Source organism: Halomonas sp., from assembly GCF_029263665.1.
In the GTDB taxonomy this organism is placed as follows: domain Bacteria; phylum Pseudomonadota; class Gammaproteobacteria; order Pseudomonadales; family Halomonadaceae; genus Halomonas.
The window spans coordinates 56564-113442 of the sequence record NZ_JAJUFQ010000008.1; the positions used below are offsets into that span (position 1 = coordinate 56564).

Consider the following 56879-nt stretch of genomic DNA (forward strand, 5'->3'; position numbering starts at 1 on the left):
TGGCCGCAGGCGCTCGAGGTTGTCCTGGAAATAATCGATGCTGTCAGCAAGAGCTTCCAGCAGGCTGTCCATCGCCACTTGGCGATTGTCGAGAAACATGCGCGTCACCTCCTCCGGTGACGCCGATTGTGGGGTGCTAATGAAATATTTGCCACCCCCAAAGTGACAAATATTTATGATTTCTGGTATCGACCATGCGACAGGGAAAGAAGGGAGGGTGCTACCAGGCGTGATAATGACCTGTCTTGCTCATCCCTGTCGCAGTAGATATCAACCCTTGGGCTTGCTCGGGGGGCGGGAAGGGCGGCTGGCGGCGGCCTTTTCCAGGTCTTCGATGATCATGCCGGCAATATCCTTTCCGGTAGCCGTCTCGATACCATGCAGTCCCGGCGAGGAGTTGACCTCCATCACCACTGGGCCATGATTCGAGCGTAGCAGGTCTACGCCAGCGACACGCAAGCCCATGGCCTTGGCAGCACGAATGGCGGTCGAGCGTTCTTCGGGAGTGATACGAATGACGCTGGCACTACCGCCGCGATGCAGATTGGAGCGGAACTCTCCTTCGGCAGCCTGACGCTTCATTGATGCGACGACTTTGTCACCAATGACAAGACAGCGGATGTCGGCGCCCTTGGCTTCCTTGATGAATTCCTGAACCATGATGTTGGCTTTCATTCCCATGAAAGCCTGGATCACGGATTCGGCTGCCTGGTTGGTTTCCGCCAGTACCACGCCTATGCCCTGAGTGCCTTCCAGCAGCTTGATCACTAGTGGCGCGCCTCGCACCATGGTGATCAGGTCGGGAATATCGTCCGGAGAGTGTGCGAAACCAGTGACAGGTAGGCCGATACCCTTGCGTGACAACAGCTGTAACGAGCGTAGCTTGTCTCGGGAGCGAGTGATGCCAACGCTGTCGTTGAGCACCGGAATGTTCATCATCTCGAACTGGCGCAGAACTGCGCAGCCATAGAAGGTGATCGAAGCCCCGATACGGGGAATCACGGCATCAAAAGGCTCCAGCTCCTGCCCCTTGTAGTGAATCGAAGGGCTGTGTGAAGTGATGCTCATGTAGCAGCGCAGGGTGTCCACCACCCGAGCTGTATGTCCCCGTTGCTCTGCTGCTTCCAACAGGCGGCGGGTCGAGTACAGATTTCGATTACGTGACAACAATGCAATATGCATAGGCCTGTCTCCAGAGTAGCGGTGGAGGAATGCGTTAGGGTTCGCCGTGCAGGAAAGTCTCACCGGGAGCAACCAGCAGATGGCGCAGGGCTCTACGCCCAAGCAGCAAGGGGTGTCGCATGTTGCTGCGGTTAGTCAAGGACAGCTCGATAGGGTAGACAAGTTCGCCCAGCTGCATGCGGGTGCGAATGATATAGCGCCATTCTGACTGACCGTTGGAACTGGTCACTCGACGGCGATCATGCACATGCATGCGGAAGCTGTGAGCAGGGGTATGATTTCCACCGGTGCGCGTGACAAAGCTCACCCACAGAATTTCGTCTTCCTCAAAGGCTTCGATATCTTCCGCATGCATGGCAGATGTACGTGCACCAGTGTCAATCTTGGCGCACAGGTGCAGGTGCATGTCCGGCAATACGATCATCTCACGGCGGCCCACGATAGCCTTGGCTCTGTGAGGTAAACCCTGAATGGTTTTCTCTCGAGTCACAGATGTACCTCTCATCACTGTTGTCAAAGCCATTGACCAAAGGATCAAATGTTATTGTGGACTAGGTCGCTGCGGGTCAGATAGCTGTCAACCACATAGTTGCAAACCAAACCACATAGCTGCGGACTAGTGGCGTCACTGTTGGTTTCTGACCTGTCGCAGCCGCTGGCCGATGATCGAATCCTGGTCGGCCTGTCGTAATGTCATCAGCACGGGAAGGCGCAGACGAGGAATCATCGCCAGGTCCCGGGCCACTGCGAGAAAGTCCGCCTGCTCACATTGAGCGACCCGTTCCAGATAGAGGGGCAGGCGCTTTCCATCTTCAAGGTGCTCCCAGCCTCGAGCTGCCATGGCGACCAAGGCATCGGGGCCACAGGCATTTGAGTCGCCCAGCAGGGCATCAAACCAGTTGCAGGCTGCTGCGCCTGCATTGCCGATGGCGCGAATGCAAGCACAGAAGCCTTCGATGTCTCCTTGCCTGGCCTGTTGTTCGCCACGTTGACGAATGGCTTCAGCAAGCTCGTTATCGATATGTGCATGCTCTAAACAGTAACACAGGGATACTAGGGCATTGTTGTGTAGTTTCGGTAGTCGAGCGATCAGGGCGTCGCGCGTCTCGGCCTCCAGGCGGGCAACATAATCTGCCAGTCCCTGGAGTCCCAGCGCGCGCCAGTCCTGGCTACCCTGGCCAGTGAAAAAGGCTTCTACCGGCTCCAGGTGCTCGCTGGCTGGCAGGCCTAGATCATGGCTTGCGTGAGCGTGGAGCATTGCCTGAAATGTCAGTGAGGGGGGGAAGGCCAGGGGGTTGTCCTTCATCAGATTATCCACATCGCTGGCATTTCCGGCCGCTACGGCTTCTGCATTGCGGCCAAGGATGTCCAGCAGACGCTCGAGAAAAGCATCGCGCAGCGCCGGTTCCAGATGGCCTTGCTCGTCCAGAGGAAAGGCCAGAAACCAGATGAGTGGATCCTCCATGTCACCAAGCCGGAAGAGCATGGCCAGGCGTGCCTGTCCTTGCCATGGGACAGGCCAAGCGATTTCGCCTTTCTCGAAGTCAGATAACGTATCGAGTGTGCAAGGAGAGATGCGCCGCCCCATGTGATACAGGCGTACATCGGCTCCGCTTAGAGCGAAGAAGTCGTAAAGGCTGTGAATCTGTTGCATGGCCCCTCCCATCAGGAAGCGTGCACTCTACCTTGCCAAACGGTAAGTGTCAGCCAGGTACGAAGGAAAAATTCTGGTGTATTGCGCACCTGGCTGATCAAATTTTGAACAGTTGCCTGCAGGCACCGTATTCTCTGGGTTGAGCGAGGATGTTCAATGGTTATCCACAAGGACGTTCAGGGTATCTGTGAACACTTGCTGATAAATCCAAGACAGTTATATGAAACAGCAAAGGTCATGAAGAAAAACGTGGATTTTCCACTGTGTCGAGCGTCAGTATGGAATATAATGCGCGGCTTTTATTCCAATAAACGCAGAGTCTATCCATACTTGCAGGGCTGCGTTATCCCCGTTGCCCTCATAATCCTGCAGAAACGAGGAGTCACCCATGCTTCGTCATCTGACCGTTTCGATTCTGGCTACCGGCGTTATCAGTCTGGCAGTCAACGCTCAGGCCGCCGATGATACCCTCAAGGTGGGTATGTCCGGAGGCTATTTCCCATTCACTTTCGTGGAGCAGGACAAGCTGAAAGGCTTTGAAGTCGATGTGATGGAAGCGGTGGGCGAAGAAATGGGGGTTGATGTGGAATTCGTCACTGCCAGTTTCTCCGGCCTGTTCGGTATGCTCGAGTCCGGCCGTGTCGACACGATTGCCAACCAGATCACCATTACTGAGGAGCGTGAGCAAAAATACCTGTTCACTGATCCTTATGTATACGACGGCGCCCAGGTGGTGGTGAAGAAGGGCAATGACGATATCCAGGGGGTCGAGGACCTGAAGGGCAAGAAGGTTGCTGTCAACCTTGGCTCCAACTACGAACAGCTGTTGAACGAGCTACCCTATGCTGGCGAGATCGACATTCGTACCTATGACAGTAATATCGAGCAGGACACCGCCCTGGGGCGCGTTGATGCCTTTGTCATGGACCGCGTCAGCGCCACGCAGGTGATCAAGGAAAAATCTCTACCGTTACAGCTTGCGGGTAGCCCATTCTCTGAGATTCGCAATGCGTTGCCATTCCGTCAGAAAGATGCCGAACTGCGTGATCAGGTCAACAGTGCGCTCGAAACCCTGCGCGAGGATGGCACTTTGAGCGAGATATCCCAGCGCTGGTTTGACGCTGATATCACCACTCCCTGATTTCTAATTGACTCCGCGATGAGCATTCTCAACGTCGACTATATGTTGGGGCTATTCCCCATCCTGGTGAGTTACCTGCCTTTGACATTAGGCATGGCTGCCGCCGGGATGGTGATGGCTCTGATTCTTTCCTGCTGCCTTGCCGTCATCCGGGTGTTGCGATTACCGATCCTGAACGGCCTGACCAAGCTGTTCATCTCGTTCTTTCGTGGTACTCCGCTGCTGGTGCAGCTGTTTCTTTTCTATTACGGCTTCCCCAAGCTGATAGCTGACATGGCCGGTGTCAGCGTCACTATTCTAGGACATACCACCGTCTTGCCCATGTGGCTGGAGAATGCGACAGAAATCAGTGCCATCACCGCTGCTATCATCGGTCTGACACTGCATTTCTCTGCTTATATGGCAGAGTCGATTCGAGCTGCTATTGTCGGTGTAGATCGCAGTCAGACCGAAGCCGCGCTATCCATCGGCATGACCAATGGCCAACTGATGCGCCGCATCGTGCTGCCTCAGGCAACCCGAATCGCAGTGCCCACGTTGATGAATTATTTCATCGACATGATCAAAGCCACTTCCCTCGCATTCGCCTTGGGGGTGACGGAACTGATGGGGGCAACGCAGAAAGAAGCTGCTTCCAGCTTCAACTACTTCGAAGCCTTCATCACTGCCGCTGTGCTCTATTGGGCAGTCGTTGAGCTGTTGGCCTGGCTGCAGCGTCGTCTGGAGTCACGACTCAATGAGGCCTATCGCCGATGATCAAGGTAGATAAACTGGTCAAGCGTTTTGCCGATAGTGTGGTGCTCGATGGCATTGACCTGGAAATTCAGCAGGGTGAAATCATCGTCGTCATCGGTCCATCAGGAACGGGCAAGTCGACCTTGTTGCGCTGCCTCAACTTTCTTGAGCAGCCTGATGCCGGGCAACTCACCATCGGTGATCTGTCTGTCGATGTCACTCGGGCGACCCGCAGGCAGATTCTGGAGATACGTCGACGCACCGCCTTTGTGTTCCAGAACTATGCATTGTTTGCCAACAAGACCGCGCTGGAAAACATTGCAGAAGGGCTGATTGTGGTCAATCGATGGCCTGAAGCCAAGGCTCATGAGCGTGCTCGTCAGATTCTTGAGCGTATAGGTCTGAAGGATAAGGCCAATGCCTATCCCGCTTCCTTATCGGGAGGCCAGCAGCAGCGGGTGGGCATTGGGCGTGCCATGGCGGCTCAGGCTGAGGTGATTCTATTTGATGAGCCTACCTCATCCCTCGATCCTGAGTGGGTCGATGAGGTACTGTCATTGATGAAGCAACTGGCAGAAGAGCGTCAGACCATGTTGGTTGTGACACATGAGATGAGTTTTGCCCGGGACGTCGCTGATCGCGTGGTGTTCATGGAAGGCGGGCGTATTGTTGAGCAGGGGCCTCCGTCCGAGCTGTTTCGCGCCCCCAAGGATCCTCGTACGCGGGACTTTCTGCGTAAGGTCCTGCCTGAAGCACCTGTGGAGTCCCCTTTATTTTAAGCGGAGGCATTATGTCCGACGAAGTCAACGTCCACGCCCAGCTTGCCGGAGCGCTGCGGGATCTGGAAGCCACCATGAAAGCCACCGACCTGTGGCGCATGGATGAGCCGGCACCCGAGGCTTTCAACAGCCAACAGCCATTCTGTATTGACACCATGTCGCTGGCTCAGTGGTTGAGATTCGTGTTCATCGCTCGTCTCGAGGTGCTGATTGACAATGAATCTCAACTGCCTGCCAAGTGTGATGTGGCGCCGGCGGTGGAGGCCTATCTTGTTCAGGAAGGCGTAAGAGCTGAAGACCGCCTGCTGATGAAGAAAGTCGTCGAGGATATCGATCGCATCATCAGCGAAAGCTAAGGAGCTGGAATGTCCTGGTACTTTGCCTATGGCAGCAACATGAACGAAGCCAGGGTGTCTGCCCGTATCGGTGATACGCAACGTGTCCTGGCAGGTGTGCTCAGGGATTACGGCCTGCGTTTCAACAAGGCCTCAAAGGTACCTGGTATTGCCCATGCCAATGTGGTCTCGGTGCAGGGGGAGTGTGTCGAAGGAGCCCTGTTCGAACTGTCATACCCGCAGCAGATTCATGACATGGACCCATTCGAGGGCTATCCCCATGAATATGGTCGAGAGTTGTTGCCAATCCATACCTCAGAAGGTGTGATGGAAGCATGGGTGTATATCGGTGCCCAGAATCGCCTGGCAGAGATGCTCAAGCCTGCCCGGGAATATCTGGAGCACCTTCTGGCTGGGCGTGATTTCCTCAGTCCCGACTATCATGCTGCATTGTCTCGAGTCGATGTTGTGGAAGGGTTGGATGATGTAACCCTGAAGCAACTGGGTCTATCTCGCCATAGTCCTCGCTGAAATGCCCGAGCGACAAGATCGCTCGGCTGAAAGCAATGAGCCCGCCTGGTTAGGCGGGCTCATTGCTTTCAGCCGTCAGGCTTAGAAACGGAATGAAACACCAGACATGATGACCCACGGATCTATGTCTACACTGCCAATGTCGTCGCCATTGAGGGAGACATCGCTATCGATGTCTGCATAGGTAGCAGAGGCGTTGACAGCCCAATGCTCATCGATGACCAGGTCAAGGCCTACCTGGCCTGCAGCGCCCCAGGAATCATCCAGTTCGAGATCGGCACCGTCGACGCTGATCTTCTCATCGGAGAAGGCGGTGTAATTCACGCCGATACCGACATAAGGCTGGATGCGGGACTGCATGCCACCCATAGGGTAGTACTGCAGGAACAGAGTGGGAGGTAGTTCACTGGTACTGGCATTGATGGAAGAGCCGTCAGCACCCTTCAAGTTGATATTGTGATCGAATTCCTGGGCTCCAAGAAGTTCGATGCCAAGCTTGTCAGTAAAGCGATATCCCAGAGTAAAGGCAAAGCCGCTGTCGGAATCGACGTCAGCGCTCAGGGAGCCACTGGCCAGATTGCCATTGTCGGACTCTGGCACCACTTTGGCGACCCCCATGCGAGTGTAGAAGTCACCCTGACCGTAAGATAGGTCGGTGGCTAAAACCTGGGTGCTGACAAGGGCCGGGCTGGCAAGGGCGGTGAGCAATAGTGATGATGCCAAGGGATGGCGCATGAAAACCTCCATGAATAGATGACTGGTAGTTCCAGCGAGGGCGCTTCCTGCAAGAGGCCACAGTGTATTTATCATTACGCTGTGCTGAATTGACACAGATCAATGGATGGAGGCTTGTTACATCTTTTTTCCTTGACTTACCTCTTTGAAAATAGAGAGTTAGAGCGAATTTCTCCTCGTAGGAGGATGAGGAATAAAAAAACGGCGCCTGACCGAAGTCAGGCGCCGTTTCTAGAGTCAGTTCAAAAAATGAACTGATCAGATGTCTACCGATTAGAAGCGGTAAGTGACACCAGCACCAACGCTTACCGGGTCAAGGTCCAGGTCGCCAGCGTTGTTGCCGTCGATCTTCATATCGGCATCGACATCAGCGTAACGAGCCCATGCGCCAACCAGAACGTTTTCAGTGACGCTCAGGTCAACACCGGCTTGAGCCGCCAGACCCCAAGAGTCATCAATGCTGGCATCAAAACCGCTATCCACGTCGAAGGTGGTGTAGTTGACACCGGCACCAACGTAGGGGTTAACGCGAGCGGTATGGCCACCGAGCGGATAGTAGTTAACCATCAGGTTGATCGGGGTGCGTTCGAAGCCACCCAAGTTGCCCAGTTCATGCTTGGTAGTCTGGGAACCATTGAGTTCCACACCGATGTTGTCGTGGAACAGGTAACCAAGACCATAGGCGAAACCACCGTCATCATTGACGTCCATCTTCTCGCCATAGTCGGCGGCATTGCTGGAAGATGAGTCACTCTTCTCGTAGCCGCCGCGGACGTAGATGTCGCCAGCCTGCCAAGCGAATGCGGACTGTGCGCCGAAAGCGGTGATGGCCAGCAGGGCAGCGGTTCCCATCAGACGTGAAGTTTTCATGGTCTGTCTCCTTTTATCTGAGAGGTCGCGTGACTGAAAAGAGCGATGACCTCAGGATGTTGCTGATTATAGGAAACAGTGTTTCCAAATGTCTTGTTAAAAAAAACTATCGTTTGAATGTTATGTTTTTAATTATACCTATCGGACTTTAGTCGTATTCGTGTGGTCGACAAGAGAAATTTTATATAAGTAGTTGGCATCTATGAAGATTTTTCGAAGCGGCAGGGTGCTCTGATCACAGGCGGTGCTGGCGTTGAGAAAGCGATTGTGCCTTCGGTGAGGAAAGATATTTCGCTGACATGGCTGAAACAGCGGGCAAATAGCCCGCTGCTTAGCAAGAAACGATAGGTTAGAAACAATAAGTTAGAAGCGATAGGTCAGGCCGGCACCAACCGACACCGGGTCAAGTTCCAGCTTGCCCTTGTGATAGCCATCGACCTTCAGATCTGCGTCAGCTTCGGTGTAACGAGCGTAAGCGCCCATCAGAATGTTATCAGTAAGGCTTAACTCCATTCCTGCTTGAACCGCAACTCCCCAAGTGTCGTCAACATTGCCCTTGAAACTGCTTTCCGTGCTGAAGTCGGAATAGTTGACGCCTAAGCCAAGATAGGGGTTGATGCGAGTATGAGCGATACCACCCAAAGGATAGTAATTGAGCATCAGATTGATGGGGGTGCGCTTGAAAACTCCAACATGGTTCATTTCATGCTTCATTGTCTGGCTGCCATTCAGTTCCACGCCAAAATTATCATGGAACAGGTAACCGGCAGCATAGCCAAATCCAGTGGCATTGGTGACGCCGAGTGTATAGGGATCGGCCTTGATACTGCTATGTTGAGAGTCCTGCTTCTCGAAACTGAGACGGGCATAGATGTCACCTGCCTGGTAGGCCAGGGCGGACTGAGCAGCAAAGGCAGAGGTAGCCAGTAGAGCAATGGATGCCATCAGGCGTGTAGTGTTCATCAGATATCTCCAGATCATCTCGAAGGTGTGTCGCAGCGCGGGAGCCTTCGGATAGTTACGGCAATAGGGAACGCTGTTTCCTAAACGTTTGTAACGGTATTTTATCGAAAAATCTGTGATTTCTAGGGATATTCTGTGATGAAAGCTAGTAATGGCACAGTTTGTAATTAAAAGTGTGCAAATGTGTGCATGAAGGTGTGTGACTTGCCTGAGAGCTACTTTGTTTGATGGATAAAGCTGAAGATACTGGCGTGGCTTTAGTGCACGTGTGCTATTCGAGGGCAGCCCTTAGAAGTCGCTGGATTTGCAGAAATCGTCTTCACTATGAGTAACGCCCGGCAGGGCATTGCATGGGCTCTGTGAAAGCAGATGTCTGGAGCCTGACAGGAGCGAGGGATGATACGACGAAGAAAGGAGCAGCTGATTGGCCTGAGCCCGTTGCCAGTGGTCTGGGCTGCGGTGATGCTGGGAATATCAGTGCTACTGGCGATATGGCTGTTGTTGCAGCCATGGTTGATCAGTGGTCTGCCGCTGATTCTGCGTCTGCCATTGATCATTCTGGGGCTATGGGCGGTAGGTGGGGGATTGGCACTTCCACTGCACTACAGCGGTGTTCCGGGGTGGTGGCTTATGGCTGGTCAGCTTCCTTGGTATCCCGTCGTGCTCGCTCTGTTTACCCTGATGCTGCTCATGCGTTCCTGGATGATGTAAACCTGATCTACAGACTAGGACGCCTGCCACTAAGGTAGTGGCAGGCGTCCTTCATGCTAGGTCAATGGTTATGATATCGGGCGGAACTCGGTATCGGTGGCAGTGGCCTTGCTCACCAACACGATAGCGATCCAGGACAGAATGAATCCCGGTACGATTTCATAGATGCCCGGCAGACCGAAGAAGTTGGAGTTCCAACCAAGAGCGATCCAGATCATGACGGTGGCTGCACCGGTCACTAGACCCGCCAGAGCGCCGGTACCCGACATTCTGTTCCATGTCAGGGACAGAATGATAAGCGGGCCGAATGCTGCTCCAAACCCAGCCCAGGCATTGGACACCAGTCCCAACACTTGGCTGTTGGGATCGCCGGCGATGATCGCGGCAATGATACCAACAGCGAGAACACAGATGCGCCCAACCAGAACTAGCGTCTTGTCATCTGCCTTCTTGTTGAGGAACAAGCGGTAGAAGTCTTCGGTCAGCGATGAAGATGCCACAAGAAGCTGGCTCGAGATCGTCGACATGACGGCGGCCAGCAATGCGGCATACAGGAAACCGGTAACCAGAGGGTGGAACAGCAGATTGGAAAGGACAATGAACAGGGTTTCTGCATCATCCAGGACCAGGCCATTGCGCTCAACGTAAGCTCGCCCGAAGACACCAAGAGCTACTGCACCAGCGAGTGAAATCGCCATCCAGCCCATGCCGATATTGCGGGCGGTGGGAACGTCCTTGACTGAGCGAATGGCCATGAAGCGCACGATGATGTGCGGCTGACCAAAGTAGCCCAACCCCCATGCCACGGTTGAAATGAAGCCAATCAATGTCAGTCCCTGGAAGAGAGACAGGAAATTGGGATCAACTGTAGCGAGTGTCTCCGAGGCTTGAGTGAAACCACCGCCGCCTTCTCCAAACAACACCACTGCAGGCATGATCACCAGTGCCAGCATCATGATGCAGCCTTGTACGAAGTCGGTAAGCGATACTGCGAGGAAACCGCCCATGACGGTATAGGCAAGAACGATGGCCAGAGTCAGCCAGACACCTACGGAGTAGTCGCTGAAACCACCAAAGTTGATCAGTTCACCAAAGGCGCTATGGAAAAGCTTGCCGCCGGCAACCAGGCCAGAGGCCGTGTAGACAGCGAAGAACAGCACAATGATGATGGCGGAAACTGTGCGTAATGCCGTAGCCCGAGTCGGAAAACGGTTGGCCAGAAATTGTGGCACTGTCAGGGCGTTGTCGTAACGTTCTGTCTGCTCTCGCAGGCGCGGTGCCACGACAATCCAGTTGATGAAGGCGCCGATAAAAAGGCCAATTCCTATCCATGCTTCTACCAGGCCCGATAGATAGAGCGCCCCAGGAAGGCCCAGAAGCAGCCAGCCTGACATGTCCGATGCGCCAGCGGAGAGTGCGGCGACGGCGGGGGGGAGTTGTCGCCCGCCAAGCATGTATTCCTCGGAGTTCGAGGTAGAACGCTTGGCCGAGTAGACGCCAATCCCAATCATTAATGCGAAATAGGTTATCAGGCTAATCCAGACTCCAATTGCCATGTAGATACCCCTTGCTTGTAGGTTGAGTTGTTGTCAGATTTCGCATGGTTTCTTGCATGCGCCATATGAGGTGAAGAAACATGTGGTGCAATCAAGAAAGCCCTGTGAATCCTACTATATTTTCGGGGAAGGCCCCGTTAATGGCAGCTATATCCCTATAGAGCGATGGTGAGTATTTTTACCTTTTCAGTGTAGCAAAGGTACCGTCTTTCCCCGCTTTCACTCACCATGAAAGCAGTATTGTTTCATGAAAACCTTCATCGTCATGGCGATTGGTAACCCTTTTATCATAGTGCGAGGGTTGGGCATGACGCCATGATGATGAGAGGCTCCATGCTGGTTTTTCTCGAACTTTATTGAGTGTCAGCTTTCGGAGTGCTTTCGAGAAAGTACTCTGGTCTTGTAAAAGGAAATCGGTGCTGACTTTGTAGGGTCGGCACCGATTCACCAGGGTTACTCGTCGTCCAGAGCCAGCAGAGAGGCATTGCCACCTAGTGCTGCAGTGTTGATCGTCACCGTTTTCTCGGTGGCGAAACGTAGCAGATAGTGAGGGCCGCCTGCCTTCGGGCCAGTGCCGGATAGTCCCTGTCCCCCAAAAGGCTGAACACCGACGACGGCGCCGATGATATTGCGGTTGACATAGATATTGCCAACTCGCATTTTCCGCGCTATTTCAGCGGCAAAGGACTCATTGCGGCTATGCACACCAAAGGTCAGGCCGTAACCCCGACCATTGATGGAGTCGATGACCTGGTCGAGTTCCTTGCTCTTCCAGCGCACCACATGAAGCACCGGACCAAACTGTTCGCGCTCCAGGGCATCGATGCTGTCGATGCGAAAGGCGGCAGGTGCGACGAAAGTGCCATTGGCTGTTTCGTGCGGGTCCAGGGGTGTTTCGCTGATCAGGCGGCCTTCTCCCTTGAGGCGCTCGATGTGTGCCAGTAAGCCTTGGCGGGCTTCTTCATCAATGACGGGGCCTACGTCAGTGCCAAGGTCGCGAGGATCACCTACGCGCAGCTCCGCCATGGCTCCATCGAGGATTTCAAGGACACGGTCGGCTACGTCGTCCTGAATGTAGAGAACGCGCAAGGCGGAACAGCGTTGGCCGGCACTCTGGAACGCTGACTGGATGACGTCCGCCACGACCTGCTCGGGCAGAGCTGTGGAGTCGACAATCATGGCATTCATGCCGCCTGTTTCGGCAACCAGGGTGGGCAGAGCTGCATTCTCTCTGGCTGCCAGGGCACGGTTGATGATCTGGGCTGTGTCAGTGCCTCCAGTGAAGACCACGCCGGTAACACGAGGATCGCTGGTCAGGACACTACCCACTGTGGGGCCGTCGCCAGGCAGGAGCTGCACCACCTCGCGGGGCATGCCAGCTTCGTACATCAACTCCACGACCCGGTGGGCGACGATGGAGGTCTGTTCGGCCGGTTTGGCCAGTACAGTATTGCCTGCCACTGCGGTGGCGACCACTTGGCCGCAGAAAATGGCGACCGGGAAGTTCCATGGGCTGATCGCTGCAAAAACACCTTTGCCACCCATGATCAGACGGTTGGATTCGCCGGTCGGGCCAGGTAGGTCCGTTGGAGTGGCGAACACTTCTTCGGCGCGAGTGGCATAGTAACGGCAGAAATCCACTGCTTCACGAATCTCATCGACGCCATCGGTCAGCAGCTTGCCGCCTTCGCGAGAGCAAAGCGCCATCAACTCGGCCAGGTTGGCTTCCATCAGATCGGCAAAGCGGCGCAGGATATCGGCACGTTGGCTGACCGGAGTCTCTTCCCAGGCAGGGAAGGCCTTCCAGGCAGCATCGACCGCCTGCTCAGCCTGGGATTTGCTGGTCCACAGAACGCTACCCACTTTCTGACGGCGATCATAGGGGCTGGTCACTTCATGCACCAGGCTGGGGTCCGTTGCCACGGAGAAAGCCAGCAGGGGGCGTGCCTCGTACTGGGTGTCCATGTGCTTGGCCATCTCATCCATCAGCGGCTGATACTGACTGCGGATATTGAGATTGATGCCGCGGGAATTGAGACGCTTCTCACCGTAGATGTCACGCGGTAACGGAATGCGGTTGTTGGCCAGAGAAGGATACTTGCTCAGTGTCTCGATGGGATGCACGCACAGGGACTCCACCGGAACCTTGGGATCGACCAACTGGTGCACGAAGGAAGAGTTGGCACCATTTTCCAGCAAGCGGCGAACCAGGTAGGGAAGCAGGTCCTTGTGGGCACCAACCGGCGCATAGATACGGCAGTAGGTCCCCTGGGGAGCGCGTTTCAATGCGGCATCGTAGAGCGCTTCCCCCATACCGTGCAGACGCTGGAATTCAAATGCCCGCTGACTGTTGCCAGCCTGCTCGAGAATGGCCGAGATGGTGTGGGCATTATGAGTGGCGAACTGCGGGAAAATCCGCCCCTTGGTGTTGTCCGACAGCAGGAAGCGGGCGCAGGACAAGTAGGCAACATCGGTGGCTGCCTTGCGGGTGAACACCGGGTAACCGTCGACACCATGTGTCTGCGATTCCTTGATTTCGGTGTCCCAGTAGGCGCCCTTGACCAGACGCAGGGGGATTTCGTCGCCTTGCTGGTCAGCCAAGCGGTTGAGGTAATGCAATACCGGAAGAGCGCGCTTGGAGTAAGCCTGAACGACCAGGCCAAAACGTCCCCAGCCCTTGCAGGTGGCACTTTCGTAAACGGCGCGGAATACCTCGAGGGACAGCTCCAGGCGATCGACTTCCTCGGCATCGATCGTCACGGCCACATCATTGTCACGGGCTAGCTGTGCCAGCTTGCGCACACTGTCGACCAGTTCTTCGAGCACTTGCTCGCGACGACCGAACTCGTAACGCGGGTGCAGGGCAGAGAGCTTGATCGAGATGGAGGGTGCAGGTGTGCTGGCGCTGAGCTTGCGGCTGGTTTTGCCGACTTGTTCGATAGCACGGGCATAGTCGTCGAAGTAGCGCTGTGCATCCTTGCGTGTACGAGCTGCCTCACCGAGCATGTCGTAGGAATAGGTGTAACCTTTATCGAACAGAGGCTGGGAACGCTTGAGCGCTTCCTTGATGTCACGACCAAGCACGAACTGCTTGCCCATGACTTTCATGGCCTCGACCATGGCGCGGCGAATGACTGGCTCGCCCATGCGGTTGACCATCTTGTTGATGAAGCTGGAGGGCTTGCCATCATCACGAGGCTTGTCCAGCGTGACCACGCGGCCTGTCATCAGCAGGCCCCAGGTAGACGCATTGACCAGCCACGACTCGCTCTTGCCCATATGGGCCTTCCAATCGGCCGGGCCAAGGCGATCCTCGATCAGCGCATCGGCAGTCTCCTTGTCCGGGATGCGCAGCATGGCTTCGGCCAGACACATCAGCATCAGGCCTTCATGGGTGTCCAGGCTGTATTGCTGGAGCAGCTCATCAATCGTATCGACGGCGGTATCCATCTCACGCACTTCGCGTACCAGAGAAGCAGTCTTCTGGGCGATTTGTTCGATATGGGCCTTGTCACCATCGATCAGCTTGATCAGTTCACTGACATAGTCATTTTCATCGACGACATAGTGCTCGCTGATACGAGCGAACAGAGTGTCGAGATCAGTTTGCCAGGTGGCAGCGTCCAGCATGTTGTTAGCATTGAGCATGTCGGTCCCCGAGGAGTGGGCGCCAAGGGCGGTGGTAACCAATCGCGGCAGGCTGTACAGGCAGCACGTCGCGGAATTAACTCGCTGCGGAACAGTTCCGCAGAGGATGGGCATACTAGAAGACTAGGCGTGACAGGAGTTGGATGCTTGTCAAAATAGACGGAGGATTTACCGAATTCACCGACAATGTTGTCAAAACCCGTTGTAAAAGCCGTCGCCATTGATGATGACATTTCCGCTCAGCGCGCAGATATCGTGCTCCCGGGGCCTTTGAGCAGGTGCCTTTTGGCCTGTCGAGCCTCTATGCCTGTCGCGTGTTTATCTGCCGAGTGTTTATCTGTCGAGAAGCTTGCTGTCGGTTGTCAGCGTCTTGGCACGGGTATGGCGACGTAACTGGCTGGGAGGGTGGCCATAAGCCTGGCGGTATGCACGAGACAGGGCGCTTTGATGGGAGAAGCCGGTCAAGGCAGCGATTTCGGATAGTGGCAGGTGGCTACGCGTGAGCAGATGGCGAGAGGCCTCGAGACGGCGCTGAATCACGTATTGCCAGGGAGACAGGCCGGTCTGGACCCGGAAGCGCTCGGTAAAGTGCGTTTCGCTCAGGCAGGCAAAGGCGGCGAGATCGGCGACCTTGATGCGACTTGATAGATGATCGTCGATGTAGCGGTCCAGCGCATGCAAGTCGATACGGCGATGGCCAGGAGGTGCTTCATTGGCCAAGCGTGTATACAGTGATCCAAGCAGTGTCGTGGCCAGACGTTCCTGATGCAGGGAAGGCACAGGACCTTCCGTCGCGAGCTGACCGATTTCCTGGGTCAGAAAGGCAAGATAGTGCTTGAGTGGTGTATCCAGGGTGAAGAAGCGTGGGGCATCGAACAGCCGGGCCAGTTCATGGTGATGCCCGGTCAAGGCCAGAGCGTCTGCAGGCAGGTCAAGAATCAGTTGGCGATTATTGCCGGTACCTGCGTAGTAGTGCATATGGTTGGCGGGAACGATGCACCCAGAAAAACCTTCGATGCTGCCGCCCAGGCCTTCAATGTCGAAGTCAGCGCGACCTTCCAGCGCAATCACGATCTGATGGTAATCGTGGGCGTGGTGCTGGGTGGCGGTATCAAGAGGAATCTGTCGTATCGCACTGTTCATCCACAGTCTCCGGCGGGATGGACGAATTCCACCATTCTATCGGATTGTGGCTTCTAGCTCACCGCTTTTCACGTTGTTCTCTGAGGCGGGTATGGGCTCGCAGATGATCGCGCAGAGCGCTGAGCTCTTCGCCACCCGTCTTGTCCAATAGCGGTTTGCCACGGGACATGCGGCCGAAACGGCCATGTTCGTCCATGATATGGCGGGCGCGCCGACGTACGCCATCCAGGAAATCATCATGGCGAATGGGATAGTTGATGATGGCATTCCACTCGCCTTCGGACAGGTTCTCATCCAGTGCCTTTCCGAATAGATCCAACAGGTGGGAAGGTTCCGTGCGATAACGTGGTGTACGCGTCAGCATCAGTATCGCCAGCACAGAGCCGAACAACAGGACACAGACGCCAAAAACAAGCAGGAACAACGGCAGGGTCATACTGAAAAGGCCTTTGGTCAGAGGAGGGAAGCCCGCTGAAAACAAACGTGTTAGCAGGATTTAGCCAATATGATAAAGAGACGGCTTGCACAACATAACGGCATGAGTCTACTATCGAATCCGCTCTTGCGGGTGTAGCTCAATGGTAGAGCAGAAGCTTCCCAAGCTTAAGACGAGGGTTCGATTCCCTTCACCCGCTCCAAAGGTACTTTTGCCAAATACACTTTCGTATAGCCCGGCATAACCCCGCACATTAGCGGCCATCAACGCCTATCTGCTTCCTCGTCGGATCCCTTGCCCTAACTTCACCGTGCATGACCGCCTATAGCGTCTGCGAATGTCGGCTTCATTCCTCAGCCGTCTCGACCAGTTTCCTTAGTGCGTCATCCCGAATAGCAAGAACATCGAACAACCCCAAAGCTCGTAGTACAGGCAAGGCATTGATGATGTCATGCTCAGCCTCTTGCCTTTGCTGAGCAGCAGTCGCTGGATCACACCATAATCTGGCATTGGCCAGAAAGGCGCCGACAGTACCTTTACGAATGACAACACCATCGCGTTCAACCTGGTTCTGGCCATCAGGTAACATGTCTTCAGCCTGCATATTCCTCTCCTGTAAATGCCTGTGACGTATTCAGGACATCATTGTAGGCATACCAAAATGGTCTGAGTACGCTATAAAGGACATTCAATACCTATTTGGCGCCACAATGACGAGTCCACTGATTTCCCTTGAGCAAGCTTCCTCTGATGATGGCCCACCGTTGATTGCAGCATCGCGGTTGTCCAATGGGATACGTGTGACTCAGCGTCATCGCCACACACGCGGACAATTGCTGGGAGCCATCCATGGATTGCTGTCGGTTGATGCGGGCAATAGCTGTTGGGTCGTCCCGGCGACACATGCCGTATGGATACCGCCCAACGTCGTTCACGGGCTACGTTCTCACGGGGCGTTCGCAGGTTGGAGTGTGTATGTCACGGAAACCCTCTGCACAGACTTGCCCTGTCAACCGTGCACGTTAGTTGTTTCTGGCCTGTTGCGCGAAGCGGTGACACGAGCTTCATCATGGGGCGAGGGGAGCCTGGATGAGGCGCAGACACGCTTGGCAGGTGTGATTCTGGACGAAATTCGTATTCTGCCCCAGGTGGCACTGGGCTTGCCGATGCCACAGGACCCGCGGCTGTTGAAGATTGCACGCGCACTGTCGGATCAACCTGGTGACAGGAGGCGACTGGAGGAGTGGGCAACCTGGGCAAACATTGCACCACGTACACTGTCGCGCCGTTTCGTGGCCGAAACGGGTTTCAGCTTTACCGAATGGCGACAACGCGTTCGCATGTTGAGAGCCCTAGAGTTGCTGGCCTCGGGCAGATCGGTGACAGCGATCGCGCTGGACCTTGGCTATGACAACGCCAGCGCCTTCATTGCCTTGTTTCGGCATATGTTTGGCGTGACTCCGGGCCAATATGCACCTCTGATGGGCTAATCAATGCCCGCTATCTGCTGCCATTCACTGCTCAATGAACTGCTCTGCCACAGGCACCCGCCTCTTTCCGATAGCGTCTTGTGTGCTCGGATCATGAACTTTTTCTGACACGTAGCACTCTATATGCTGCGTCGCAACAAAATACCCTATGGTTGTGACATCATACTGGAAAGAGGAATGTAGCCATGTCTACTGCAACAACACTTCACGATGCTCCAGATGTGCTCGAGTTCTGGTATCGGCAGGCGCTATGCCAAAGCAAGGCCTTTGATGCCATTGCCAGATACGTCAGATGATGGACCCTGTGCCTGGCCTCATTGACCAGTGCTCTTGCTTCATTGAAATGTGATGCCTCATTGGCAGATCGACACATATCCAGTGTTTTTATAGCCATGCCATGCACTATGCTGAGCCCATTTGTTATCCCTCAGCAAACGGTGACGATCATGCATCTCAACATGCGACAAAGCGCCAAGGCGCTCATGCTCTCGGCTCTGTTGCTCTGCGTTCTTGCTGCCTGCACTCCAGGGGTGGAGACAAGTGAGGCCCAGGAACAGAAGCAACAACAGGAGCGGCAACAGGGAAAAGATGAGACCGGAGCCGAGACGAAGGATATGGATAACGTTTCGGGCGACCCCGTGTTGACCAGCCAGCGTTATTTCGATTTGTTGGCAGCGGGGGAGTTTGAACAGGCTTATGTGATGTGGGCTCCAAATACACCGACCGGTGAGGGCGGCAGTGATCTCTTTGAACGCTCCATGCTGGCCTACCAATCCTTCGACGGAAAAACGATGGGAGATGCCCGCACCGAAGGGGCAGCGGGAACGCTTTATGCCGAGGTCCCGGTTCAGGTTTCAGGATTGCGCCGAGGGGAATCATTCTCACGAGGGGGCACCATGGAGCTGGCACGTTGCAATGATGTGCCGGGTTGCTCCGATGATGAACGCCGTTGGAAAATACGTGCGATAAACCTCGAGGAAGAATGACAGGAAAATCGTCTTGAGGGATTTCGTCTCAGGATTGAAGAAGGCAAGACAAGCTGCTGGGGCTGGCTGGTGGCTGTTGCCGGGCAAAACCAGGATATCAGCAGCCGATCCATATTCCTGAATATGCCTGTACGATGAAGCCTCTCGTAAAGAGGCTTCTATGTTCTTGGCTATTGGTTAATTTATATGACAGTTTTCTTGTTATGTATCAGGGATAGTTTTCTCGTTACATCATGGAAAATATCTTTCCTTAAAAAAACAATTTGAGTTTGACGTTATTGATCTGCATGAGGATATTGAAACGGCTGTCTGAGCACATTCAATATTTCTGGAGGCATTATGTCTGATTCTACTCTCCGCGTTCTGAGCAATGATGAAATCGACGTTGTTGCTGGCGGCATCAGTTTCGACGATGCGTATAACGACTTCATGGAAGGCGGTGCCCTTCTTGGTGGTGGTGCCGGTAGCCTGATCGCAAGCGCCTACACCGGGATTGCACTGACTCCTGCTCTTATCCTGGGCTCACTGAACAGCCTGCTGGGCAGCCTGGGCGGTCTCACTGGTGGTGTTACAGGTGATCTGCTCTCATAAGTCAGAGCCTGCACCATAGGCCAGAAGGCTTGGTGTAATTCTGGGCAATGCCGAACGGCATTGCCCTTTTGCTTTTGCAGTACATGTTATGTCTGGGCATATATCTTATTGCAGTATTTTTTCTTTTCCAGAATGCTACAAGGTTACGAAGTCAAGTACATGGATAATGAGAGACCATTAGCCAGCGTCTGTTAGCAGATAAGGCTCCAGGAGGGTTCTTTCGCGGTCAGGTACGCGTATTGGTCTGCGAGTCTCCATGTCCAGGGTCACGACAGTGGTACACGCCTGCACGCACCGATGCTTGTTTTGCCAGAGTTCCTGGGCGAAGCGGATGGAGCTGTTGCCGATCCTTTCCACGGTCGTCCGTGCCATCACCAGGGCTCCCCAGTGGAGTTCGCGGCTGAAATTGACGTTCAGGTTGACGACCATGGTCGGTATCCGGGATCCGAGTTCCTCGCGAAACAGTGCCGCCCGACCATCCGCCAGCCAGACGGGAATCACGGTGTTATTGATATGGCCGCGCATATCGGTTTCGCTGAAACGCGGCTTGATCGATGCTTCGAAATAGTGGCACATGGTCCTGTACTCATACCGGAGAGTCAGAGAAGCCGGCTGACCAATAGGTTTACGAGTCGGCTGGCCAGTGAAGAACTGCTTGACGCCAACTGCGTCATTGATGACAGAGGCGTTGTCGGTGGTCTCTGTCGCCATCCATGGCAACTCCCTTCAGTACGCCGGTTTTTCCTGTGAGGCGCTCGTAAGCGTCTGTCATCCATTCACTGCTGAAACCGATTGGCATCAAGGGTTATCAGGGTGGCGTCACCCCGTTCCTGGCCTTTGCCACTGACAGCGACGAGCCGATCGAGGGCTGCATTGAGTTGGTTCAGTTGCATCCGGCGGGCAATGAAGATCGGACCGCCGCGCCAGCGTGGAAAGCCGTAGCCATGCGCCAGGGCGATATCGATATCTTCGGGACGCTGGCAGACGCCTTCGCCGAGCAGCAGCAGGGCTTCGTTGATCAGTGCCAGCACGGCGCGCTGCTGTATGTCTTCGACACTGAAGGTCTTGGGCACGATGCCCTTGTCCGCGCGGTAAGCGGCGATGATCTCGGCAACGTCCGGGTCGGACTGTAGCTGACTCTTGTCGTAGCGGTAGTAGCCCTTGCCGGTCTTGCGCCCGAGCCGTCCGGCTTCACAGATCAGATCCGGAATGCCGACATAGCGCCGCAGGTGACGGCTATCGGCGGTCTGCTGGCGCATCTTCCAGGCAATATCCAGCCCCGACATGTCGGCCACCTTGAATGGCCCCATGGCGAAGCCGTAGGCCTCGATCGCGGTGTCGATCTGTTCTGGACTGGCGCCTTCTTCGAGCATGAACTCGCACTGCCGCCGGTAGGCGGCATAGAGTCGGTTGCCGACAAAGCCCCAGGCGTTGGAGACGACGATTGCCTTTTTCTTCAGCCTGCTGGCGAAGGTCATTGCCGTGCATAGCACTTCGTCGTGGGTCGATGCACCGCGTACAACTTCCAGGAGTGACATGCGATGGGCGGGGCTGAAGAAGTGCAGGCCAAGTACACGTTCCGGGTACAGGATATCGGCCGTGATCATGTCAATATCGAGATAGGACGTGTTGGTTGCCAGCAGGGTGTCCTCGCGCACAATCCCGGCCAGAGTCTTGAACAGTGACTGCTTGGCGCTGAGATCTTCTATGATCGCTTCGATCACCAGATCCGCATGAGCGGCGACCTGAATATCCTCGCTCGGGACCAGGCGAGCCAAGTGAGCTTCGCGTTGTTCGGCGCTTAAACGCTGTCGGCTGACATCATCATCCAGTTCGCTCCTGATGCGACGGATGCCGGCGTCGAGTGCGACCGAATTCAATTCAATCAGGTCGACGTGGTAGCCAGCGTTCAGAGCACAGAGGGCAATGCCGCTGCCCATGGTACCGGCACCAATTACCGCAATGCGCCCAAGTGCACGAGGCTGCACCGGCTGCTGCGGCACGAAGGGTTTGGCGCGTTCGGTGAAGAACAGGTAGCGCAATGCCTGCGCCGGTTCGCTGCCGCGCAGGGCAAGAAACTGCGCGCGCTCTTGGGCGACCCCGTCGGCGAAGCTCAGTCTTGCCGCATTGAGAACCACCTCGGCCGCCACGGCTGCAGCCGGCAAGCCTCGGGCGCGGGTAACCAGCTGCTGTGCTTGTTCCTCCAGTGCGGCGCTGTCGCTGGGGTCGGGCGTTTGTGCGCTCAATGGCTGTTTACCCGCTTGGTAATCTCGGGCGAAAGCCAGGATTTCGGCGTATTGGGCGTCCGCGTCGGTGCTGGCCAGTAACTGGTCGACCAGCCCCAGGTCCAGGGCGCGAGAGGCGTTGATCGGCTTGCCTGTGACGATCATGTCGATCGCGGCTGATAGGCCGACCGCGCGCGGCAGACGCTGTGTACCTCCAGCTCCCGGGATGATGCCGACAGTGACCTCCGGCATGCCAAGGACCGCATCGGTCGTTGCCAGCCTTGCATCACAGGCGAGAGCCAACTCCAGACCCCCGCCGAGGGTGTGACCCTTGATGACAGCGATAACCGGCACCGGACAGGCTTCCAGGGCTGCCGTAACCTGGGGCAGGGTAGGCTCCGTCGGTTGGTTCTCGAGTTCGCGCAGATCGGCACCGGCCATCAGGTGCCGGCCGGCTCCGGTCAGGACGACCGCGTGAACCTGCTCAGCATCGATGCTCGCCAAGGCGGACAGGATTCCCTTGCGTACCGTATCCGTACTGCTGTTGACGGGGGGATTGTCGATGGTGATCACTGCTATCTCCCCCTCGCGCCGAAAATGAACCTGGCCGTAGCGCTTCGGTTCAGCCATAACGGCGCTCTCCCTCGACGTTGTCACTCTCTATCTGTTCCAGTACCAGAACGGCGTCAGCCGCCACGACACCATGGCCCTCTGGCAGGACGAACAGCGGATTGATTTCAGAGGTCACCACGCGGTCGCCGAGCGCGGCGATCAGGTTCGAGAAGTCGACGATGGCCTGGGCCAGGGCATCTGTGTCGCAGTGAACAGAACCACGGTAGCCATCAAGCAGTGGCCAGGTCGTCAGTTTCCGCATCATCGTCTTGGCCTGTTCCAGTGTCAGGCCGCCTTGCTCGGGTAACAGGCAGAGTGTGGTGTCCTTGAATAATTCGGCGGTCACACCTCCGGCACCCAGCAGGATCGCCGTACCCAAGGCATCACGATTGGCACCGAGAATCAGTTCGTGGCCGCCGGCGACCATCGCCTCGACCAGGAAGCGGTCCGGACGACGGCCAATCCGGCTTCCCACATCCTGGATCATCTGCTCGAAGCGCGCGCCAATGGTGTCTGCATTCTGATGCAAGGCCACGCCACCGATATCACTCTTGTGCAGCAGGTTGGCATCCAGCACCTTAAGAACCACTGGTTGCCCCAGCTCGCGAGCCGCTTGTACGGCTTCATCGCGGCAAGTCACGACACGACTTGCCGGCACCTGGATACCCGTCTGGCTGAACAAGGACTTGGCTGAGGCCTCATCGGTTGCTCCTCCGGTCAGGCCGGTCAGATCAGGCAATTCGACACTGGGAGTGGGCCGTCCGCCAGGCAGTGGTTGTCCGGTAAAGTGCAGGGCCTCAAGTACAGCGCTGCAGCTTTCCGGAGAACTGAATCCCGGAATGCCGGCGCGATTCAGGCGCTTCAGCGTATCCGGTGCGTGGGGGCTGACGTAGGCCAGCACCGGCTTGTCATTGGTATCCAGGCAGTCCTGGATAGCACCAACAACCAGATCGGGCATGGCCAGCCCTGAGGAGCCAATGACCACGATGAGGGCATCGTAACTATCACTGGCCAGAAGAGTACGGATTGCCTGTCGCAGTAGCTCGGGTTGCAGGCCGGCCAGTGTCACATCGATCGGGTTGCGATCCAGGGCCGTCGGAGTGTTGCCCTGCAGTGCACGCAATTGCGAGGCGGTGTTGGCATCAGGTGCCGGTGTGTCGAAATGATTCATCCCGAGACTGTCGGCGATCAGTGTTCCGGCACCGCCAGTTGACGTCAGGATGGCTACGCGGCGGCCGGTCAGTTTGCGACCGGATACCAGCACAGCCGGAATGTCGAGGAACTCGTCGAAGGTGTTGGCACGGATAACGCCCAGTTCACGGAAGAATGCATCATAAACACGGTCTTCGCCGGCCAGCGCGCCAGTATGGGAGCTGGCTGCGCTGGCACCTGCCTCGGATCGGCCGATCTTGAACACCACCAGCGGCTTGCCGGCGTCTCGGGCACGGATGGCCGCTTCGCGAAAGCGTTTCGGGTTGCGCACACTTTCCAGGTAGAGCGCGATGACCCGGGTATTGTCATCGTCCACCAGATAGTCGATGAAGTCGCTGACTTCAAGGTCCACCTCATTGCTGGTGGATATCAGCGATGAAAGGCCTATACCGCGGCCGGCCGCACGGGAGAGCAGGGCACCGAGAATACCGCCGCTTTGGGAGACAACGGCAACATGGCCGGTGGGCAGGTCACTGACTTCAAGGGCACCACTGGCCGAGAGTGGAATCCGCGCGGACAGGTTGACCAGGCCGATGGTGTTCGGACCGAGAATGCGCATGGCACCGGCGGCCTCTTTCAGTGCTTCCTGCAGGTCCTGTCCATCTTCACCTGCCTCGGCAAAGCCACTGGCAAGAACGATCGCTGCCTTGCAGCCCATTTGAGAAAGAGAGCGGACGGCATCGATGCTACGCTTGGCGTTGAGCAGCACCAGACCGACATCAGGAGCTTCCGGCAGTGCCTCGATACTGGCATAGCAGGTTAGACCCTGGATCTCGGATGCCTTGGGGTTGACCGGATGGATGGCGCCACTGAAGCCATGCTTGAGCAGGTAGGATATCGGACGACCGGATGTCTTGCCGGGATCCGCCGAGGCCCCGATGACAGCGATGCTTCTGGGATTGAGCAGGGCGTCGAGCTGTTTCATTTGCCTGTCTCCTTGGCGCGATCGAGGAAGGACTGCACTGAAGCGCGATGTTCCTGTGAGGTGTAACAGATGCCCTGGGCCTTGCTGCCTTCGGCGAATACCTGGTGCTCTGACAACTCATAGCTGCGGTTGATGATCGACTTGGTCAGGGCGACAGCAGTACGCGAACCACTGCTCATTTCTTCGGCCATAGCCTTGGCGGTTGCCAACAGCCTATTCTCTTCGCACAACTGGTCTGCGATACCGAGCTGGACGGCTTCTTCGGCATCGACACGGCGGCCGCTGAAGATCAGGGCCTTGGCGCGTGCCAGACCAATTCGGCGAGGCAGAAAGTAGATGCCGCCACCATCAGGTATCAGGCCGCGGGCGATGTAAGCCCAAGTGAAGGTGGCAGAGCGTGCAGCTACGACAAAATCGCAGGAGAGGGCAAGGTCGGCTCCGAGTCCTGCCGCGGCGCCATTGACCGCGGCGATGGTGGGAATCGGCAGGTTGAGCAGCATGCTGGCGGCCTGATGCACGCCTTGCTGACGTTCCCAGCCATTGAATCCAACCGTGGCCGGATCTGCTTCCATGCGTGTTTTCATGCCGGCGATATCACCGCCGGCGCAGAAGCCCTTGCCGGCCCCGGTGATGACCAGTGCGCGGATGCTACGGTCGCGCCGAAGGTGAGCTAGATGTTCCACCAATTCAGCGCGCATAGCATCACTCATGGCATTGCGCTTTTCGGGCCGGTTGAGGGTCAGAATGGCAATACCATCTTCCTGCTGATATTCGATGAGAGCGTCTTGATTCATGGTGGGCCTCTTGTTCTTTTCGTAAAACGAATTCGAGTGTTATTGGAAAGATAGGTGTCGGGTTGATTGTCCGAAAAAACTGAATTCACATCGGGAACAGAACACTTGTCATCGTTTGTTCATCCCGTTATCCCGCAAATTATTCTTGAAGTTACGTCTTCAGCGTGCAAATGAGTAAAGCTGCCGCCAGCACTAACAAAAAGTTAGAGGGTGAATAGAAGTAAGGGGCTGGATAAGGGGGAAGGAGCTGGATAGAGGGAGCTTCCATGATGCTTTTTTCTTCTGCCCAACATAAAGCTGGCCTAAGGCCCAATAAATACTCAGTTCAGCAGTGATGCGCCTTCAGCCATAGTAAGCGTCGTATTCAGAGACAGTGAGTCTCGTCGGATAACTATTCGATCTGTGGTGCTTGGGCATCGAATGCCAGGGTACCTCGGGGAGGCTGTTGCCTCGCACAATAACAATCGGTCCACGTCCAGCGTTGGAGTGGTTACAAGCAGGACCTGCATCTGGTCCTGAGGAGGACAGAATGAATTCATCGACAGTATCGGCTCGAAGCGCACCGAAGGAGTCAGCCAAAACACACCGCAGGCAAGAGAGAACAATACAGATTCCCTTGGCATGGCTGGAGTTGCTGTTTGGGCTCGTTTTGCTGATAGGCGTTGCAGTCTATCTATACGAAGCGACTCAACTTCCCGCTCCGATAAACCCCAAGGCAGTGGGGGCTGGCGATTTCCCGATGATGATAGCCAGCGGAACCTTGGTCGCCATTTTTATGATGTGCTGCCAAGGTCTGTGGAAAGTATTCAGGGAAAAGAAGCCTGTACTGGTGTCACTGAATCGCCCTGTCTCCGTCATTATTGCGATGCTTGTTCTGGGCGGTATTGGCGCTTTTCTGAACGCTCTGGGAGTCATCATTGCCATGGTGAGCCTGTCTGCTTTGCTCATGATGGCAGCAGGGGAACGACGGCCGCTTCAGCTCATTGCTGTTCCGCTGGGCTTGGCGCTTGGCCTCTATGCCGTTTTCGTTCTCGTCCTCAGTGTCTATTTTCCTTAAGGTGCCGACATGTTTGAGAATATATTGCTTGGTTTCTCGGCATTCGCTGATCCGTTGGTGCCGATCGGCCTGGTTGTCGGTGCGTTGCTCGGATACATGATTGGGGCAGTGCCGGGGTTAGGGCCAAGCCTCGGTGTCGCGTTGCTGATTCCCTTTACCTATAGTCTCGATCCTCTGGTGTCGATCGTAACGTTAGTTGCCCTCTACGCCGCGGCTGAGTACGGCGGTGCCATTTCGGCGATACTTGTCAATTCTCCTGGCACTGCAGCTGCCGTGACCACATCCTGGGACGGTTTTCCGCTGACACAACAGGGCAAGGCCGGTGTCGCGCTGAACATCTCGATCGTTTCTTCGGGTATGGGCATTTTCGTCAGTACCATCCTGTTGTTCCTGACAGCGGTTCCCTTATCCGAATTTGCGTTAAACTTCGGCCCCACGGCCTATTTTGCGTTGGCCCTGGTGGGGTTGAGCCTTGTATCAGCCTTGTCCAGCGGCTCGGCGCTGAAGGGCGGTATCGCCATGGGCATTGGCCTTGCACTTGCGACCGTAGGGCTTGATGACCAGACCGGAATTCCCCGTTTCAGCTCACACCCCGAGTTTTTCGAAGGTTTCCCGTTGGTGCCGGTGTTGCTGGGGCTCTTCGCGCTTTCCGAGGTACTTTTCATGGTCGAGGCGGGGCCGTCGGAAAAGACCAAGAGTCAGCCGATGAGCGGTATTCTTGCGGTACCCTTGAAAACATTCGGCAAGTTGAAATTTCACCTGATGCGCAGTTCGCTCATTGGCTATGTCATTGGTGTCGTGCCGGGCGCAGGTGCCTCGATCGCTGCCTTTGTTTCCTACGCGGTTGCCAAGAAGACCTCGAAGACGCCCGAACAGTTCGGAAAGGGCAGCATAGAGGGCATCGCCGCATCGGAGGCGGCCAACAATTCGGCGGTATCAGGAGCTCTGGCACCATTGCTGGCGCTGGGCATTCCCGGATCACCAACCACGGCGATCATGATTGGCGCCCTGATGATCCACGGCATCCAGCCTGGCCCTTTGCTGTTTACTACCAAGCCGGAGATTCCCTACACGATCTTTGCCTCCCTCTGGATCAGCGTTCCGGTGATGGTCTTTATCGGCCTGGCGGGGGCCAGGTACTGGGCGAAAGTCGTCGATGTACCTCGTCCGGCGATTGCGGCAATCGTTGCGGCCATCTGCCTGATGGGTGCCTACGCCTCCGAAAACTCGATGTTCCCGGTGTATGTCACCTTGGCATTCGGTGTTATCGGCTACCTTCTGCGCAAGGTCAATATCCCACTGGCGCCGATCATTCTGGCTCTGGTGCTGGGCGAAATGCTTGAAACGAATTTCCGTCGCGCACTGGTCATTTCCAATGGAGATCTCGATATCTTCTATACCAGTCCGCTAACGTTGATCCTGTTGTCGGTTGCGGTTCTGTCCTTTGCAATGCCGATTGTTCGGTTTCTACACGAGAAATTCAACCTGCGCCGACATGCGCGAAAAGTCTCCCACGGAGAAGAGTAATGTCGCCATTAGGCCGAGACATAGGCTAATCCATCCATGACGTTTCAAGCCCGTAACCGCAGATCGATTTTGATTTGCTGTTGCGGGCTCTTTTTTCTCCTCCATGTGTCATGGGTGATCGAGCCTTGGCGCCTTTGGCTTCGATATTTGTGCTGCCATATGGTGGCTTTATTTATTCCTTAGGGGGTCGCGTTGATCAATTTGATTAAGTTGTTGACACTTTATTTGTCTGCAACTGCTGTAGGTTGGGTTTTTCGTGGAATAGGAATGCCGTTGCCGTTCATGATTGGGCCCATGATGTTGTCAGCCACGCTATACGTTTCAGGTCTGGTAACGACACCAGTATCTGCAAAGACCCGCCCTCTGGGCCAGATGATCATTGCTTCGACGGTAGGTATGGCCTTTACCAGTGATGCGTTGGCCATCGTCATGACTATGGCACCTGTCATTGTCGGGCTGACATTTCTTACCAGCATGAATGCCGTAGGCGTGTCGGTTCTGCTCAGGCGATTTACTGGGCTCGATTATCCAACGGCACTGCTGGCCACTATGCCGACCAGCCCGGTGGAAGCTGTTGTTATCGCGGAAAAATTTGGCCTGAACCTTGGTCTGGTCGTCCTGTCACAAACCATCAGAATAGCCAGCGTTGTGGTGCTCATTCCTATCGCGTTGTATTTAGCCGATGGTTGGCCTGGCGATCCCGCTAGAGGACTTGCTTCGGCGTATGTATTCGATCTGGGTAGCGTTGCGCTACTGGCGATTTCCGCTTTGGCGGGTGGGCTTCTGTTCAAGATATTACGCTTGCCAAACCCTTATTTTTTCGGAGCCTTGTTGAGCTCTGCCGTCGTATCCAGCAGTGGCCTGCAGGTGGCACCCTATCCATACCTGGTTCTGGCAGGGGCTCAAGTGGTGCTTGGCACCTGGCTGGGTTCTGTGTTTACCAAGGACCTCTTTTTCGGTGGCGGAAAGCTGACGCTTGCGCTGATCGTCTCGATGTTGTGCTTTATTCTTTTTACCAGCGCTACCGCTATCGTCTTCGCCGAGCTGATTGGCCAGCCTTGGGAAACCATGGTGCTGAGTGCCGCCCCCGGAGGAGTGACAGAAATGGCACTGACCGCACAATTCCTGGGATACGATGTGGCGATTATCACCTCTTTCCAGGTCGTGAGGATCTGTATTCTCATGCCGGGGATACACGGGTTTATCGCCGTGGCCCGTCGATATGGATCCGAGCGTTCAGGCTAACCTTTCCATTGGCGGATGGAATATCCGTGTAGTGGGCAAGGGAAGTGCGTTAATCAGTGCAGCATGGGGATATCGGGGGCAGTGATTGGCCCAGTGGATCATGCCGGGCCAATCGACGGGGGGCAGGCTTGCGAATCAGGCGTGGGTTTCAGCCGATGGTACAACCGAGCCTGGCAGCTCGGTTCCGTACAATATGTCTCGACGCAATGCCTCTATCTGCTGACAAGTGAGGACGGACCTAGCCAACTCGTCGAACTTGTCGATCAGTTCCTGATCCGACAGTGGGTCTTCCGGGTCGCCTTTCCGGGTTGCCTGGAAATGCTGGACTCGTCGGCCGTCTTTTAGATGAACGAGCAACCTGGCCATGCGTTGCTTCGGATAGGCAGAGGCCAGCTCTGCATCCTCGCTGACGGTTATTCTCTGCATCAAAGCGCGAATTTCCTGCCTTGCCAGTGTCTCTGGTGTGAAAGCTGCCAGCCGGACGCCGCCCAGCAGCAATTGTGCCGCGAGGCAGTACTGAATGCTGAACCGGGCTTCTTGGGCCGTGCGGGGCTCCGGCCGGTTGCACATCTGATAGGTGGCGCTGTACCCCTCGACATGAATCGAGCCGATGTCATCGGGTACGAATCCATCGTTTTCCTGCATAAGCTTCAGCCCATCGAGCGCGGGAAATATGTGTCCGCAGCAACCGTGATTCTTGACCGTCATGCGAGTGATAGGCGTCCAGTCGCCGATACCCTCGAGCGCTATGTCCCAGTCACCGCACGACGCGCTGGTCGCCGCGGCGTAACCTTTGTCCGCATGCAGGCTGTCAAGGGAAGCAGTGACGCCCTTGGCTGCGGCGAGGCCCGCCAGAATCCCTGCGTCGGCCGCATGGCCCGGATGGAGGGCCTTGGCCATACCTTCACCCTGGAGATTCTGTTGATGGCCGCCGGCAAAACTGCTGGACAGGGCAATGGCATGAGCCATTCGATCTGCGTCACATCCCAGGATCATGGCGGTCGAGACGGCGGCGCCTATCGTGCCCACCGTCGAGGTGGTATGCCAGTAGCGGTAGTGGCTGGGCTGAATGGCCAGTGAAATCCGGCAGCCAACCTCGTAGCCGGCAATGATGGCGCGGTGCAGCTGTTCGAGTGAGGTTCCCTTGTCCTGTGCCATGGCCAGGGCGGCGGCAATTGTCGGGCTTCCTGGGTGATAGCCGCCATCCTTGAAAATGTCGTCGAATTCGACGGTATGGCTTGCGGTGGCGTTCAGGAGGGCCGCGTGCCGCGCGGATCCGGTTTGACCATCGACGTAAGAAATGGCCTTGCCCTGGCCGCGGTTGGCGGCAAAGGCCTCGGACAGCAGTGTCGTCGGTGGAAGTGCGCAACCCGGTAGTGTCGTGGCGAACCAGTCGAGGAGAGCGCGTCGTGTCGCCCAGGTCACGTCTGCATTCAAGCATTGGCTGTGCCAGGCAGCTGCCGTGTTGGCCAGTACAACAATGGGATTGGTCATGGTGTGATCTTGATCCAGAAGGTACAGGGCCGTTGGTCAACACTGTGGGGGTGGACAGGCCGGCGAGTGCTCAGTTGATGGCGCCAGCTGCCCGCATTGCCTCGATTTCCTCTGCTTCGTAGCCGAGTTGCGTGAGAATCTCCGTGCTCTGTGCCCCCATTGGCTGCGGTGGCAGGGTGACTTCCGGCTGGCTATCGGACAAGTTGAAGGCAGCGACCGGGACCGTCAGGCCGTTGATGGCGCTATTGGGAACCGCATGCTTGTACAGTACCTGTTGGTTGGCCACCTGGTGGTCGGACAGAGTTTCTTCCATGCGGCGTATGCGCGCGGCCGGGATACGTCTCTTCTGCAAGAACTCTTCCCAGTAGTCCGCCGTCATTGTGCCGATGATCTTCGATAGGGCGTCGCTTTCTTCGGCATGGGCGTCCAGGCGCTGATTGTTATCGGTCTTGATCATGTCTTCGCGACCGAGCGCTGTCCAGAGGCGCCGCTGTTGCTGAAGGTTCGAAGCGGCGATCATTATCGGTACGTCGGCCGCTTGATAACAGCCAATGGTGGCAAAGGGGAAGGTGTTGCCCTTTTGCTCGGGGTGTTTGCCGTTCCAGAGATAGCCGGTGAGGTGGGAACTGGACAGTATCAGCGCAACGTCGAGCATGGAAACATCGACAAATTGGCCTTTACCGCCGTTCCGTTCACGCTGGAACAGGGCGGTCGAGATCGCAAGGGCCGCCGTCGTGCCGGTGGCATAGTCGACCACTGGAGCGCCCGATTTCAGGGGTCTGCCGTCACCATGTCCCGTCATTGCCATCATGCCGGAGAATGCCTGGATCACGTTGTCGTAGGCGGTTTGCTTACGACGGGGTCCGGTCGATCCGAAGGCGGAAATCGAACAATAGATCAGCTTCGGGTTCAGTTTGGACATTTCTTCATAGCCCAGGCCGAGCTCATCGAATGCACCTGGCCGGTAGTTTTCCACGAATACATCTGCCGTTGAAATGAGCCGCATCATTGCCTCACGCCCTTCGGGGGTCTTGAGGTCGAGTGCCAGCGTTTTCTTGTTGGAAGCCTGAGCCATGAATGCGGTGCCCATTCCGATGTCGTTCAAGGCACGGTCAGAGCCCTGCATGCGTGCCTGATCGGGGGCATTGGGAGACTCGACCTTGATGACTTCGGCCCCCAGCACGGCCATTTGATAGCTGGCAAAGGGGCCTGCGAGTACATGTGTTGTATCGACGACTCGAATTCCATCAAATGCTTTGGTCATGGGGACTCACCTGATTGCGTACCGGAGTTTTAGCAGGAGACCGAACCTGTCTGGGCGGGGTCTCGAGATCGAAGTGATGGGGGCGGGAAAGTGTCGTATGGCGGTTATTGGCCATCGAAGCCCATCAGGTCACACCGAAGGGGCACTTATCCCTTCGGTGCAAGATGTGGCGAACAAGGAGGAATTCAGTCGTTACTCGCTAATGCCCGCTGTTTTCAGCTGTTTTTCCGCGATGTCACTGATCCGATGAACGAAGTCCGTGTACTCCTCGGGGCCCATCCAGGAATCGACGACCCCGGCATTGCGCGCATAGGTCTGGTAGTCCTCCGCACGCATCGCCTTGTGGAAGGCATCGGCAATTTTCTGTTGGATGTCCATCGGGATATCTGCCGGACCGAATATGCCTCGAACCTGCAGCCAACTGGTGTCGACCTCATAACCTTGCTCGCCGAAGGTAGGCAGATCAGGCAGGCCGGTCAGGCGCTCTTCTCCCAGGACACCCAGGCCGGTGATGCGGTTTGCATCGAAGAAGGAACTTACTGAGCCAAGGTTAGAGACGCCCACATCCACGTGGCCGCCCAGCAGCGCGGCGACAATATCTGGTGTGGAGTTGAAGGCGACCCAGTTGAACTTGACGTCAGCGGCCTCTTCGAGCATTGAAATGCCTATGCTCTGCATCGAACCGATGGGACCAAAGCCACCCATATTGATCTGCCCATCGTTTTCCCGGGCCTTGGTGATCAGGTCGTCAAGGTTCTTGATATCGGAATCGGATTTGACGAACAGCAAGATGGCATCTTCCTGTGTCGAGGCGATCCAGGAGAAATCATCAGGCGTGAAGGTTCCCTCGAGATTAGTCAGCATGGACGTGAAGTGAGTCAGCGTATTGACGCCAAGTGTCAGGCCATCAGGTTTGGCGCCACGAACCCGCGTCATCTGGGTAGCGCCGCCCCCGCCGGGAGAATTGATAACGACAACCTGCTGGCCGATCTCTGGTTCCAGCGACTTTGCCAGCGTCCTGATGAATACATCCGCAGAGCCACCCGCCTTGGTGTGCATGATCATGTTGACGGGACCCGTCGGCCAGTCATTGTCAGCCAAGGCTGTTCCTGCACTACACAGCAAGATCGTGGCGGCAAGGCTGGTCGTGCTTAGGACACGGCGGGTTGTGCTTAGACAGAACGTACTTGGACAGAACGTACTTGGACAGAATGTACTTAGACAGGTTGTGTTTAGATAGCTGCAGGCGTTCTTTGTGATTTTCTGTAGCATGTCCGGCGCTCCAATTGGGTATTATTCTTTGAATATCTGATGCTGGGGCTGGGCCCTTGCATCAAGAATCCCAAAAAGCATGTGAGCGTGGTACTGATGATTTGTCAGTCATTGGGCATGTTTTGGTCAGGCAAGCCTGGGCGCTACTCCAGGTTCGTCATTGGCACTTTTGTGGCGACTTTTGCCAAGGAGAGAGCCAACAATAAGGCTCGAATATCGAACTCATTGAATCTAGGCCAAGATGGGTTGGCTGAAGAATGAAGGTGGGAAGTTATTGCGTATTGGCCAATAGTTCACGCATCCAGGATAAAAATTTCAGCAGTGGCTCGGATGGCTTCATGTTTCGCGGCCATGTCAGGTAATAACCTTCACCTGTTTTGCACGTGGTCTCAAAGGGCGCAATAAAACTGCCATTCTGAAGTTGGCGTTCTATGAAGACCTTGACTGCGATAGCCACACCAATGTTCATCGAGGCCGCTTCGTAGGCCAAGGCTGAGTTGTCGAAGCGAATACCGGCATCGGCGTCGATGTTGGCGCCGGCCGACGAAAGCCAGCTGGCCCAGTCGTTGGGGCGTGCCATGGAGTGCAGTAGGCGTATGCGGGACAGGTCCTGTGGTGATGTCAGTTTCGCCGATTCCATCAGCGCCGGGGAGCATATCGGGATGAGCTCGATGTCCACCAGCTTCTCGGCATGCAGGTCGGGCCAGTCGCCGCGGCCAGAGCGGATGGAGGCGTCGATATTCTGCGTGTCGAAATCCACCGGTGACAGCGAGGACGACAACCTGACTTCGATCGATTCGTTGGTGTCATGGAAGTTGGCCAGTCGGGGGATCAGCCAGCGTTGCGAGAAGGTCGTATAGGACTGAATCGAAAGAATATCTCTTCGGCCCCGGCGCGACACCTTGCGCGCGGCACTGCCGATATCCTGAAAGGCCTGAGTGATGCCTTCATACAGCTCCTTGCCCTCGCGTGTCAGCTCGATCCCTCTGTGCAGTCGCCGAAAAAGGGCGACACCCAGGTAGTCCTCGAGCACCCGAACCTGGCGACTGACGGCGACCTGGGAAACGTTCAGCTCCTCAGCTGCGCTGGTCAGGCTGCAAAGCCGTGCTGCGGCTTCGAAGGTTCTCAGTGGGTTAAGGGGAGGGAGGGGGTATTTCATTTCACCACCGTAAAAAGTAAAGGCAGGGCACCTTTACGTCTAGATTGAGCTGACGACGAGAGCGTCGACAACGGCACGAATGGTATCACGCACTAGGGTGACCGCCTTTTCCGACTTTGGTCTCGTCGCATAGTCATGCAGAGGAGGTAACTTATCTCTGCGGGGCGATGAAAGGGTCCACCATCACTCGAGAGCTTGCCTTGCGTTTGGATGCCTCTGTGATTGAGTGCACTGCATGTCTAGGGATGGCGGAAATATGCATCATGGCTTACAGCATGCTACCCACCACGATCACCATCCCGAAGGTCGCGACGCCTGCGGCGACTGGCCAGCCAAGGCTTCGGCTGCGATACCATACTCCGAAAGTGACGATACAGCCGAGGAGAGTGGCACTCCAGCTAGTGGTGTCTGGTTGCTGAGGAATCAGTGATACGCCAAGTACCGCGGCAATCATCAGCGGGCCGAGGATGCCGAGCCATTGGGGAAGTGCGTCAACATCGCTATTGGCCTGTTGGCGCAAACGCTTGCGCATCCATAGCAATGGCAGCATGCGCATGGCGAGGGTGCCTAGTGCCGTGACCAGTACAGCGACCCATAATTCACCGCTCATGTCGTGCTTCCTCCGCGTGGTTGGATGGCATAGAACGCTGCAGCACCCAAGGCAGCGGCCAACGGAATGGCCACATTGCTGTAACTGAATACAGCCAGGGCAAGTGCCGCAAAGGTCGCAACTGACAGGGCGAGTACCCAGCGGATGGAGGTACAGCGAGGTATCAGCAGCACCAGGAACAACGATGGCAGGGCAAAGGGCATGACTTCACTGAGCAGTGGCCAGCTCTTGATCATCCAGTCACCGGCAATGGCGCCCAGGGCGGAGCCGGCTACCCAACTGCCCCAGGCCAGTCCGGCGGCTCCGGTGTACCAGCCGATTCGTTGTTGTTCGGGCATGTGTGGCAAGCGGCTGTGGGCGAGAGCGAAGATCTGGTCGGTCAATCCATGCATCAACCACGGCCACCAACGATTCCTGGTCAGCCAGGGGGCAATGTTAGGTGCATAAACGACGTGTCGAATATTGATCAGCAGCGTCATGGCAACCGTCAACCAGAGGGGCGCGCCACCGGCAGCCATACCGACAAACAGGAACTGGGAGGCACCGGCATAAATGAGCGTCGAGATGACGACGGTTTCCCAGGCATTGAATCCGGCCTGAACCGAAATCAAGCCAAAAGAGATGGCAATCGGAATATAGGCACCGAGCAGAGGGATGGCGTCACGCATGCCCGTAAGCCAGGGGCGGGAAGATTGCAAGAGGGCTTGTGAGCTCATGGGGCTGCTCCTCTTGAAGAGGCATAAATGATGGTGACCAGCAAGGTCGCCCAGCTTTCTCCCGTCGTGTATTGATGAGGTCGGTCTGCTTCGAAATCCGTGCTTTCACCAGCCTTGATATATTGCAGTGCACCTTCAGGCCCAATCTGGATCTCACCACTGATGACAGTGATGGTTTCTCGTGCACCAGGGGTATGAGCTTCCGCATGTCGGCTGGTATGAGGGGCGCAGCGCATCCAGTAGGCATCCACTGGAGGATTTCCCTTGCCCTGATCAATCAACTGGACTTGCACACCGTCTTCACCCAACGGTATGGAAATCGGCTTGACCAGGGTGCCAAACGGCACCTGTAGCTGGACGGCCAGGCGCCATAATGTGTCCAGGGTGGGGTTGCCCTGGCCCTGTTCGAGACGAGACAGGTTTGACTTGGCGATACCTGCCTGAGTGGCCAGCTGCGATAACGACAGACCTTGAGCAATGCGCAGAGACTGCAGGTGCTCACCCAAGGTGCCTAGAGAAAGGGTATCCATGTGCAATATGTCCAGAATTTCGCTAGCCGTCCAGGTGCTATCCAGCAGCCTGGCAAGGCATCACGTTGGTGGTCTGAAGCTGACCTTTGAGAGCGTTCCATTTATCGAACGTTCGATAAATGGAACATTAGAGGCGTTATATGAAGACGTCAAGCCTCGTCTTGGCCATGGGTCGAGCCTGTCCACAGGGAAATGCTTGGCCGAGTACTGGCTGGGCCGCGGGCAGCATCGGGCCACGAATAAAAGGTACTCTGAGATACGCTGGCTTGGGCGGTTTTATACCGCCGGCGGCGAAGAGCAGCGGCCATTGCCTGGCTCGGAGTCCTCATGACATTATCATTAGCAGGGAAATGATTTTCTCAATGCGGTAACCTATGCGCATACTTCTGGTAGATGTTTCAGCGTCTCCTGGAGAGCATCGTCCACCGACTTGGTTTACTGAACATCATGAACTCGACCATCGAACTTCTGAAATCCCACCGTTCCATTCGCAAGTTTACTGACCAGCCAATTCCACGGGAGCTGCTGGTCGAACTGATACAGGCTGGCCAGGCGGCGGCGACTTCCAGCCATGTGCAGGCTTACAGTGTCATTCATGTCAAGGATCAGGCGAATCGCGAGCTGATCGCCGAACTGGCGGATGGGCAGTCCTATGTCGTATCCTGTGCTGCTTTTCTGGTGTTCTGCGCAGACATGAAGCGACCCACAGAAGCTTCGGAGCGCGCAGGCTCTCACGTCGTGCGCGGGATGACGGAGCAGTTGCTGGTAGCCAGTGTGGATACCGCGCTGTTTGCCCAGAATGTGGCCATCGCTGCAGAGTCGGAAGGGCTGGGACTCTGCTATATCGGGGGGATTCGCAACAATCCCCAGCAAATCAGCGATCTCCTGCATCTACCCAAGCATGTCTATCCCGTGTTCGGCATGTGTCTTGGTTATCCTGCACATCAGCCAGATATCAAGCCACGATTACCGGTGGAAGCGATTCTCAAGGAGGATTACTACACCGATGACCAAGCCCTGGTAGAAGCCTTTGATGACTCCATGCATGCCTATTACCAGTCGCGCAAGGGCGGTAACAAGGACTCCAACTGGTCACGCAACCTGCGCCCTCTGTTCGATGACAAGCTACGTGCCCACATGCGGGAGTTCCTGGTCGAGCGTGGCTTCGAGATGAAGTGAACCGAGCGCAGATCCAGTACTCAGAAGAGCTGGATGCTGTTCCAGCCGCGACCTAGGGCTGTGGAGACCGCTTTCTCGGCGCAATGAAAAAAATCTGAACGCTGAGAGAACTTTTCTGAACAACGTTGTCTGAGTAAGTACAGACAACATGCGCGATGGCAGTCGTTAGCAGTGTTGTTCTGGTTTGCTAAATCGATCTTTGTCGCCCCATGTTCTGCATGGGGCGTTTTTTTTAATGGCCAGGCCTGGGAGAACTGTCTCATGAGCTGCGGTGTGGGCTGTCATATAAACAGCCGGAGACTGAGTCAGTCGGCAATAAGGCGCGTGATGAGGAGGGCTACCTGGTATGAGCATGCCTCAGGCCCTGGTCATCGGAGACCAGGGCCGAGTGGCAAGCACCATTTGGTGAGAAGATTTGGTGATAAGAGTGGCAGGACAAGAGTGGCACGTCAGGCGCTACGCAGTTGTCGACGCATGCTCAGCACCGCATTGAGAACGTCTCGCCGGGTGACGATGCCTATCAGGCGGCCTTGTTCGGTGACAGGGTAGATCTTGGGCTTGGCGCCCAGCATCTCCTGAGCCAGGTCGACGATACTTTTGGTCGGGGAGACGGTCAGCACTTCGTTGCGCATCAACTCGTTGACCAATGGGGCCTCGACATCCAGATACAGGCTTTCGATCACCTTGCCCAGGACATCCTGCTCTGAAATGAAGCCGATGACATGGTCGTGACTATCGACAACAGGGGCCCCCGGTAAGCGGTGGAGCGCCAGTCCTTCTGCCAGTGTGGAAATCGATGTCGTGCCAGTGACCCGATAGCAATCACGGGACATGATGTCGCGGACAATGGAGGGAGGGGCTTTCAAGGGCATGGTTGCTCTCCTGGTTGTCAAGGACGGTTACCTCTGTCCGTCCTGTTCTACACGGCCGGTATTCGGGCGGCGCAGGATGCTTGCAGAGCCGTTCAGTCAATGCATGAATTCAGCGTAGCTCACTACAGCATGAAATATGGGTAAGAGAATGCTGAAATATACTTGTTGGTCCTGCATATCAGGCCATAGGATCGGGGCGGCAAAGGAAACACTGCATAAATGCCTGCGCGTGCGAATCACTGGGCTACCCTTCGGGCCATCCGAAGGATGTTCCAATTCGCTCCCGGCGAACTGGTGCGCGGTGCTCACCATCCTCACCTATACCCCATAGGCTCCGGTTGCTGTGCTCCGTGCGCCTTGTGCGACCCACATGGATGTGGGAAGTGCGATTGTTCGTCGGGAACGAACATAGCCTTCATCCCGCTCGGCTGATTTATTCAGCGATTCCCGAACCACGCTCCGGCATAAAGCGAGAGACCAGCCTATGGATGCGAAAGAGTACCTGGCCCGAAAAGGGCTTGATGGAAAGAAAGACAAGGAGAAAGCCACGACCCTAGAAGAGAAGGCATGGGAGCGTGCCCGTGGCTCTCATGACCACCGTCCCAAGGCCGGAACGCCGCATGATTGGGAAGACTGGGAGCGCTACCATGATGTGCTCGCCGAAGGTGCAGAACAGCTGGAGCAGAAGGTCGATCATCAGGCGCATCACGATGCTGTTGCCCCCCCCTCTGACCGCGGCAGGGCAGCGGGTGGTGTGGAGCACTTTACACCTGAACCCACACCGGGTGCCGCCACTCGGGCTTCCGTCTCCTCTGAAACCCCTGAGCAGGAGCGTCCCCATCCAGGAAGCGTACGCTCCCAGGAGGGAATGGCTCGGGTGTTGATGGCATCGCCTTCAGCACGCTTGGCGCTGCTGCTGCTGGCGGTCTTGCTACCTCCTCTGGCGGTTGCCGTGAGCGAAGCTGGCCCTCGACGTACGGCTCTTGCCTTCATGCTGATGCTGTTGGGATGGCTGCCCGGAGTGGTCTATGCGGTATGGTGGCTGCTGAAGCTGTATCGTCGTCATCAGGAAGAATAGTCGTTGTTATACCGTTATCTTCCATAAAGGGAAGTCTCCTGAGCATGACGCCTTGCTGCTCATGAGATATCAGAGTGGCGAGGAAGCATCCGTATTTCCCATGTTCAGCAGTGCATGCAGGTTGCCGTATACTTGCCGTCAACTTGAGATTGTTATGGAGTTGACGGTGAGCCTGCTTGTCCTGGTGACAGCCCTTTGGGCCTTTTCGTTCTCATTGATTGGTGTCTACCTGTCCGGTCAGGTAGACAGCTACTTTGCTGTGCTGATGCGGGTAGGACTGGCATTTCTTGTCTTCTTGCCATTGCTCAGGCCACGCCTGTTGCGTCCCAGGCAAATGGTGGTGCTGTTGGGGGTGGGAGCACTCCAGCTGGGCGTGATGTACATTTTTTTCTACCAGTCCTTCTTGTTGCTGTCGGTTCCGGAAGTTCTGCTGTTCACCATTTTTACGCCCATCTACATCGCATTACTGGATGACCTGTTGTTTGGCCGTTTCACGCCGTTCTATCTGCTGACTGCCATATTGGCTGTCATTGGGGCTGCGGTCATTCGTTACCAGAGCGTCAGTGAAAGCTTCTGGGCAGGTTTTCTGGTCGTGCAGGGAGCCAATCTGTGCTTTGCCCTGGGACAGGTCGGCTATCGCCGTTTCTCGGCGACCCTGCCTGACGAACTGCCACGTCACAGTGTCTTCGCCTGGTTCTATCTCGGTGCCCTGGGGGTGGCATTGCCTGCTTTCTTCCTGCTAGGCAACGTTCAGGCATTGCCGACAAGCGGGCTGCAATGGGGAGTGCTGCTGTGGCTCGGGCTGGTCGCTTCCGGGCTGGGGTTCTTCATGTGGAACCTGGGGGCGGTAAAGGTTGATGCCGGAACGCTGGCGATCATGAACAATGCACTGATACCGGCAGGGCTGCTGGTCAATCTGGTGATCTGGAACCGAGATGCCGATCTGATGAGATTGGCACTGGGAGCTGTGATCATCGGCCTCTCCTTGTGGCTCAATCACTGGTGGAAGAAACGCCAGGAAGCTGCCTTGGTGTCCTGAGGTGAAGGTAAACCAGGCGTCCTGAGGCGCATCGGGAAACCCGAAGCCACCCGATCATGCGGCGGGTTTGCCCGCTTCCCGGCAGGTCGCCATAATGAGCGCCTGCCTAGCGAAGGATGCGTGCATGCAAGCGTTCAAGAATATTGGTCTGATCGGTCGCCCGGGGAGTGCCAAGGTACTGGAGACTCTCAAGCGCCTGATCCGCTTTCTGGATAACCAGGGCTACCATGTCATCGTCGAAGACAGGACCGCTTCGACATTGCTGGAACGAGGCCATGCCGAAGCCAGCCGTCGGCTGCTCGGCGAGTTATGCGATCTGGTGATTGTGGTCGGAGGCGATGGCAGTCTGCTGGGAGCCGCGCGTACCCTGTGTCATAGCGGTACGCTGGTGCTTGGTGTCAATCGCGGCCGCCTTGGTTTTCTGACGGATATTTCGCCAGATGAACTGGAAGAGAGGGTCGGTGAAGTCCTGGCGGGCAAGTATGAAGTGGAACAGCGCTTCCTGCTTGATGCAGAGCTTTACCGAGGGGATGACCTGGTCGGTAGCGGCGATGCTCTGAACGAGATCGTGCTGCACCCGGGAAAGGCCGTGCGCATGATCGAGTTCGAGCTGTTTATCGACGGCCAGTTTGTCTACAGCCAGCGCAGCGATGGCCTGATTGTGGCCACGCCCACGGGGTCCACGGCATACGCCATGTCCGGTGGTGGTCCTATCATGCATCCCAAGCTGGATGTTCTGACATTGGTTCCCATGTTTCCTCATACCCTGTCCAGCCGGCCTATCGTGATTGATGCGGCCTGTGAAATTCGGGTACATATCGGTGAAACCAACCAGACATACCCGCATATCAGCTGCGATGGTCAGACTCGGGCTGTAGCCAAACCTGACGATGTATTGGTGATCCGCCGCAAACCGAAGTGTGTGCAACTGGTGCATCCGCTCGGCCACAACTTCTACGATGTACTGCGTAGCAAGTTGGGCTGGAGCCACCGGTTGGGAGATTGAGGTGACAGCCAACGTATTGGAAGGTTACGACCTGATTGGTGATGTGCATGGCTGTGGCGCAACCTTGGCTGTGCTGCTGGAACGCCTGGGCTATCACTTGAAGGGCGGGGTGTATCGCCATCCTCGGCGCAAGGTGGTCTTTCTTGGCGACTTGATCGACCGTGGGCCGCGTATTCGGCTGGCCGTGAGCATTGCCAAGCGCATGGTGGAGGAGGGCGAAGCCTATATCGTGCTGGGCAACCATGAAATCAATGCCCTGAGCTATACCCAGAAGGCCCCACCTGGGCTGGAACGTGAATGGCTTCGGCCACATACCCCTCGGCATAATCGCATCATCAAGGAAACGCTGGATCAGTATCACGATCATCCGCAGGAATGGGATGATGCGCTGACCTGGTTCGCCAGCCTGCCCTTGTGCCTCGAGATCGATGGTATCCGTGTCGTTCATGCTTGTTGGGATCATGCCAGGGTCGACAGGCTTCGTGAGTTGAATCCCGATACCTGCATCGACGCGGAATTTCTGGTCAGGGCCTCGATTCCGGACACCGAGGAGTTCGATATTCTTGAGCGCCTGACACGGGGTGGGGCGATCACGTTGCCGCAGGGAGTGGTGATTCACTCCGGGGATGGTTTCTCCCGGCGTACTTTCAGGACGCATTTCTGGGCCCACGATCCCATTACCTGGGGAGACGTGGTGTTCCAACCGGATAACTTGCCTCAGGGGCTGGAGGGGCGGCCACTGTCGGGCGAGGAGAAGGCGTCGCTGAGCTATTATGGCCCTGATGAGCCGCCCTTGTTCATCGGACACTACTGGTGCGAGGGCATTCCTGCCTTGCCTGCGCCAAATATTGCTTGCCTTGACTATAGTGCGGTCAAGTTCGGGCGACTTGTGGCCTATCGCCATAGTTTCGCCGACTACGCAAATACCGGACGCCTTGATGCCGATAACTTTATCTGGGTGCCTGTTCCCCGGGATGCCAATGCGCGGCTTACTCCTCGAGAGATGGAATTTGACTGATACAAAACATTACAAATTATTTTTGTCCAGTCGTGAAACCTTTTCCCCAGGTCAGCGTCAGAGTAGGTGTTCCCTTGAATGATCCCTTGCTCTTGTCCGGCGGCCCCCTCCGCCGGACTTTTTGTATGTGTATGATTTCCTTTCCCGCGTCAGGATCAGGGTGTGATCCCGGCGTACAGACAGCCATGAGCGTGAAGACAGCCATGAGCGCACAGACAGCCAGCGTGCAGGAGGCACCATGTATCGGATCTTGCTGATCCCTCACGATATCGATACCCGCGAGTTGCGCCAGGCACTGTGGGCACACCGGATTGGCCACCGTTTTACCAATGAAGAAGAAGGACAGGTGCTGTGGCTGGCGGATCCAAGGCAGCAGGGGGCAGTGGAGGAACTGTTGGGTCGGTGGCAACGGGGAGAGGCTTTGACCCCGCCTCCGCAGGCACAGGCTGGAACTTCTCTGGATTGGCAGCGTGTCCTGCGCCATCTACCGGTCACGGTATTGACGTTGGTGCTGAGCCTGATTGTCTTCGGCGCCCAGGCGCTGTGGGGTGACATGGCGCTGATCTGGATGACGATCGTTCCGGTAGGTATCAGTGGAGGAGCCCTGGCGGTGGGAACACTCGCCGACAGCATGGCCTCCGGGCAAGTGTGGCGGCTGATCTCACCGATCTTCCTGCATTTTGGCTGGATGCACCTGATCTTCAACATGATGTGGCTATGGTACTTCGGGCGCCAGATCGAGCTGCTCAACGGTCCGTTGCGCATGTTCATTCTGGTCATCGTGGCCGGGGTGGCAAGCAACCTGGCACAGTACGCTACGGGGAGCGTGTTCTTCGGCGGCATGTCGGGCGTCGATTATGCGCTGTTGGGCTATGTCTGGTTGATGATGCGCAGGGCTCCGCAAAGTGGCTTCTTTGTACCGCAGATGCTGGTCGTGTTCATGCTGCTGTGGATGGTATTCACGATGACGGGTTTTGCTGGGCTGATCGGCTTCGGTAACGTTGCCAATGCCGCTCATCTGGGAGGGCTGCTCGTGGGGTTGGCGCTCGGCTGGTATCATTCACGCAAACCAGCCATTTAGTGTGGATGTTTCGATGAGTGACATGACCTTCGAACGAATGATTTCCCAGATGACACCGGCCATTTACGAGAGCCTCAAGCAGGCGGTGGCGCTGCGCAAATGGCCTGATGGGCGGCGCCTCACCCAGGAGCAGACCGAACTGTCCCTGGAAGCGGTGATTCGCTACGAAGTCGAGAACAATGTTCCGCCGCAGCAGCGCGTGGGGTATCTGGAACAGCGCACGTGCGGTGGTTCATCCAGTGGCACCGATATTCCTGCCGAACTGGCAGGTCTGGGCCGGGATGCCAGTCGTGACTGACATGCTTGCCAGTGGTTGCCTGACCAAGATGTCCATCGAACCGGCCACTCCCGCTCGCTACACCTTGCGTGCGGGGGAGGCGCGTCTGCCGCTCAATGATTATCTCGGCAAGCCCTTGAGTCTGAGATGGACAGGTGCCATCGCCTGTACCCATTGCGGTCGACCCAGCAAGAAAAGCTTCGGCCAGGGGTATTGTTACCCCTGCTTCAAGCGTCTGGCGCAGTGCGATTCCTGCATCATGAAACCTGAATTGTGCCATTTCCACGAAGGCACCTGCCGTGAGCCGGAGTGGGGCGAGCGCTTCTGCTTCCAGCCTCATATCGTCTATCTGGCCAATGCCTCCGGACTCAAGGTCGGTATCACACGTGCCAACCAGATGCCTACTCGCTGGCTTGACCAGGGCGCGGTCCAGGCGTTGCCGATCATTGCCGTGGACAGTCGCCAGCAATCCGGTTTTGTCGAAGTGCTGTTCAAGAACGAAGTCTCGGACCGCACCAACTGGCGAGCCATGCTCAAGAACGATACTGCAGAGATCGATCTGGCTGCCGAGCGCGATCGGCTGCTCACCACTCTGGCTCCTGGCCTTGAGGAGCTGCACGAGCGTTTTGGCCAGGATGCCATCCGTGTGCTTGACGAGCCTGCACAGCGCTTCACCTATCCCGTGCTCGAGTACCCCACCAAGGTGGTTTCCCACAACCTTGATAAGACGCCGGCCATCGAAGGGGTGCTGATGGGCATCAAGGGTCAGTACCTGATGCTTGATAGCGGTGTGATCAACTTGCGCAAGTACACGGGGTACGAGATTGAACTGATGGTGTGAGGTTGCCCCGGGTCCGCTGTTTCTCTACTGTCCTGTCAGGTCGTGTCGGTTGCTCGAGGCTTCCCGCGGCCTGGCTGTGTTTTCCCTCCCGTATCATTGCCTTCCCTTTCCTTCATCCTGCCTTGGCTGTCTCGCAGCCAGGGGGGGCGTATTCTATTGATGAATCTCTATTAGACTAAAGTATCGTCATCGATTTCTCGTAAATTGATAATGATTTTTCCGAAAACTCGTCAGTAGGGATACGATTTTATCGAAAATATTCTTATTGATAGCGCTCTCGCCGAACGTGAACTCTGCACAGACATGTCAGTTGGATACATGTGCATTGAGAAGTACTGGAAAAGTACTGAAAAGGTGTTTGAAAGCACTGGAAAGGTGTTTAAAAAGTGCTGGAGAGGTGTTTGAGAAGCGGGGAGAAAACGATGGGACCATCCGACCGCATGCTGGCGCTGCTGTGTTGCCTGGCGAATGGCGATGAAGCCATGACCGTCAAGCAACTGGCCGATAGTACCGCTCAGCCGGTTTCCACCGCCTACCGGCATCTTCGCCAGTTGCTGGCCTGGGGGCTGGTCAGCGAGCGTGCCAATGGCCGCTATGCTCCCGGCGCTCAGGCGGTGCGTTTGCAGCAGGGTTTTCTGCGGCGCAATGAACTCATGCGCTGGGCAAGCCCTGTGCTGATGGAACTGACCGAGCGAACCCAGGAAAGCTCTGCCTTGCTGGTGGCATTGCGGGACCACGCCCTGTGCGTCGAGATGATCGATAGCCCTCAGCCACTACGTTGCTGCTACCGACAGGGACAGGTCCAGCCACTGGTAAAGGGTGCTAGTGCGAGAGCGCTGTTGGCCTGGATGTCGGATGCCGAACGCGAGATGGCGCTGGCATTGCGAGATGAGCAGGAGCGCAATGTGGCATTGCAGGGATTGGTCGACATCCGCGAGCATGGCTTTGCTGTCAGCCTTGGCGAGATCGATGAAGGCGTGTGGGGAGCCAGTGCCCCAGTGCTGACACCACGTGGTCAGTTGAAAGCGGTGGTCAGTGTCATGGCACCGCAAAGCCGAGTGTCCGGGCGTGAGGAATGGCTCGCCTGCCAGACCCGTGACAGTGCGCAACGCTTAGGAGAACTTTTGCAGTGACATCAGCATGGTACAGCACAGAGTGCCACCGTTTATGGCGTGGGCGAGAAGACCCTGAGGAAAATGGCGATACGCGCCGTTGGCATCAGGTCATGCAGCCTTACAGCGAAAAGTCTGTACCAGGACATGCCTTGCTTGGCCTGAGCTGTGACGCAGGTGTTGCACGCAATCAGGGGCGTGCCGGGGCCAGGCAAGGGCCCGGCGCCTTGCGTGGTCAATTGGCTAATCTGGCCTATCACCTTGATGCTCCTTTGTTCGATGCCGGAGATATTGTCTGCGAAGGCGATGCTCTGGAAGACGCCCAAGCGCTGTTTGCTCAGCGTGTTGCAAGTCTGCTTGGTCAGGGGCATCGCGTCATCGGCCTGGGAGGAGGACATGAGATCGCCTTTGCCAGCTTCTCTGGGTTATTGCGTCAACGCCTGCAGTCCTCGGCATTGCCGCGGCTGGGCATTCTCAACCTGGATGCGCATCTGGACCTGCGCCAGGCGGCACGCCCCAGTTCGGGAACGCCTTTCCGCCAGTGTGCCGAACGTTGTGCGGAGCATCAGGTAGGGTTTCATTACACCTGCCTGGGCGTCAGTCGTAGCGGTAATACGCGGGCATTGTTCGATAGAGCACACCAGTTGGGAGTCGACTGGGTCATGGACGAAGACTGCCTCGATGAATGTACCGGAGCTGTGCAAGAGGCTGTCGATCGCCTGCTGGCCAAGGTAGATGCCGTCTATCTCACCGTGTGCCTGGATGCGCTACCGGCATATGTGGCACCAGGCGTAAGCGCACCTTCGGCACAAGGCATCTCCCTGCGTCTTGTCGAGGACGTCATTGACTATGTGCGTGCCCGTGTCGAGCTGCCGGTATGTGATGTTGCAGAACTGAATCCTGAGCTGGATATCGACCAGCGCACCGCCCGTGTCGGTGCACGTATTGTCGAACGCCTGGCCCGCTGAGGTCATCGACACTTTCTTGAAAACCGGGCTCGGCTGCAGACAAAAGGCCTTCTCGTGCCCGCATAACGTTTCTGGAGCGAAATCATGAATCTGCACCTGGATGCCGTGACGACCACGGCATTGGCCTTGCTGTTGCTGATGCTGGGGGGCTGGCTGAAACGACGCCTGAACTGGCTGGAACATTTCTGTGTTCCCACCCCTGTCATCGGCGGCTTCGGTTTTGCTCTGCTGGCCTGGTTGTTGCGTGATCTGGGGCTGGTCGAGATAGACATGGACATGGCCATGCAGTCGCCACTGATGGTGGCCTTCTTTACCACCGTAGGACTGGGAGGCAGCCTGGCCCTGTTGAAGAAAGGCGGGAAGGCGCTGTTGATCTACCTGCTGGCATGCTGGACCCTGGCCTTGATGCAGAATGGCATCGGCATTGGCATGGCGCATATGCTGGGGCTCGATCCGTTGATCGGCCTGATGGCCGGTGCGACGTCGCTGGAAGGGGGCTTTGGTGCGGCGGCTGCCTTCGGGCCTGAAGCTGAAGCACTGGGGGCACAGGGGGCCACGACGGCAGCGATTGCCTCGGCCACCTTCGGCATGATCGTCGGCGGCATTATCGGCGCCCCCCTGGCACGCTGGATCATCGACCGTCGTCGCGTGCGGATTGAAGCCGAGGATGTGCATGGCCTGGAGACACTGCAGCAAGAAGGGCGCCCCAGCATTGGTCGCATTGATGGTTCGGTATTGCTCAAGGTATTGGCCATTGTCTTGCCGGTAATGGTGCTGGGCGCATGGTTCAAGGAGAGCCTGGGAAGTCATCTCGGTATCATCCTGCCCAGTTATGTCGGTGCCATGTTCGTGGCCATCGTGCTGCGCAATCTCAACGATCGCTTTGCCTGGGTCGAACTTCCTGACAATGCCCTGGCTGCCATCGGAGATGTGGCCCTTGGCGTATTCCTGACCATGGCGATGATGGACCTGAAGATCTGGCAACTGCAGGAGATGGGCGGGTCGTTGCTGATCATTCTGCTGGTGCAGACAGTGGCTATCGTCGGGCTTGCGCTGCTGGTGCTGTTTCGCTTGCTTGGTCGTAACTATGATGCCGCTGTACTCACTGCCGGTTTCGTCGGTCATGGTCTCGGGGCAACACCGAATGCCGTGGCCAACATGAGCGCCGTATGCGAGCACTACAAGGTCGTGTCGCACAAGGCTTTCATCATCGTGCCATTATGTGGTGCGGTGCTGATTGATGCGGTTGCCATTCCTGCGATTACCTGGTGCCTCAACGTGCTGGCATGACACCTTGACTGATACGCATATGTGCGGCCCCTTTGATGTCATCAAAGGGGCCGCAGTGCTATCAAGGCATCATGAAAGCGTCATGAGGAGGGCGCAGATTCCCCGGCCGAAGCAGCAGGAGGCATCAGGTTCGGTGGCAGGTTCTGGCGCCGGGTTTCATGCTTGGGGCCGTAGTGGCTGGAGAGGTAGTCAAGAATGGTGTTCTCCATTTCCGGGGGAAATTCCCATAGCCCCTGGGTGTCCTGCATCCAGGTGATCAGGTCGGCCCAATGCTCTCGACTGCCGCGGTTCTGCGTCACCAGCTTGGCGGAATGACAGATCGTGCAGTTGTTCTTGACCGTTTCCCAGCCATCGGCAATCACTAGCCCAGTGTCTGCATCGACATCCTGTGCCGCGGCTGCATGGGTCAGCAGTGCGCTGGCGGCCAGCGAAGCGAGCAGGCCAGCCAGTGTGCGCCTTGCCAATGACCATTGATGCTTGCGTGATGTCATCACCATGATGCCCCTCCTCAGACGACCTGAACCGCAATGCGATGGCAGGCATTGTTGAGGTAGCCCTTGGGGTTCCATCCAGGTACCACCATGGGTTGGGACTGGCCTTTCTCGTCCACGGCTCGGGCCCAGATCTCGTAGTAGCCTGGCTGGGGGAAGTTGATGTCGGCAGTGAAACGTTGCCAGGCCAGGCGATTGGGAGCTTCCTTGAGGTTGGCCTCTTGCCAGGTAACACCAAAGTCGATCGACACATGCAGCTTGGCAACCGACAGGTCGCCGGCCCAGGCATGGCCGCGAACCTCCAGTACCTGATCCGCAGCGTGTTCTATGCCCGAGCGGGGGTAGGTGATCAGTGACTTGACCGGCATGGAGTGAATGGTGACGAATTCGTCCTCCGGCACTTCGCTGCCTGGCGCCACTGGCGTGGCCGGTATGCTGTAGGAGGGAGGTGCCATCTTGGGACCATCGTGCTTCTGGTTGCGTATGACGATCTTGTTCAGCCACTTGCCGGAAACGGAACCTGGCCAGCCGCCACACACCAGGCGCAGCGGATAGCCATTCTGGTAAGGGATATCCTCGTCGTTCATGGCCCAGGCAATCAGAGATTCGTCCTCTAATGCCTTGCTCATGGGGACACCGCGCGAGATGGCGACCTTGCCGGCAGCACCACTGGCATGTCGGTCAGCACCATAATAGCCGATATAGACAGCGTCTTCGGCGATACCACAGGCCTCCAGTACATCGCGCAGACGTACGCCAGTGAACCGAGGACAGGCGACGGCACCGGTAGTCCATTGGTTGCCGCCAGTTGCGGGCACAAATTCATAACGGCCATTGCCACCGCATTCCACTTGCAGCTGATAGGTATGAGTGTCAAAGCGCTCTTTCAGCTCGTCTATCGTGAATGTGGTAGGGGTGACGCAGGATTCTCCGGTGATTTCCAGTGTCCATTGGCTGGTGTCGATACTGTCGCGTTCGGGAGGGAGGCCATTGTTACGCACGAACATGTGGCGTGCGGGTGTCACATCGTCATCCAGCAGGTGAGCAGGCGTCTCGGCGTTGATGGGACGGTCATTGAGGACGACCAAGCCATCCTTCCCATCAATGGCAAAGGGTTCCTCACTTTGAGCCAGTGCTGCGGGAATCAATCCACCTGGCATGAAACGAGCAAAGGGAATACTGGCACCGAGTACTGCGCTCATGGCAAGCAGGCTTGATCGCTTGAGAAACCCTCTGCGCGTGACCGGGTCCACCTCACGCCCCCAAAGGCGGCGATCAGCATCGGCTGAATCTTCGGCGTATAGCGCGTGGATGCCACGGTGCTGATCTCCATTTCGGCGACTCATGACGACCTCCTTATATTGAAAAATTATTAGTTAATAGGAGATGGTTAGTTTAGATGCCGTTCACGTAGCGCGCGAGAGACAGTCGCACGTTCTTTATGGGACCAGTGGCTCGACTGGCTGACTCATGTTCCCATGAATCGCCGAGACCCCTAGGATCGGAAGGGCACCCTTCTTCCTTTGAGCCAAACACCCAGTGCTGGGAGCAACGATGTGAACTGCCTCCCGAAGGTTGGATGGGGTGTCCAACTTTCGGGGGGCAGTTCAACGCCCGGGGATAGGTCAGCGCTTGAGAGGAGGGCGAGTGCTTCCGCGTACCATGGGGACGATCGGCAGTTTGATGTGTTGTGGCTGAGTTTCCTCATCACGAACCTGGTGCATCAATAACTCGGTGGCTTTGATCACCATGTCATCAATGGGTTGTGCAACGGTTGTCAGGTCATGGCTGGGCCATGCTGCCATGGCAACGTTGTCGAAACCAATCACGGCAACATCCTCGGGGATGCGTAGCCCGAACTCATGACGTGCTGTTTCCATGACGGCAATGGCCATCAGGTCATTGGCGCAAAAGATGGCATCAGGCGGAGACTCACGGGAAAGCAGTCGTCTTGCCGCTTGGCAGGCATCTTCGTGACGATAATGGCCAATGTCCTGATAGGCCAATGTGTGTCCGGCTGCCTCGAGCCCTGCCACAAAGCCATCACGACGCTGCTCACTGGTAGAACTGCCTGCCAGGCCTGCCACGAAAGCCATCCTCTCGTGACCAGCCTTTACCAGATGCGTGGCCGCCCAGAAACCACCATGGAAATTGTCGCAGCCCACCTGGCTGATGCCTGCATAATCCACGGTGCGATTGATGATGACCGTCGGTATCCCGACATCCGCCAGCATGGATGCCTGATCGACACTGAGGGTAATGGCCAGCATCAGCACGCCTTCCACCTGGCTGCGGATCAGGCTGTCGATCACATCATTGACACTGTCGCCTGGAGTGGCGACGAACAGCTGGAGATGGTAGTCCTGTCCCTGAAAGAAGCGTGCAGCTCGTTCCAGCACCATGGAGTAGAAGGGGCTTTCAAGGCTATGAATCACTACTGCCACGGTACGGCTTGAGCGAGTGGTGAGTGAGCGTGCAATAGAGTTGGGGCGGTATCCCAATTCTTTGGCTGCATCGAGGATTTTCTGCCGGGTTGCCTCGGATACACTGGCTTTTGGAGAAAAACACCGGCTGACCGCTGACTGTGAGACCCCCGCGAGTCTTGCGACTTCTCGAGAGGTCGCTCCTTTCCTTTTCACCGTTGGTACTGTCCTCAATCTATCCTCGCTGTAAGCCTCGCTGCCAGAGGCACCGGCCCCTGGCAGTTCTCCGCATTGTAGATGAGGCAACATCGAGGTTGCGAAGGAAACTTGCCTTAGAAGGCGACGTTGTTCGCGCCCTTGAGTTGCAGCATCTGCCGCGCGTCATCAGGGCTGGCGACTTCAAGCGACAAGGATTCGAGCATCTGTTTGGCCTTGGCGACCTGGCTGGCATTGCTCTCTGCAAGCTTGCCAGGGCCTAGCCATAGTGAATCCTCCAACCCTACTCGCACATTGCCTCCCATGGCGGCGGACTGTGCAGCAATTCTCATCTGGCTGCTGCCTGCGCCCAGCACGGACCAGGCATAGTCACTCCCGAATAGCCTGTCCACCGTGCGCCGCATGTGGATGACATCTTCCGGATGGGGTCCGATCCCACCCAGTATGCCAAAGACACTCTGAATAAAGATCGGTCCTTCGATGACGCCTCGGTCAACGAAGTTCTTCAAGCTGTAGAGATGGCCAATGTCATAGCACTCGCACTCGAACCTGGTGCCGTTCTCCCCACATAACGTCATGATTTTCTCTATGTCCGAGAAGGTGTTCTTGAACACCAGGTCACGGCTGTTTTCCAGGTGCTCCCGCTCCCATTCATGCTTGAATTCCTTGTAGCGATTCAGCATGGGAAACAGGCCGAAATTGATCGATCCCATATTGAGAGACGCAAGTTCCGGCTGGAACTCGATGGCGGGACGCATGCGTTCCTCGACCGTCATGTGAGGGCTTCCCCCCGTCGTCAGGTTGATGACGGCCCCTGTGGCTTCCTTGATTTGAGGGAGGAAGCGCTCGAAAACCGCAGGATCCTGAGTGGGCTTCCCTGTTTCAGGGTCACGCGCATGCAAGTGCAGGATGGCAGCACCTGCCTCAGCAGCGGCAATGGAGGCTTCGATGATCTCCGCCGGTGTTACCGGCAGATAGGGCGACATGGAAGGGGTGTGGATGGCTCCGGTGACAGCACAGGTAATGATGGACTTGCGTGGAGTGGCCATATGGGGCTCCTTTACTGAAAAAAGACAACCTTTGCTGGAAAAGACAACCTTTACGGAAAGAGAGCTCCTTCAACGGAAAGAGAACCTTTCAGCGACGGGTTCGTTGATGGCTGATAAGGGCCATCAGGCTCTGGTCCCGCCACTGCTGGCGCGCGGCAAGATCGCTGGCCGCCACTTGCTGACGGAGTTCGCCTTCTATCGTTGTCAGCAGTTCGGGATACCAAGGGGCGGTATCGCTGCGCTGCCTATCGATGTCCTGATAGAGGGGACCATAACGCTCGGCATAGTCACAGATGCCGCCAGGTGCATTGAGATCGATGGTCTCGAGAGGCCCCATGAATGACCAGCGAAGTCCCAGGCCATGCTTGACGGTCTTGTCGAGGTCTACGGCGGATATCACACCATCATGCAGCAGCCTCATGGCCTCATTGAGCAGGGCGCCTTGCAGTCGGTTGAGAACAAAGCCTTGGATCTCTTCTCTTACCAGAACGGGCTGCTGGCCGATGTCTCGCTGCAGCTTCATCGTCATTTCCACGGCCTGAGCAGAGGTCATGGGCGTTGGGACGACCTCGACCAGGGGAATCAGGTAGGGAGGATTGACGGGGTGGGCCACCAGGCAGCGTTCAGGGTGAGCAAGGTGGTCGCTGAAATGGGAGGCCGAAATACCCGATGTCGAGCTTGCCAGTATCGTTTCCGGGGCGACGAGTGCTTCCATCTTCTGGTACAGGTCGCGTTTGACATCAAGCTGTTCTGGGCCGCATTCCTGCACATACCTGGCGCCTTCCAGGGCCTTGGCCAGGCAATCATCGAACTGTATGTGCGAAAACGTTTCAGTGGCGGAGGCCAGCAGGTCCGCGGCCACCAGATCGGCAAGCGACTGCTGGATAGCTGCCTGGGCATTTTCCAGCGCCGACTGGCTAGGGTCGTAAAGTCGTATCGCATGGCCTGCCCGGGCGAACACGATGGCCCATGCCCGGCCAATCAGGCCAGCTCCCACGACAGCAATATGTGGTGCCATTTAGATGTCCTCAAGCTTGGGGAATCAGGGGGTGATTAGAGCGATTCGACATTGGCGCAGACACTGAGCGCCTGGCCACAGATGTTGCTGCCTCCTGGTGCTGCCAGAAACAGCGCCATGGCGGCAATGTCGCTTGGCTCCACCATCTTGCGCATGGAGATCTTCGCCAGGTTCTCGGCTTCCATCTCGTCGTAGCCAATGCCTCGTTTTGCTGCCCGGTCCCTGATCACCTGCTCGATCCTGGGACCGCGCACGATCCCCGGCAGAATCGCATTGACCCGAACCCCGGCAGGGCCCCATTCACAGGCGAGGCTCTTGGTCAGTCCGACGATTCCCCATTTGCTGGCGGCGTAAGGCGTGCGATAGGCAAATCCCAGGCGTCCAGCCACAGAGGCCATGTTGATCAGGAGCCCCCTGGAAGCCTGAAGTGCCTTGGCTGAGCGGCTGGCGACGTAGTATTGGCCGTTGAGATTGATATCGATGGTCCTGCGCCACTGTTCCGAAGTGATTTCGTCGATGCCTCCCGTAGGGCCAGCAATGCCTGCATTGTTGACGACCACGTCCAGCCCTCCGAGGTGTGACAGATCGTTGAACAACCGGGTGACATGAGATTCATCGCTGACATCGGCATGCGTTGCAGCAATGCCGTCAGGCAATGCGGCAATGGCTGCTTCATCCAGGTCACAGACATGAACTCTGGCACCAGATTCATGAAAGGCCCGGGCAATTTCAAGCCCGATACCATTGGCTCCCGCGGTGACCAGTACACGGAGTCCAGGTTGAGGAACAAGGCTTTCGACAACGGTCATAGGTGTATCCTTTTGCATTGAATGGGGGCGGGGCATGAGTGAAATTCCTTTTTTCTCAAGACCGGCTCTCAAGACCGGTTCTTGAGACCGACAGCGTTTCATCGCAGCGAGGGCAGCCAGGTCGATAGAGACGGCACCATGCTGATGATCAGAAGGTTGACCAGGACAATGGCTACAAAGGGGGCGATGGCATAGGAAAGACGTGTCACGCTGACCTTGGATATCTGGGACGCCACAAACAGGTTCAGTCCTACCGGCGGGGTGAACATACCCATGGCAAGGTTGACGACCATGACGACACCAAGGTGAATCGGGTCGAATCCAAAGTTGATGGCAATGGGAAGAAGAATAGGCACCAGGATCAGAATGGCTGCAGCGGCTTCAATGAACATGCCTGCAATCAGAAGCAGAAGATTGACAAGCAGAATGAAGAGCAAGGGGCTGTCAATGGTGCCTATGACAAACTCCGAGATCATGGTAGGGACACGCAGGCTTTGGAGGATTCTTCCATACACTCCTGCGGCACCAATGATGATCAATACCACAGCCGTCATGACGGCAGCTTCCTGAAAGATCTTCGGTAGCTCTCGGAAGTGGATTTCTCGGTAGACCAGCGTGCCAATGATGAAGGAGTAGACCACCGCGACCACTGCAGCTTCTGTTGGTGTGAAAAAGCCACCATAGATGCCGCCAAGAATGATGATGGGCATGAAAATGGCCAACAGTGCCTTGCGTCCAGCCTGATAGATGTCGTGCCAGGAACTCTTTTCTTCTCCTCCATGGTGCTTGCGTCTGGCATAGAAATAGGCATAGACGATCAGGCTGAAGGTGAGCATCAGGCCCGGTAATACGCCAGCGACAAACATGTCTCCTACTGAAACATCTGCAGCGATGGCATAAAGAATCAATGGAATGCTTGGGGGAATAATGACACCCAAAGCCCCGGAGGCAGCCTGGTTGGAAGCCGCATAGTCGCTGGCATAGCCTTTTGCCACCATGGCAGGGATAAGAATGGAGCCAATGGCTGCCGTGGTGGCTGCCCCAGAGCCGGATATGGCGGCAAAGAACAATGAGGTGAGGATGGCCACCATCGCCAGTCCTCCGGTCATGCTGCCCACGAGGGTATTGGAGAAGTCGACCAACCGCTTGGAAATGCCTCCACTCTGCATGAGGTATCCGGCAAGAATGAAGAATGGAATGGCCATCAAAGGAAACGAGTTGACGGAAGCAATGAACTGCTGAGCAATGATCAGCATAGGCATCAAGTCACCCTGCCAGACAGTGATGGCAGAAGCGAGGCCAAGAGAAAAGGCGATAGGGACGCCAATGATGAAAAAGACGATCAATGATCCGAAGAGTAATAATGCCATGATTATGCCTCCTCGCTTTCGGGTTCTTTATGTGCGAGTTCTTGCAATGCGCATTCTTCCGACACGCATTCTTTTAACAGCAGGTCAATGGAATTGATGATGATGACGATGCCGCCAAGCGGGACGGCAATGTATGGCCACATCATGGATATTCTGGTGCTTGGCGCTGTCTGGTGGGAAACGCGGTCAACAATATCGAAACCAAAATACGTCAATATGAATGCAAAGCAGATGGAAGATAGGATGATCAGAATTCGTATCATCTTTCCAAGCACGGGGCCGGCATGTTCCAGTGCGATATCTATCGATATCAGCAACCCCTTTCTGAAGGCGAGTCCTGCACCGAGAAAGGTCAGCCATATCATGCAGAACCTGGCAATTTCTTCAGAGAAATAGAGCGGTTTTCCAATGACGAACCTGGCAAAGAACTGCCAGAAGATAAGAACCGTCATGACCAGCAGCGTGAAGGCCAGAAACCAGCCAAGAATGCCGTTGAATCTATCAATACCTGTGCGTACAGCCGCCAGAGAAAGCCTCATGAAAGGACCTCTCGAATGTCTGGTGAGTGAGAGCCTGGCCGCCGGGAATCCCCAGCGGCGGCTACCAGGAGCATGTGGCAAGGTTCATGTGTGACGGTGGTGGTCAGCCATGGCGCGACAGCGATGAACCGAGGAGGCGGGAACTAGTCACTGAAGTTGACTGCAGCATCGACAAGGTCCTTGCCAACGGTTTCCGACCATTTTTCGATAACGGGCTGGACAGCTGCCTTGAACGCAGGCAGATCAGGTTCGGTGACCGTCATGCCTTTTTCCTCGAGCTGGGTCAGGTAGCGCTTTTCCAGCTCCTGACTTGCTTCACGCTGTACGGGAAGAGCAAGTTGCGCCGCCTCGAGAATGATGGCCTGGTCCTCTTCACTGAAAGAGTTGAACAGGTCCAGGCTCATCATCAGCGGCGCAGGTGAATAGACATGCTTGGTCAGGTTCAGGTAGTTCTGCACTTCGAAGAAGTTGACGTCATAGATGGTTGCCAGAGGGTTTTCCTGACTATCCATGACGCCTTGCTGAAGCGCGGTGTAGACCTCGGTCCATGCCATGGGAGTGGCGTTGGCACCCAGTGCCTCCCAGGTATCGACCTGAACGCGGCTTTCCTGGGTGCGATGATTGATTCCCTTGAGGTCTGCCGGTTCATGGATCGGACGCACGGAGTTGGTCTCGTGGCGGAAACCATTTTCCATCCAGGCCAGAATCTTCACGTTCATCTGATCTTCGGCGAGTTGTGCCAGCTGCTCTCCGTATTCGCTATCGAGAAACGCATAAGCATGGGCATGGTCATTGAACACATAGGGCAGGTCGAACAGCATGAATTCGTCGACAAATCCTCCCATCGGGCCGGTTGAGGAGATTCCTGCGTCAATGGTGCCAAACCCCATGCCTTCAACGACTTCCCGCTCAGCACCAAGTGCATTGTCATAGTGTGGCTCGATAGTCAGTCTTCCTTCGGACAGCCGCTCGAGTTCCTCGCCAAACTTCAGGACGCCGATTCCCTGCTGGGAATCCGGACCGAGAGGCAGGCTGACGTCGATGGTTTTTTCTGTCCCGGCATGGACTGCCACAG

General features: G+C 56.3%; 56 protein-coding genes and 1 tRNA gene (2 of these 57 running past the window's edge). 24 read left to right on the top strand and 33 right to left on the bottom strand.

Annotated features, from left to right (window positions below; genetic code table 11):
• The 4 genes from Q1K07_RS10420 to Q1K07_RS10435 all read right to left on the bottom strand — a co-directional run.
• On the bottom strand, positions 1-99 hold the start of the coding sequence (locus Q1K07_RS10420) for a hypothetical protein (protein ID WP_300310501.1). 411 nt of this gene lie to the left of the window's left edge; 99 of the gene's 510 nt are visible here — the first part of the coding sequence; its start codon is at positions 97-99; its stop codon lies beyond the left edge, outside the window.
• 171 nt (positions 100-270) lie between these two features.
• The gene (gene rimK, locus Q1K07_RS10425) at positions 271-1182 is read right to left on the bottom strand and encodes a 30S ribosomal protein S6--L-glutamate ligase (RefSeq protein WP_149285494.1); all 912 of its coding nucleotides are present in this window, start codon (positions 1180-1182) and stop codon (positions 271-273) included.
• A gap of 34 nt (positions 1183-1216) precedes the next feature.
• Complete coding sequence (locus Q1K07_RS10430; protein ID WP_300310709.1) at positions 1217-1654, bottom strand: RimK/LysX family protein; 438 nt, start codon at positions 1652-1654, stop codon at positions 1217-1219.
• 153 nt (positions 1655-1807) lie between these two features.
• Complete coding sequence (locus Q1K07_RS10435; protein ID WP_300310504.1) at positions 1808-2836, bottom strand: DUF3549 family protein; 1029 nt, start codon at positions 2834-2836, stop codon at positions 1808-1810.
• A 388-nt stretch (positions 2837-3224) separates the two neighbouring features.
• On the opposite strand from Q1K07_RS10435, the gene Q1K07_RS10440 reads away from it, so the two are divergent.
• The 5 genes from Q1K07_RS10440 to Q1K07_RS10460 are packed head-to-tail and all read left to right on the top strand — an operon-like array spanning position 3225 to position 6357.
• Complete coding sequence (locus Q1K07_RS10440) at positions 3225-3977, top strand: amino acid ABC transporter substrate-binding protein (RefSeq protein ID WP_300310506.1); 753 nt, start codon at positions 3225-3227, stop codon at positions 3975-3977.
• Positions 3978-3995: 18 nt separating this feature from the next.
• Positions 3996-4733 carry an amino acid ABC transporter permease gene (locus tag Q1K07_RS10445; protein WP_300310508.1) on the top strand — a complete coding sequence of 246 codons (738 nt, stop codon included), beginning with the start codon at positions 3996-3998 and terminating at the stop codon, positions 4731-4733.
• On the top strand, positions 4730-5491 hold the full coding sequence (locus tag Q1K07_RS10450; RefSeq protein WP_300310510.1) for an amino acid ABC transporter ATP-binding protein: 762 nt from the start codon (positions 4730-4732) through the stop codon (positions 5489-5491). The genes Q1K07_RS10445 and Q1K07_RS10450 overlap by 4 nt, the downstream gene beginning before the upstream one ends.
• A gap of 11 nt (positions 5492-5502) precedes the next feature.
• Entirely contained in the window at positions 5503-5847 is a 345-nt protein-coding gene (locus tag Q1K07_RS10455; protein ID WP_300310512.1) for a YqcC family protein, read from the top strand.
• A gap of 9 nt (positions 5848-5856) precedes the next feature.
• On the top strand, positions 5857-6357 hold the full coding sequence (locus Q1K07_RS10460) for a gamma-glutamylcyclotransferase family protein (protein WP_300310514.1): 501 nt from the start codon (positions 5857-5859) through the stop codon (positions 6355-6357).
• Positions 6358-6438: 81 nt separating this feature from the next.
• Here Q1K07_RS10460 and Q1K07_RS10465 read toward each other — a convergent pair whose 3' ends face one another.
• From Q1K07_RS10465 to Q1K07_RS10475, 3 genes are all read right to left on the bottom strand, one after another.
• The gene (locus tag Q1K07_RS10465; RefSeq protein ID WP_300310516.1) at positions 6439-7092 is read right to left on the bottom strand and encodes an OmpW family outer membrane protein; all 654 of its coding nucleotides are present in this window, start codon (positions 7090-7092) and stop codon (positions 6439-6441) included.
• A gap of 273 nt (positions 7093-7365) precedes the next feature.
• Entirely contained in the window at positions 7366-7962 is a 597-nt protein-coding gene (locus Q1K07_RS10470) for an OmpW family outer membrane protein (RefSeq protein WP_300310519.1), read from the bottom strand.
• Positions 7963-8325: 363 nt separating this feature from the next.
• On the bottom strand, positions 8326-8925 hold the full coding sequence (locus Q1K07_RS10475; RefSeq protein ID WP_300310521.1) for an OmpW family outer membrane protein: 600 nt from the start codon (positions 8923-8925) through the stop codon (positions 8326-8328).
• 396 nt (positions 8926-9321) lie between these two features.
• On the opposite strand from Q1K07_RS10475, the gene Q1K07_RS10480 reads away from it, so the two are divergent.
• Positions 9322-9636, top strand: a complete 315-nt coding sequence (locus Q1K07_RS10480) for a hypothetical protein (RefSeq protein ID WP_300310523.1) — start codon at positions 9322-9324, stop codon at positions 9634-9636.
• A 68-nt stretch (positions 9637-9704) separates the two neighbouring features.
• On the opposite strand, the gene putP is transcribed toward Q1K07_RS10480, so the two are convergent.
• The 4 genes from putP to Q1K07_RS10500 all read right to left on the bottom strand — a co-directional run bounded on the left by putP (position 9705) and on the right by Q1K07_RS10500 (position 16413).
• Positions 9705-11192 (bottom strand): sodium/proline symporter PutP, encoded by a 1488-nt coding sequence (gene putP / locus Q1K07_RS10485; protein ID WP_300310525.1) that lies wholly within the window; start codon positions 11190-11192, stop codon positions 9705-9707.
• A gap of 453 nt (positions 11193-11645) precedes the next feature.
• Entirely contained in the window at positions 11646-14840 is a 3195-nt protein-coding gene (putA, locus tag Q1K07_RS10490) for a bifunctional proline dehydrogenase/L-glutamate gamma-semialdehyde dehydrogenase PutA (protein ID WP_300310527.1), read from the bottom strand.
• Between the two features lie 333 nt (positions 14841-15173).
• Positions 15174-15983 (bottom strand): AraC family transcriptional regulator, encoded by an 810-nt coding sequence (locus tag Q1K07_RS10495; RefSeq protein ID WP_300310529.1) that lies wholly within the window; start codon positions 15981-15983, stop codon positions 15174-15176.
• Positions 15984-16041: 58 nt separating this feature from the next.
• Entirely contained in the window at positions 16042-16413 is a 372-nt protein-coding gene (locus Q1K07_RS10500) for a hypothetical protein (protein ID WP_300310711.1), read from the bottom strand.
• A 134-nt stretch (positions 16414-16547) separates the two neighbouring features.
• On the opposite strand from Q1K07_RS10500, the gene Q1K07_RS10505 reads away from it, so the two are divergent.
• A tRNA-Gly gene (locus tag Q1K07_RS10505) sits at positions 16548-16621 on the top strand.
• A gap of 144 nt (positions 16622-16765) precedes the next feature.
• Here the strand turns inward: Q1K07_RS10505 and Q1K07_RS10510 are convergent.
• The gene (locus Q1K07_RS10510) at positions 16766-17023 is read right to left on the bottom strand and encodes a hypothetical protein (RefSeq protein ID WP_300310531.1); all 258 of its coding nucleotides are present in this window, start codon (positions 17021-17023) and stop codon (positions 16766-16768) included.
• 106 nt (positions 17024-17129) lie between these two features.
• Between Q1K07_RS10510 and Q1K07_RS10515 the strand changes: the two genes are divergently transcribed.
• From Q1K07_RS10515 to Q1K07_RS10525, 3 genes are all read left to right on the top strand, one after another.
• The gene (locus Q1K07_RS10515) at positions 17130-17909 is read left to right on the top strand and encodes a helix-turn-helix transcriptional regulator (RefSeq protein WP_300310533.1); all 780 of its coding nucleotides are present in this window, start codon (positions 17130-17132) and stop codon (positions 17907-17909) included.
• A gap of 356 nt (positions 17910-18265) precedes the next feature.
• Positions 18266-18895: a hypothetical protein gene (locus Q1K07_RS10520; protein WP_300310535.1), complete on the top strand. Its 630-nt coding sequence runs from the start codon at positions 18266-18268 to the stop codon at positions 18893-18895.
• Positions 18896-19234: 339 nt separating this feature from the next.
• Positions 19235-19486 (top strand): hypothetical protein, encoded by a 252-nt coding sequence (locus Q1K07_RS10525; RefSeq protein ID WP_149285474.1) that lies wholly within the window; start codon positions 19235-19237, stop codon positions 19484-19486.
• A 177-nt stretch (positions 19487-19663) separates the two neighbouring features.
• Here Q1K07_RS10525 and Q1K07_RS10530 read toward each other — a convergent pair whose 3' ends face one another.
• The 4 genes from Q1K07_RS10530 to Q1K07_RS10545 all read right to left on the bottom strand — a co-directional run bounded on the left by Q1K07_RS10530 (position 19664) and on the right by Q1K07_RS10545 (position 25254).
• On the bottom strand, positions 19664-20197 hold the full coding sequence (locus tag Q1K07_RS10530; RefSeq protein WP_300310538.1) for a thioesterase family protein: 534 nt from the start codon (positions 20195-20197) through the stop codon (positions 19664-19666).
• A 65-nt stretch (positions 20198-20262) separates the two neighbouring features.
• Positions 20263-22341 (bottom strand): 3-hydroxyacyl-CoA dehydrogenase NAD-binding domain-containing protein, encoded by a 2079-nt coding sequence (locus Q1K07_RS10535; RefSeq protein ID WP_300310540.1) that lies wholly within the window; start codon positions 22339-22341, stop codon positions 20263-20265.
• Positions 22334-24460, bottom strand: coding sequence for an acetate--CoA ligase family protein (locus Q1K07_RS10540; RefSeq protein ID WP_300310542.1), 2127 nt, complete (start codon positions 24458-24460; stop codon positions 22334-22336). Before Q1K07_RS10540 ends, Q1K07_RS10535 begins: the two co-directional genes overlap by 8 nt.
• Positions 24457-25254, bottom strand: coding sequence for an enoyl-CoA hydratase/isomerase family protein (locus tag Q1K07_RS10545; RefSeq protein WP_300310544.1), 798 nt, complete (start codon positions 25252-25254; stop codon positions 24457-24459). Before Q1K07_RS10545 ends, Q1K07_RS10540 begins: the two co-directional genes overlap by 4 nt.
• A gap of 529 nt (positions 25255-25783) precedes the next feature.
• Here Q1K07_RS10545 and Q1K07_RS10550 point away from each other — a divergent pair.
• The 3 genes from Q1K07_RS10550 to Q1K07_RS10560 all read left to right on the top strand — a co-directional run bounded on the left by Q1K07_RS10550 (position 25784) and on the right by Q1K07_RS10560 (position 29083).
• Positions 25784-26311 (top strand): tripartite tricarboxylate transporter TctB family protein, encoded by a 528-nt coding sequence (locus tag Q1K07_RS10550; protein ID WP_300310546.1) that lies wholly within the window; start codon positions 25784-25786, stop codon positions 26309-26311.
• 9 nt (positions 26312-26320) lie between these two features.
• On the top strand, positions 26321-27838 hold the full coding sequence (locus Q1K07_RS10555; protein ID WP_300310548.1) for a tripartite tricarboxylate transporter permease: 1518 nt from the start codon (positions 26321-26323) through the stop codon (positions 27836-27838).
• 294 nt (positions 27839-28132) lie between these two features.
• On the top strand, positions 28133-29083 hold the full coding sequence (locus Q1K07_RS10560; RefSeq protein WP_366945062.1) for an AbrB family transcriptional regulator: 951 nt from the start codon (positions 28133-28135) through the stop codon (positions 29081-29083).
• A gap of 135 nt (positions 29084-29218) precedes the next feature.
• On the opposite strand, the gene Q1K07_RS10565 is transcribed toward Q1K07_RS10560, so the two are convergent.
• The 7 genes from Q1K07_RS10565 to Q1K07_RS10595 form a co-directional block, all read right to left on the bottom strand.
• The gene (locus Q1K07_RS10565; protein ID WP_300310550.1) at positions 29219-30577 is read right to left on the bottom strand and encodes an MmgE/PrpD family protein; all 1359 of its coding nucleotides are present in this window, start codon (positions 30575-30577) and stop codon (positions 29219-29221) included.
• A gap of 70 nt (positions 30578-30647) precedes the next feature.
• Positions 30648-31841, bottom strand: coding sequence for a CaiB/BaiF CoA-transferase family protein (locus Q1K07_RS10570; protein WP_300310553.1), 1194 nt, complete (start codon positions 31839-31841; stop codon positions 30648-30650).
• 192 nt (positions 31842-32033) lie between these two features.
• Complete coding sequence (locus tag Q1K07_RS10575) at positions 32034-32942, bottom strand: tripartite tricarboxylate transporter substrate binding protein (RefSeq protein ID WP_300310557.1); 909 nt, start codon at positions 32940-32942, stop codon at positions 32034-32036.
• 442 nt (positions 32943-33384) lie between these two features.
• Positions 33385-34272 (bottom strand): transcriptional regulator GcvA, encoded by an 888-nt coding sequence (gene gcvA / locus Q1K07_RS10580; protein ID WP_149285463.1) that lies wholly within the window; start codon positions 34270-34272, stop codon positions 33385-33387.
• A 268-nt stretch (positions 34273-34540) separates the two neighbouring features.
• Positions 34541-34882: an AzlD domain-containing protein gene (locus Q1K07_RS10585; RefSeq protein ID WP_300310559.1), complete on the bottom strand. Its 342-nt coding sequence runs from the start codon at positions 34880-34882 to the stop codon at positions 34541-34543.
• Entirely contained in the window at positions 34879-35598 is a 720-nt protein-coding gene (locus Q1K07_RS10590; protein WP_300310561.1) for an AzlC family ABC transporter permease, read from the bottom strand. Before Q1K07_RS10590 ends, Q1K07_RS10585 begins: the two co-directional genes overlap by 4 nt.
• The gene (locus Q1K07_RS10595) at positions 35595-36128 is read right to left on the bottom strand and encodes a helix-turn-helix transcriptional regulator (protein ID WP_300310563.1); all 534 of its coding nucleotides are present in this window, start codon (positions 36126-36128) and stop codon (positions 35595-35597) included. Before Q1K07_RS10595 ends, Q1K07_RS10590 begins: the two co-directional genes overlap by 4 nt.
• 447 nt (positions 36129-36575) lie before the next feature.
• Here Q1K07_RS10595 and nfsA point away from each other — a divergent pair, with 447 nt between their 5' ends.
• Entirely contained in the window at positions 36576-37307 is a 732-nt protein-coding gene (nfsA, locus tag Q1K07_RS10600) for an oxygen-insensitive NADPH nitroreductase (RefSeq protein WP_300310565.1), read from the top strand.
• Positions 37308-37756: 449 nt separating this feature from the next.
• On the opposite strand, the gene Q1K07_RS10605 is transcribed toward nfsA, so the two are convergent.
• On the bottom strand, positions 37757-38179 hold the full coding sequence (locus Q1K07_RS10605) for a CBS domain-containing protein (RefSeq protein ID WP_149285458.1): 423 nt from the start codon (positions 38177-38179) through the stop codon (positions 37757-37759).
• Positions 38180-38663: 484 nt separating this feature from the next.
• Here Q1K07_RS10605 and Q1K07_RS10610 point away from each other — a divergent pair, with 484 nt between their 5' ends.
• The 10 genes from Q1K07_RS10610 (at position 38664) to gltS (ending at position 47889) form a co-directional block, all read left to right on the top strand.
• Positions 38664-39257 carry a YqaE/Pmp3 family membrane protein gene (locus tag Q1K07_RS10610; RefSeq protein ID WP_300310568.1) on the top strand — a complete coding sequence of 198 codons (594 nt, stop codon included), beginning with the start codon at positions 38664-38666 and terminating at the stop codon, positions 39255-39257.
• Positions 39258-39423: 166 nt separating this feature from the next.
• On the top strand, positions 39424-40296 hold the full coding sequence (locus tag Q1K07_RS10615) for a carboxylate/amino acid/amine transporter (protein ID WP_300310570.1): 873 nt from the start codon (positions 39424-39426) through the stop codon (positions 40294-40296).
• Positions 40297-40420: 124 nt separating this feature from the next.
• Positions 40421-41302, top strand: coding sequence for an NAD(+) kinase (locus Q1K07_RS10620; protein WP_300310572.1), 882 nt, complete (start codon positions 40421-40423; stop codon positions 41300-41302).
• 16 nt (positions 41303-41318) lie between these two features.
• Positions 41319-42320 (top strand): metallophosphoesterase, encoded by a 1002-nt coding sequence (locus tag Q1K07_RS10625; protein WP_300310715.1) that lies wholly within the window; start codon positions 41319-41321, stop codon positions 42318-42320.
• Between the two features lie 238 nt (positions 42321-42558).
• A complete protein-coding gene (locus Q1K07_RS10630; RefSeq protein ID WP_300310574.1) occupies positions 42559-43401 on the top strand; it encodes a rhomboid family intramembrane serine protease in 843 nt (280 codons plus the stop codon).
• Positions 43402-43414: 13 nt separating this feature from the next.
• Entirely contained in the window at positions 43415-43699 is a 285-nt protein-coding gene (locus tag Q1K07_RS10635; RefSeq protein ID WP_149285453.1) for a DUF1315 family protein, read from the top strand.
• 1 nt (position 43700) lies between these two features.
• A complete protein-coding gene (locus Q1K07_RS10640; protein ID WP_300310717.1) occupies positions 43701-44519 on the top strand; it encodes a DUF2797 domain-containing protein in 819 nt (272 codons plus the stop codon).
• A 422-nt stretch (positions 44520-44941) separates the two neighbouring features.
• Positions 44942-45652: an IclR family transcriptional regulator gene (locus Q1K07_RS10645; RefSeq protein WP_300310576.1), complete on the top strand. Its 711-nt coding sequence runs from the start codon at positions 44942-44944 to the stop codon at positions 45650-45652.
• A complete protein-coding gene (gene hutG / locus Q1K07_RS10650; protein WP_300310579.1) occupies positions 45649-46599 on the top strand; it encodes a formimidoylglutamase in 951 nt (316 codons plus the stop codon). The genes Q1K07_RS10645 and hutG overlap by 4 nt, the downstream gene beginning before the upstream one ends.
• An 84-nt stretch (positions 46600-46683) precedes the next feature.
• A complete protein-coding gene (gene gltS / locus Q1K07_RS10655) occupies positions 46684-47889 on the top strand; it encodes a sodium/glutamate symporter (RefSeq protein WP_300310582.1) in 1206 nt (401 codons plus the stop codon).
• 80 nt (positions 47890-47969) lie between these two features.
• Here gltS and Q1K07_RS10660 read toward each other — a convergent pair whose 3' ends face one another.
• From Q1K07_RS10660 to Q1K07_RS10700, 9 genes are all read right to left on the bottom strand, one after another.
• Positions 47970-48386, bottom strand: a complete 417-nt coding sequence (locus Q1K07_RS10660) for a hypothetical protein (protein WP_300310584.1) — start codon at positions 48384-48386, stop codon at positions 47970-47972.
• An 11-nt stretch (positions 48387-48397) separates the two neighbouring features.
• A complete protein-coding gene (locus Q1K07_RS10665; protein WP_300310586.1) occupies positions 48398-49726 on the bottom strand; it encodes a sulfite oxidase in 1329 nt (442 codons plus the stop codon).
• Positions 49727-50005: 279 nt separating this feature from the next.
• Positions 50006-51019 (bottom strand): LacI family DNA-binding transcriptional regulator, encoded by a 1014-nt coding sequence (locus tag Q1K07_RS10670; RefSeq protein ID WP_300310588.1) that lies wholly within the window; start codon positions 51017-51019, stop codon positions 50006-50008.
• Between the two features lie 116 nt (positions 51020-51135).
• Positions 51136-52068 (bottom strand): 3-keto-5-aminohexanoate cleavage protein, encoded by a 933-nt coding sequence (locus Q1K07_RS10675; protein WP_300310590.1) that lies wholly within the window; start codon positions 52066-52068, stop codon positions 51136-51138.
• An 88-nt stretch (positions 52069-52156) separates the two neighbouring features.
• Positions 52157-53086 (bottom strand): 3-hydroxyacyl-CoA dehydrogenase, encoded by a 930-nt coding sequence (locus tag Q1K07_RS10680; RefSeq protein WP_300310592.1) that lies wholly within the window; start codon positions 53084-53086, stop codon positions 52157-52159.
• Between the two features lie 35 nt (positions 53087-53121).
• Positions 53122-53895 carry an SDR family oxidoreductase gene (locus tag Q1K07_RS10685; protein ID WP_300310594.1) on the bottom strand — a complete coding sequence of 258 codons (774 nt, stop codon included), beginning with the start codon at positions 53893-53895 and terminating at the stop codon, positions 53122-53124.
• A 98-nt stretch (positions 53896-53993) separates the two neighbouring features.
• Positions 53994-55265: a TRAP transporter large permease gene (locus Q1K07_RS10690; protein WP_300310596.1), complete on the bottom strand. Its 1272-nt coding sequence runs from the start codon at positions 55263-55265 to the stop codon at positions 53994-53996.
• A gap of 2 nt (positions 55266-55267) precedes the next feature.
• On the bottom strand, positions 55268-55804 hold the full coding sequence (locus Q1K07_RS10695) for a TRAP transporter small permease (RefSeq protein ID WP_300310598.1): 537 nt from the start codon (positions 55802-55804) through the stop codon (positions 55268-55270).
• A 143-nt stretch (positions 55805-55947) separates the two neighbouring features.
• Positions 55948-56879, bottom strand: partial view of a TRAP transporter substrate-binding protein gene (locus tag Q1K07_RS10700; protein WP_300310601.1) — the 3' portion only. Its footprint extends 64 nt past the window's final position; 932 of the gene's 996 nt are visible here — the last part of the coding sequence; its start codon lies off the right edge, out of view; the stop codon is at positions 55948-55950.

Excerpts from the sequence above, each read along its gene's own strand:
- rimK (WP_149285494.1), bottom strand. The coding sequence starts at position 1,182 with ATGCATATTGCATTGTTGTCACGTAATCGAAATCTGTACTCGACCCGC.
- Q1K07_RS10435 (WP_300310504.1), bottom strand. The coding sequence starts at position 2,836 with ATGCAACAGATTCACAGCCTTTACGACTTCTTCGCTCTAAGCGGAGCC.
- Q1K07_RS10440 (WP_300310506.1), top strand. The coding sequence starts at position 3,225 with ATGCTTCGTCATCTGACCGTTTCGATTCTGGCTACCGGCGTTATCAGT.
- Q1K07_RS10445 (WP_300310508.1), top strand. The coding sequence starts at position 3,996 with ATGAGCATTCTCAACGTCGACTATATGTTGGGGCTATTCCCCATCCTG.
- Q1K07_RS10450 (WP_300310510.1), top strand. The coding sequence starts at position 4,730 with ATGATCAAGGTAGATAAACTGGTCAAGCGTTTTGCCGATAGTGTGGTG.
- Q1K07_RS10455 (WP_300310512.1), top strand. The coding sequence starts at position 5,503 with ATGTCCGACGAAGTCAACGTCCACGCCCAGCTTGCCGGAGCGCTGCGG.
- Q1K07_RS10460 (WP_300310514.1), top strand. The coding sequence starts at position 5,857 with ATGTCCTGGTACTTTGCCTATGGCAGCAACATGAACGAAGCCAGGGTG.
- Q1K07_RS10465 (WP_300310516.1), bottom strand. The coding sequence starts at position 7,092 with ATGCGCCATCCCTTGGCATCATCACTATTGCTCACCGCCCTTGCCAGC.
- Q1K07_RS10470 (WP_300310519.1), bottom strand. The coding sequence starts at position 7,962 with ATGAAAACTTCACGTCTGATGGGAACCGCTGCCCTGCTGGCCATCACC.
- Q1K07_RS10475 (WP_300310521.1), bottom strand. The coding sequence starts at position 8,925 with ATGAACACTACACGCCTGATGGCATCCATTGCTCTACTGGCTACCTCT.
- Q1K07_RS10480 (WP_300310523.1), top strand. The coding sequence starts at position 9,322 with ATGATACGACGAAGAAAGGAGCAGCTGATTGGCCTGAGCCCGTTGCCA.
- putP (WP_300310525.1), bottom strand. The coding sequence starts at position 11,192 with ATGGCAATTGGAGTCTGGATTAGCCTGATAACCTATTTCGCATTAATG.
- putA (WP_300310527.1), bottom strand. The coding sequence starts at position 14,840 with ATGCTCAATGCTAACAACATGCTGGACGCTGCCACCTGGCAAACTGAT.
- Q1K07_RS10495 (WP_300310529.1), bottom strand. The coding sequence starts at position 15,983 with ATGAACAGTGCGATACGACAGATTCCTCTTGATACCGCCACCCAGCAC.
- Q1K07_RS10510 (WP_300310531.1), bottom strand. The coding sequence starts at position 17,023 with ATGCAGGCTGAAGACATGTTACCTGATGGCCAGAACCAGGTTGAACGC.
- Q1K07_RS10515 (WP_300310533.1), top strand. The coding sequence starts at position 17,130 with ATGACGAGTCCACTGATTTCCCTTGAGCAAGCTTCCTCTGATGATGGC.
- Q1K07_RS10525 (WP_149285474.1), top strand. The coding sequence starts at position 19,235 with ATGTCTGATTCTACTCTCCGCGTTCTGAGCAATGATGAAATCGACGTT.
- Q1K07_RS10530 (WP_300310538.1), bottom strand. The coding sequence starts at position 20,197 with ATGGCGACAGAGACCACCGACAACGCCTCTGTCATCAATGACGCAGTT.
- Q1K07_RS10535 (WP_300310540.1), bottom strand. The coding sequence starts at position 22,341 with ATGGCTGAACCGAAGCGCTACGGCCAGGTTCATTTTCGGCGCGAGGGG.
- Q1K07_RS10540 (WP_300310542.1), bottom strand. The coding sequence starts at position 24,460 with ATGAAACAGCTCGACGCCCTGCTCAATCCCAGAAGCATCGCTGTCATC.
- Q1K07_RS10545 (WP_300310544.1), bottom strand. The coding sequence starts at position 25,254 with ATGAATCAAGACGCTCTCATCGAATATCAGCAGGAAGATGGTATTGCC.
- Q1K07_RS10550 (WP_300310546.1), top strand. The coding sequence starts at position 25,784 with ATGAATTCATCGACAGTATCGGCTCGAAGCGCACCGAAGGAGTCAGCC.
- Q1K07_RS10555 (WP_300310548.1), top strand. The coding sequence starts at position 26,321 with ATGTTTGAGAATATATTGCTTGGTTTCTCGGCATTCGCTGATCCGTTG.
- Q1K07_RS10560 (WP_366945062.1), top strand. The coding sequence starts at position 28,133 with ATGATGTTGTCAGCCACGCTATACGTTTCAGGTCTGGTAACGACACCA.
- Q1K07_RS10565 (WP_300310550.1), bottom strand. The coding sequence starts at position 30,577 with ATGACCAATCCCATTGTTGTACTGGCCAACACGGCAGCTGCCTGGCAC.
- Q1K07_RS10570 (WP_300310553.1), bottom strand. The coding sequence starts at position 31,841 with ATGACCAAAGCATTTGATGGAATTCGAGTCGTCGATACAACACATGTA.
- gcvA (WP_149285463.1), bottom strand. The coding sequence starts at position 34,272 with ATGAAATACCCCCTCCCTCCCCTTAACCCACTGAGAACCTTCGAAGCC.
- Q1K07_RS10585 (WP_300310559.1), bottom strand. The coding sequence starts at position 34,882 with ATGAGCGGTGAATTATGGGTCGCTGTACTGGTCACGGCACTAGGCACC.
- Q1K07_RS10590 (WP_300310561.1), bottom strand. The coding sequence starts at position 35,598 with ATGAGCTCACAAGCCCTCTTGCAATCTTCCCGCCCCTGGCTTACGGGC.
- Q1K07_RS10595 (WP_300310563.1), bottom strand. The coding sequence starts at position 36,128 with ATGGATACCCTTTCTCTAGGCACCTTGGGTGAGCACCTGCAGTCTCTG.
- nfsA (WP_300310565.1), top strand. The coding sequence starts at position 36,576 with ATGAACTCGACCATCGAACTTCTGAAATCCCACCGTTCCATTCGCAAG.
- Q1K07_RS10605 (WP_149285458.1), bottom strand. The coding sequence starts at position 38,179 with ATGCCCTTGAAAGCCCCTCCCTCCATTGTCCGCGACATCATGTCCCGT.
- Q1K07_RS10610 (WP_300310568.1), top strand. The coding sequence starts at position 38,664 with ATGGATGCGAAAGAGTACCTGGCCCGAAAAGGGCTTGATGGAAAGAAA.
- Q1K07_RS10620 (WP_300310572.1), top strand. The coding sequence starts at position 40,421 with ATGCAAGCGTTCAAGAATATTGGTCTGATCGGTCGCCCGGGGAGTGCC.
- Q1K07_RS10630 (WP_300310574.1), top strand. The coding sequence starts at position 42,559 with ATGTATCGGATCTTGCTGATCCCTCACGATATCGATACCCGCGAGTTG.
- Q1K07_RS10635 (WP_149285453.1), top strand. The coding sequence starts at position 43,415 with ATGAGTGACATGACCTTCGAACGAATGATTTCCCAGATGACACCGGCC.
- Q1K07_RS10640 (WP_300310717.1), top strand. The coding sequence starts at position 43,701 with ATGCTTGCCAGTGGTTGCCTGACCAAGATGTCCATCGAACCGGCCACT.
- Q1K07_RS10645 (WP_300310576.1), top strand. The coding sequence starts at position 44,942 with ATGGGACCATCCGACCGCATGCTGGCGCTGCTGTGTTGCCTGGCGAAT.
- gltS (WP_300310582.1), top strand. The coding sequence starts at position 46,684 with ATGAATCTGCACCTGGATGCCGTGACGACCACGGCATTGGCCTTGCTG.
- Q1K07_RS10660 (WP_300310584.1), bottom strand. The coding sequence starts at position 48,386 with ATGGTGATGACATCACGCAAGCATCAATGGTCATTGGCAAGGCGCACA.
- Q1K07_RS10665 (WP_300310586.1), bottom strand. The coding sequence starts at position 49,726 with ATGAGTCGCCGAAATGGAGATCAGCACCGTGGCATCCACGCGCTATAC.
- Q1K07_RS10675 (WP_300310590.1), bottom strand. The coding sequence starts at position 52,068 with ATGGCCACTCCACGCAAGTCCATCATTACCTGTGCTGTCACCGGAGCC.
- Q1K07_RS10680 (WP_300310592.1), bottom strand. The coding sequence starts at position 53,086 with ATGGCACCACATATTGCTGTCGTGGGAGCTGGCCTGATTGGCCGGGCA.
- Q1K07_RS10685 (WP_300310594.1), bottom strand. The coding sequence starts at position 53,895 with ATGACCGTTGTCGAAAGCCTTGTTCCTCAACCTGGACTCCGTGTACTG.
- Q1K07_RS10690 (WP_300310596.1), bottom strand. The coding sequence starts at position 55,265 with ATGGCATTATTACTCTTCGGATCATTGATCGTCTTTTTCATCATTGGC.
- Q1K07_RS10695 (WP_300310598.1), bottom strand. The coding sequence starts at position 55,804 with ATGAGGCTTTCTCTGGCGGCTGTACGCACAGGTATTGATAGATTCAAC.